Below are 50,665 nucleotides of genomic sequence, written 5' to 3' on the forward strand. Positions count from 1 at the left end.
TGAAGAGGAAGTTGCCGCCGCTGCACCTCAATCCGCCGTAGCGTCTTTCCGTGTAGCGAGCCGCCCATCATAGCCGACTTTCCTGCTTCGTCAACACCCAATTTCTGGAGGTTTTCGAACCCGTTCGTTGTTGCGGTGCTTCGAGAAGCGCCGCCGTCCTGAGCGAGGTCGCGCAGTTTATCGAGACTGTGCAGAAGTGCAAGCACTTTTTGACACTGGTATGACACGAGCATCACTGCGCGAATGCGCGACGTCCGATTTCACGTGCGAATGCGACGTCGCGACACTGCTCTCTCTCTATAAAACCAAAGGGCTGTGTCTACACAGGGCTATCCATAGAGCAGGTGCTTCGGTATCGATCATCGGCGTGCTCGGTGAGAATGGGTGCACTAGATAGAGAGCTCACGATGCTTCCCTCCCGCAGCCTGCTCCGCGATCTGTCCCTGCCTGCGATTGCTGCAGGCTTTGTCACGGTGCTGGTGGGTTTTGCCAGCTCGGCGGTGATCGTGTTCGAGGCGGCACGCCATCTGGGGGCGGATCAGGCGCAGATCGCCTCGTGGATGTGGGCGCTCGGGATCGGCATGGGGGTGACCTGCATTGGATTGTCGCTGCGCTATCGCGTGCCGGTGGTGACGGCGTGGTCCACGCCGGGTGCGGCGATGCTGATCGGCAGTGCGGCCGGTGTGCCGTTGCGTGAGGCGGTCGGTGCATTCGTGGTGGCCGCAGTGCTTGGAATGGTGGCGGGTTTCTCGGGGTTGTTCGAGCGGGCGATCCGGCGCATTCCGATCTCGCTGGCCTCGGGCATGTTGGCCGGGGTGTTGTTGCGCTTTGGGCTGGATCTGTTCGTGGCGATGCAGAGTCAGGTGCTGCTGGCACTGGCGATGCTGGCGACCTATCTGGCCGGGCGGCGCTGGTTTGCGCGCTATGCGGTGATTGCGACGTTGCTGGTCGGCATCGCGATTGCGGCCAGTGGCGGGCTATTGCACTGGACAGCGGTGCAGATGGAATTGGCGCATCCGGTGCTGGTGGTGCCGTCGCTGTCGTGGGCGGCGTTGTTCGGGTTGGCGATTCCCTTGTTCGTGGTCACCATGGCCTCGCAGAACGTGCCGGGTGTGGCGGTGATCCGGGCCTCCGGCTATACGGTGCCGATCTCGCAGACGATCGGCTGGATCGGTGCCGTCAATACGCTGCTGGCGCCATTCGGCGGCTTTGCCTTGAACCTGGCGGCGATCACCGCTGCGATCTGCATGGGACGCGAGGCGCATGAGGATCCGGCGCGGCGTTATGTGGCTGCGGTCAGTGCGGGCGTGTTCTATGTGGTGATCGGCCTGTTCGGCGCGACCGTGGCGGCGGTGTTTGCAGCCTTTCCGCGCGAGCTGGTGATGGCGATCGCCGGGATCGCGTTGTTGGGCACGATCGGCAACAGCCTGGCGGCGGCCTTGCGCGAAGACAGCGAGCGCGAGGCGGCGCTGATCACTTTTCTGGTCACTGCGTCCGGGCTGACGCTGGGCGGGATCGGTGCCTCGTTCTGGGGCCTGGTGGCCGGTACGATCACCTTGTTGGTTTTAAGGCCGCGGGCTTAGCCGCGGCACACCATCCAGTGGATGGGCGTCTTATCGGATCGCCTCACTGAGACGCCGTGCCCGACCGCGCCAAGGAATGCAGGCAACTGGACCGCAGCCAGCATGTTGCGAGCTTGCACCTGGCGCGGCACCGGCTCGCTTATTCGGGATCGCGTAGCTGCAGCAGCCAGTGCGCGGTGACGCCGCTGGGGCTGGGCAGCGGTTCGAGATGGAATTGGCGGTAGACCGGTGAGCCACCGGGTGCGCGCAGCGGCAAGGTGACGTAGGCGGCGCGGCCCTGCCGCAGTGCCTCTTCGAGCAGTTCCACCTTGGACCGGGCGGCATCGCTGGCCAGCAGGGTCAGGATGTCGCAACCGATCAGATCGGCCACATCGGTCTGGATGAGCTCTGCGAACGCCGGGTTGACGAACATCAGCCGGTGCGCGGCCGTGGCTGCACCACGTTCGATGATGGCCACGCCGTCGCGCAGACGCGACAGCGAGGCTTCGAGCAGGGTGAAATCCTGCTGGAAGCGTTTGCGTTCCATCAGTTCGATCAACACACGCAGGCTGCGGGCCGATTCCAGGTGCAGCGGCGACCAGCGACGCGCGCGGCCACGCACGGTTTCCTGCCAGAGATCGAAGCTCTTGCGCGGCGAAAGGCGCGAGTTGGGAATGTCCGCCAGCTTGGCCAGCTGCGGATTGCCGGCCCAGTTGACCGTCTGCACCTGTTCGCGGCGGGTCCACAGCAAGGCGCTGCGCGACTGCGGCATCAGCGGCACGAAAATGAAACCGGCGGCCAGCGGTGCCAGATCGGCCAGCTCGGGAAATACCTCGCCGATCGCCTCCACATGCAGGGCGCCGACGGCATCCTCGCGCAGGGCGGCGTGGTGTGCGGATTCGATATGGTCGCGGATGCGCCGCAGCGCGGCGGCATCGGGCGTGGTGCCATGGCGGCTGATCTCCTTGCCATGGAAGATCGCCACGCCGTCGGCATCGACCACGTCCATCAGGTCAGGCGCCATATCGGCGAGCATCTCCACCGTCATCTGGGCGGCGTCGTTGAAGTCGGTGATCAGCTTTTCGCGCACGGTAAGCAACACCGATTCCATGCGCGCACGCTCGACCGCCTGCAAGGCGCCGATGCGACCAGCCAGCGCGCGCGTGACCGCATCGGTGGCATCGCGCATGGCGTGGCTGGTGAAGTGCGGGCTGTAGTGGTGGCAAGCGATCAGCCCCCACAGCACGTCGTTGACAACGAGCGAGGAGACCAGGGTGGCACTCACGCCCATGTTGGCCAGATATTCCAGATGCACCGGCGAGACGCTACGCAGGCTGACATCGCTCAGATCCACCGGCGTGCCCAGGCGCGGATGCAAGGTGGGCTCGATTGCGGCGGACTGGTAGCCGACATCGGCGATCTGGCGGACGCGGTTGCGCAGGTACAGCGCGCGCGCCTGCGCGGGAATGTCGGTGGACGGGTAACGCTGGCCGAGATAGGCCACCAATTCGGGGTTGCGCGCCTCGGCAATGACTTCGCCGTTCCACTCTTCGTCGAAGCGGTAAATCATCACCCGATCGAAGCCGATCATGTTGCGCAGGCCCTTGACCGCACGCACCGCCGCTTCGTCGATGCCGGGATCGCGCTCGATGCTGCGCAACAACGGCAGCGCCTCGCGCAGGGTGACGTCCATCAGGCGGGCGTCGCGCGGTTCGATTTCGACCAGCCATTGCTCCGGATACAGATGCCAGGCGGCCACCCATGGGTGATCGGTGGGCGCGGCGCGCCTGGGGAAACGCACCTCGGCATGTAATAGGTGTTGCGCCTGGTCGTCGACCACGAACGGCTGCTCGCCGGGCAGTTCCAGCACTTGCGTGTAGGGCATGCCCAACAGTTCGGCCAGCGGCACGCCGAGCAACTCGGCGGCAGTGGTGCTGGCCTGCACGATGCGGCCGTCGGCCGGCTCGATCACCAGCAGCACGCCGTAGGGCTGGATCAGGCCGGGAATGTGGATCGGCTCGCGGGCGCAGGCATCCATGTTCAGGGGTTCGGTTGGCTGGTTCACGGGCGCGGCTCCGCTGCGAGGCAGGTGTGGAAGTGGGCAAACATGGCCTGCGCACCGTCGATGGCGGCGGCGCGTGCGCAAGGCGTGTCGAGACGTTGGTTGAGCACGGTCTGGAAATGGCGCCAGCCGGCCGGATCGTCGTCGGCCAGTTCGAAATAGCGCAAGGCATCGGCCAGACCGGGCTGCTGTTTGCGCAGGCTGCGCGCGATCATCCGGCCGCCCAGTTGCGAGCCTTCGATGACGTAGAGCATGCCCCAGCGCGCGGCATCGTTGCCGGCGGCGGGCGCTGCGATGGCAGTGCCTGGTTGCTGGCCGAGCACGCGCAGGTCTTCGCGCAAGGCCGGCACGCGGCGGCGATACTGCCAGCCGGTTCCAGCCAGGGCACTGAGCCAATTGCGCAGTTGCGCTTCGAAGCCGGCCAGCAGTGCATGGTGCCGGCGCAGGATCAGCGCATAGGCGTCGCGATCGACGCGTCCCTGCCCCAATGCCTGCATCAGCGGGATCGCTTCGACCAGGCAATGGACGCCCTGGGTGGCATCGCGCAGCACGAACGCGGCCGAGGGCGGAACTGCCAAGGCGTCGGAAGACATAGGGACTCAAGGCGGTGCCGCGGCACGAAGGACACCAGCCTAGCAGCGCCTGCGCAAATCAGATAAAGCGGGCGCGAGTGCAACGTGAATAGGTTGGCATTATCGCGGCGTTGCGTGCGCGATGCCGGGCCCACGCCCTGCCCGCTTCCAGGCCATGACCCAGCCTGCGGCAAGCAGGAGACCGGCCAGCAACCAGGGCGCGCCGGGCAGATGCAACGGGGCGCCGCTGCCGATGAACCAGGCAAACACGTTGGCGAACAACAACGGACCGGCGATGCCGGCCAGGCTGATCAGGCTGGTCAACGCGCCCTGCACGCGGCCTTGCGCATCGGCGCCGACCTCGCGGGTGATCAAGGCCTGCGCGGACGGTGCGGCGATCGCCCAGAACGCGCTGATCGGCACGCCGATCAGAAACGCGGTGCCGCTGTCGGCCAGCCCATAGATGACGAAACCGATGACCCCACAGCCCAGGCCCAGCAGCAGCGCGCGACGTTCGCCCAGCCAACGCACCAGCCGGCCGACCAGCAGCGCGTTGACGATGATGCTGCACACACCGACGCCGGCCAGCACCCAGCTCACTTCGCGCGGGCCCCAGTGATACTGGTAGCTGGCGAACAGCACGAAGATGCTGGGGTAGACGTAATGCGCCAGGTTGGCCAGGAACACCACCGAGGCCAGGCCGAATACCTGTGGGTAGCGACGCAGCAGCTTGAGCGCGCCAAGCGGGTTGGCATGCGACCAATCCAGCCGCGCGGTGCGACGTTCGGCGGGCAGCGATTCGGGCAGCACAAACCAACCGTACAACACGTTCAACAGCGCCAGCCCTGCGGCAAACCAGAACGGCCAGCGCAGACCGATGCTGCCCAGCCAGCCGCCGATCAGCGGGCCGGCGACAAAGCCAATGCCGAATGCGGCGCCGAGCATGCCGAACGCACCGGCGCGTTTGTCGGCAGGGGTGACATCGGCGATATAGGCGTTGGCAGTGGAAAAGCTGGCCGAGCATACGCCGGAGATCACCCGCGCCAGCAGCAGCATCGGCAGGGAATGCGCGACCGCCATCAGGATGAAGTCCAGGCCCAGCCCCAGGCACGAGAGCAGGATCACCGGGCGGCGGCCGTAGCGGTCGGACAAGGCGCCCTGCAGCGGCGAGCAGACGAACTGGATGGCGGCGAATAGAAAGCCGAACCAACCGATCCAGCCGGCCGCCACGGCGTAATCGCCACCGGTGAATTGGCGCACCAGATCCGGCAACACCGGAATGATCACGCCGAAGGACAGCACGTCGATCAGCACGGTGATGAAGATGAAGATCAGCGCGGCGCGGCGCCGGCCCGGTGCAGGAGCGGATGCGGAATCGGGAGAGATGGACATCGCGCGGCACGCAGGGGCGAAGCGGCGAGTGTAGCGGTGGATTGAGCGGTGGGAATGGGCTTACGTACCCTCATCCGCCCTTCGGGCACCTTCTACCGAGGGGAGAAGGGAAGCGCTTGGCGTGTGCGTCAGAAGAGCTTGGTCTCTGCGTCCAGCGCTAGATTATTGCGATGTCGTTCAAGCCCCTCTCCCGCCGAGAGAGGGGTTGGGGTGAGGGTATGGGGCGAAGCCACACGTGCACTCAAACTCCACCAGGCTTCGCGCGTACCCTCATCCGCCCCTTCGGGGCACCTTCTCCCGGTGGGAGAAGGGAAGCGCCTGGCCTGTGTCTGGCGCAAGGTCAGCGTGATGGAGTTAGAGCCCCTCTCCTGCGGGAGAGGGGTTGGGGTGAGGGTATGGGGCGAAGCCACACGTGCACTCAAACTCCACCAGGCTTCGCGCGTACCCTCATCCGCCCCTTCGGGGCACCTTCTCCCGGTGGGAGAAGGGAGTCATCTCTGTCTCTTTACTGTATCGGGAAGCTGCGCGGGCTCTGCGCGTGCCTTGGGCGATTCTTGCGGTTACTCGACGCTGATGGTCTGGGTCAGCGTATGGCTGGCGCCGGGGGCGAGTTCGATCACATCCGGGCCGGCGTTGGCCGCTTCCAGGCAGACGTAGTCGCGCCAGCCGGCGCCCACGTCGGCCATCTTGGCAGCCGCTTCTTCGCCCGGGTTCCAGGCAACCAGCGAGCGGCTGCCTTTGGTGACGATGACGATGCGGCGGCCGAGCACCGGGTCGGTCAGGGTGTAGCGGCCGCCGGCGTTGGTGTAGATGCGGTCGCTGCGGCCGGGGTCGCGTGGGTCGCGCAGGCTCCAGTCGCCTTGCTGGCGGTGAGCGGTGGCGTAGTTTTCGTACTTGTCGAGGTAGTCCAGCCCGTCCAGGCCCTGCACGCTGACCTTGAGCGCGTCGCCGACGCGGAAGTAGTTGTGCAGCGCCTGGGTGAACCGCACCGGGGCCGGGCTGGTGTTCTCGGTGATCAGACTCTGTTCGAGCGTGCGGCCGATGCGCAGGGTCATGCGCAGGCGCAGCGCCAGGTCGTCGAAGCTGGGCGGAGTCAGCGTGAGCACCAGGGTGCCTTCGTCTTCGCGGCGGCTGTCGGTCAGCTGCCAGGGCACGGTGCGCACGAAGCCGTGCGCAGGCACCTCGCCGGTCTGGTCCTGGCGGCCGAAGTACGGCCAGCACACCGGGGCGCCGCCGCGGATCGGGGTGGGCGGCTGCTTGGCGGTAGGCGACAGCCACATCACGTCCTGCCCGCCCTTGGGCACGAACGACAGCAGCTGACCGCCGAACAGGCTGATGGCCGCAGTGGAGAACGGGGTGTCGATCAACAGCGAGGGAAAGCCGTGGAAGTCGCCTGTGCGCAGGCCGGTGAGGTCGGACATGGGGGGTGCCTTCTGGACGATGGGGGATTGGACGAATGCGGGATAGGCGGCCGGCAGCTTGAACGCCGTGGCGCGGATGGCCGCCGCGCCGGCGACCGGTGGGGCGGCGCGCAGGGCGGTGAGGATGCGTTGTCCGGGGCGGCCGTCGGCCGGCTGCAGGCCCAGGCGGGTCTGCTCGACCTGGATGGCGCGCCGGCTGGCGGTGCCGATCATGCCGTCGGCCTCGCCGATCAGGTGGCCGCGGGCCAGCAGCAATTGCTGCAGTTCGCGCCGTTCGGGCCGGCCCAGGCCGGGGTCGTCGGTGGGCCAGGCGGCGACCAGGCCGGCGCCACCACGCAGGCGGTCGGCGAGCAGGGCGATCGACAGCGCGTAGCTTTCGGCGGCGTTGTAGGCGTAGATCGCGTCGTAGTTGCGGAACACCAGGAATGCCGGGCCGGTCGCGCCGGCCGGCAGCAGCAGGGCGGCCGGGGTTTCGGCGGGCAGACCGGCCGGTGCCAGCGCCTTGCCGTCGGTGCCGAGCAGGCCGGCGTTTTGCCAGGCCTGCAGCGGTTGGCGCCGGGTACGGCCGGCCTTGCTGGCATCGAAGCCGGCAGGCAGGCGGACTTCCATGCCCCAGGGACGGGCGCGCTCCCAGCCGGCCTTGACCAGATAGTTGGCGGTGGAGGCTAGCGCGTCGGGAATGCTGGCGACCAGGTCGCGGCGGCCGTCGCCGTCGCCATCCACCGCGATGCGGGCATAGGTGGAGGGCATGAACTGGGTCTGCCCGAAGGCGCCGGCCCAGGAGCCGGTCAACCCGTCCGGTGACAGATCGCCTTGCTGCAGCAGGCCGAGCAAGGCGAGAAATTCGCCACGGAAGAACGGCTGGCGGCGGCCCGCGCACGACAGCGTGGCCAGCGAGACCAGCAGCGGGCGCTTGCCGGTGACGCGGCCGTAGTCGCTCTCCACGCCCCACACCGCCACGATGGTGGCCGGATCGACCCCGGTCTGTTCGGACAGGCGGGTAAGCAAATCGCGGTGGGTGGCCAGCATGGCCTGGCCGTCGGCGACGCGTTGGCTGTCGACCAGGCTGGCGAGGTAGTCCCAGATCGGGGTGGTGAATTCGGGCTGGGCATCGAGCAGCGGCAATACGCTGGGATCGGGCGCCAGGCCGGCGGTGAAGCGCTGGAAGTCGGCGGCCCCCACGCCCTTGGCAGCGGCCTGGGTCTGCAGGCCGGCCAGGCAGCGGTCGAAGGCCGGATCGGCGCAGGCGATCAGCGGCGCCAGCGCCAATAGCGCAGGCAGGACGCGCCGGGTCGGCATCACGGCGCGATGGCCGGCGTGTGGACGAAGGTCATGCGGTGGAGCGCTCCTGCGGCAGGTCGAGCCGCCGAGGATAGCCAACCTGGCTGGTTGCAGGCGTGCAGGTCGTGATGTTGCGACGGCATCGTGCGCTGCGCTGGTCGGCAGCGACACGCAGGGGTGATTGTGCGGTGCGCACGCTTTTCAGAGGGGTGAGTGCGGCGCAGAGGCCATCTAATGCATGTGGGATGGTGATGTTGCGCGCCGATGGAGTGGCATTGGTCCGGCCCGCCTGGCGAGGACGCCGCGTCGATCGCCGCGCCTAGCTGCCGTCGCCGGTGATGCCGGTCAGCAGCGACAACGCCGGGCTGGAGGGGCTGGTGTCGGACATACGTCGGGCGCGCGCCCTGCGCGGGGCGTCGTGGCGGGGGCCGAACCAGATCAGTGCCGTGGCCAGGCACGCCGGCAGCACGATCGCGAACACCACGATGGCCACAAGCACCCACTGCCAGAGATTGAAGGTTGCCATCATCGTGTCCACCCCGCGGCGAGCTCCGCCGAGGCGGCAAGCTTCCGGGATCGGCTGCGAACGTGGCGTCGAGAAAGCACGGCCGTGCCTGCCGTTCGTCGGAACGAACGGAGTGCCGGCTATCGCGTCAGATCACGCTGGCGATGGAGACAGCTCGCGTGATTGCAGCAGCAACGCGGCGCATTGATCGCCCCGCACGCTCGCCGCTCCAGCCAGGCTCCGGCAACGCGCGTTGCCACGGGGTCCGTCTGGCGCCCGGCGGCTTCAGGCAAACCGCTCCAGCAGGAAATCGACGAAGCTGCGTACCGTGACCGAGCGCCAGCGGGTTTGGGGATAGAGCACGCTTAGTGGACGGTGCAGCTCCCGGTCCTGAAACAGCCGCACCAGCCGGCCCGCTTCCACGTCGGCACGCAACAGGAACGCCGGCTGCAGCACGATGCCCAGGCCCTGCAAGGCCGCCAGATGCAAGGCCGGGCCGCTGGTGAGATGCAACTGCGCGCGCGGCAGCGGGCCGATTCGCTCGCCGGTGTAGTCCTGCCACTGGCCGAGCGCCTTGGCATCCATCCCCAGGCATTGGTGCCCGGCCAGCTCGGCAAGCCGTTGCGGGGTACCGTTGCGGTGCAGATAGGCCGGCGTCGCGCAGCACCACAGGCGATAAGGCTGCAGCGCGCGCGCCACCAGCGAGGACTCGCCCAGCGCCCCGATGCGGACGGCTACATCGATGCCCTCGTCGACCAGATCCTGCACCCGATCGCTGAGCTGCAGATCCAGCCTCACCTGGGGATGGCGCTGCAGATACTCGCCAAGCACCGGCGTGAGCCCATAGGTTCCGAACGACACCGGTGCGGCGACCCGCAGCGGCCCGGCCGGTTCCAGGCGCTGACCGTCGGCCTGCACCTGTGTATCGGCGACCAGCTCAAGAATCTCCCGGCAACGCCCGTAGTAGGCCTCGCCAAACGCGGTCAATCGCTGCCGTCGCGTGGTCCGCACCAGCAACTGCAGACCGAGGCGTTGCTCCAGGGCGCGCAGGTGGTTGCCCGCCATGGTCGGGGAAATGCCATGCGCTTGCGCCGCCGCAGCGAGGCTGCCGCCGTCCACCACGCGGACGAACACCTGCATGCTGTCCAGTAGATCCATTCAACACTCCTGGTTGCCAATCAATGCAGGATAACGGCGTTTGTCGCGGCTCGATAACGGATCAGGCTGGGGCCCTCACTCAGACGGACGTTGTCGATGGATCTGCAATTGCGTGAACACACGGCACTGGTGACCGGCGCCAGCACCGGAATCGGCGCCGGCATCGCCCGCGTGCTGGCGGCCGAGGGGGTACAGCTGGCGATCACCGCGCGCCGCGCCGACAGGCTGGAACAGCTGGCCAGCGACATCGCGGCACAGGGTCACCCGCGCCCGCTGGTGATCCCCGGCGACATCACCAGCGCGACCGAGATCACGCGCATCGCCCGGGATGCCAGCCAGGCGCTGGGCCGGATCGAGATCCTGGTCAATACCGCCGGTGGCGCACGCCCTTTTGCGCTGGAGGCCAGCGATGCGGACTGGAACGAAGCCTTCGCGCTCAACTTCGGCAGTGCCCGGCGCATGACCCAGGCCCTGCTGCCCGGCATGCGCCACCGGCGCTGGGGCAGGATCATCAACTTCAGCGGCAGCATGGAGCCCCGCGAGGTCAACGGCGCCGGCGCGGCGAAGGCAGCGCTGCAGTTCTGGGCCAAGGGAATGGCCTCGCAGCTGGCGGCCGAGGGCATCACGGTCAACACCATCGCACCGGGACGCATCAACTCCGAACAAGTGCTGGACAAGCTCCATCCCACGCCGGAAGCGCGCCAGGCCTTCATCGCGCGCCATGTGCCGATCGGCTACTTCGGCGAACCCGACGACATCGCTCATCTGGTCGCCTATCTGGCCTCGCCACTTGCACGCTATCTGACCGGTGAGGTGATTGCCGTGGACGGCGGCCTGCACGCCTTCGCCCACTAGCACGACCGACTACCGACGTTACCGAGGGCCGGTGGGGGCCCGGCAGGCCGATATCGGCCGCAGCGTCCAGGGCCGCGGCCGCAGCGGCGCGGTGCCGGCAGAGGTGCCGACGAGCGTTAGACCCTGCCGCGTCCCGGTGGTGTCCCGACAGCGACAGTGCCGGGCCCGGCTCAGCGCGCGTCGAGGTAATACCAGCGGCCGTCTTCGCGCACGAAGCGGCTGTGCTCGGTCATGCGCACCGCGCTGCCGCCGCCGATGCGGTAGCGGGCCAGGAACGCCACCTCGGCGGTGTCGGTGCCGGTCTCGATGGCGCGTTGCACGGTCAGGCCGAGCCAGGTGGTGCGGCCGCCCTCGTCCAGCGACAGCTCGGGTGGGCGCGTGGACGGATGCCAGCTGGCGAGCAGGTACGCCACATTGCGGCGGACGTAGGCGCTGTAGCGCGCACGCATCAGGGTTTCGGCATTGGGCGCGGCGGCACCGGCGTGGTATTGGCCGCAGCACTGCGCGTAGGTGGCGGCGCGGCCGCAGGGACAGGGATCGGTGGGTGTGGAGTTCGGCATCGGGCGATTGTGCGGGATGGGATTGGGGATTGGGGATTGGGGATTGGGGATTGGGGATTGGGGATTGGGGATTGGGGAGCGGTAAGCGGTAAGCGGTAAGCGGTAAGCGGTAAGCGGTAAGCGGGTTTCTACGCGTTTATGCTGTTGCCCCGTCGTGCGGAGCGCCGTCTTGCTGGAACTGATCCCCACCGAGTTGCCGTGGCTGCTGTGCATTGCCTTCGTTGCCGGGTTGGTGGATGCGGCGGTTGGTGGGGGTGGGTTGATCCAGTTGCCGGGGCTGTTCGCCACGCTGCCGCAACAGGCGCCGTCGCTGATCCTGGGCACCAACAAGTTCAGCGCGATGTTCGGTACTGGGGCGTCGGCGTGGCGGTATGCGCGCAATGTGCGCTTTCCGTGGCGGCCGGTGCTGTATGCCACTGCGGCGGCGTTTACGTTTTCTTTTCTGGGCGCGACGGCGGTCAGCCTGCTGCCCAAGCAGGCGGTGCGGCCGCTGATTCTGGTGCTGCTGATCGCGATGTTGATCTACACGCTGATCAAGAAGGATTTCGGTGCGCTGCATCGTCCGCGCGAGATCGGCCGGCGCGAGTTGATCACTGCCTTGGCGATGGGCGCGGCGATCGGGTTCTACGACGGATTCTTCGGGCCCGGTACCGGCAGCTTCCTGATCTTCCTGTTCATCCGCTTTTTCGGGCTGGACTTTCTGCGCGCCTCGGCCGCAGCCAAGGTGGTGAACCTGGCCACTAACTTGGCGGCGCTGTCGTTCTTTTTGCCCAGCGGCCAGGTGATGTTGGCGATCGGCATTCCGATGGCGGTGGCCAACGTGGCCGGTGCGGTCGCCGGCACGCGGATGGCGCTGCGTGGTGGCACACCGCTGATCCGCAAGTTGTTTCTGGTGCTGGTCATCGTGCTGATCGGCAAGATGGGCTGGGATCTGCTGCGTTGACGAACGCGAGCCAGACCGATTTAGCGCGACTAACAGAACCTCTCGAACGCTCTATCGATGGCGACAACTGTATTGGCCGCACTCGCCTTCGTCGGACACTGGAGTGATGTTGGCAATGGCAATGCCATTGCTAGGATCGAAAGGAGCCGATCAGACCGCACCGCATCGGACGGCGGCGCGGCGCGCACTGCCCGCAACCATGCACACCGACCCTCTCAACTGGCCCTTGCCCGCCCACCGTCGCGGGACCTTACGCGGCATGGATGCCGCGTAAGAGCTACAAGGACGTACTTGCAGCGTGTCCCGCGATGGTGGGCAGGCAAGGGCCCTGCGGCAAGCTACAGATCAGCCAGCTGCGTACAGTTTTGTTGGCGACTCTTAGTCGCTTAGAAATCCATACTCAACGTTGCCGACAAGGTGCGCGGTGCGCCCGGGTAGTTGGTGGTCTGCGTCACCGGCTGCTCGATGTAGAAACGATTGGCGACATTGCGCAGCATCAGCGCCAGTTGATAACGGCCGCCGAAGCGGTATGCCGCCGACGCATCGAAACGGGTGTAGCCGGCGATGCGATAGCTGTTGGCCAGATATCCTTCGCGCTCGCCCACATGCACCGCGCCGGCGCCCAGGGTCAGGCCGTACAGCGGCCCGCTGGCGACGTGATAGGTGCTCCACAGACTGGCGCTGACCCGCGGTGCGCCGCGCAGGCGGTTGCCGGCCGGAATGACGGTGTCGCGGGTGACCTGTGCGTCCAGATAGCCGGCGCCCAGAATCAGCCGCCAGTTCTGGGTGAGCTCGCCGGTGATATCCATCTCCACCCCGCGCACGCGCTGCTGGCCGGTGACCAGCACAAAGCCGCTGTTGTCCGGATCGCTGGTAGCGACGTTGTCCTTGGTGATCTGAAATGCGGCAGCGGTGGCGAGCACGCGGTTGTCGAATAGCGCGCTTTTCAAGCCGATTTCGTACTGGCGGCCGGTCTCCGGTGGTGCGCTGCCGCCGGCAAACAGGGTGGCGCTGCGCGGTCGAAACGAGGTGGAGGTGTTGGCGTACAGCGACAGCTGCGGCGCCGCCTTCCACACCACGCCAATGCGTGGCGATGCACGCCGGCCGTCTTCGCGGGTGCGGGCGCCGTTGTCGATGGTGGTCTGTTGCACATCGTCCCAGCGCACGCCGGCCAGCACATCCCAGCGCTCGCCGATGCTGATCTGATCCTGCACGTACAACGCGGCGTAACGCGCATCGACCTCGATGGCGCGCGCCGGCACATACGTGCCCGGCAAGGCGCCCTGCACCGGATTGGTCACGCTGATACGGGCCAGCGGCGCGCGGGCTTCATCTGTCTGGCGATGCGCATCGACGTATTCGGCGCCGGCCAGCACCTGATGGCGCAGTGGGCCGGTGGCGAAACGCGCCAGCGCTTCGGTCTGCGAGGTGGTGGCGCGCACCTGCTGGTCCTGGCGCACCGCGCGGCGTTGCAGAAACGCGCGGTCGGCGCTGAAGCCGGTGAAGTCGGCCACGTCGCGGCCGCTGTCGCCGTCCTGGTGGTTGAGGATCTGGCGCAGCGTCAGCCAGTCGTTGGCGTCATATTCGATGCGCCCGCGTGCGGTGCGCGAAGTGCCGTGATTGCGCGACCATGGCTCGCCGAAACTGCGCTCCGCCGGGCCACGCACCACCCCGTCGATGGCGACCAGCCCGCGATCGCCCGGGCTGGTCTGGCGGGTGTATTCCAGATCCAGATCGGCGCGCAGTTGATCGTTCGGCCGCCAGGCCAGCGAGGGCGACACGAACACGCGATCACCATCGGCCTGCGCAGCGCGAAAGCTGCCGGTTTCCTGCGCGGCGGCGCTGAGCCGTGCCGACAGCGTCGGGCTCAGCGGGCCGGTGACGGTCGATTGCACGCGGCGCAGGCCATGTTCGGCCACCTGCACCGATGCATTGCCGCCGAACACCGCATCCGGGCGCAGCGTGACCAGATTGATCACCCCGCCGGGTTCGCCGCGGCCGTACAGCACCGCGGCCGGGCCCTTGAGCACTTCCACCTGGGCGACATTGGCCAGATCGCGCACGGTCTCGGTGAAGTTCTGCGCCGGGTTGAGCAGGATGCCGTCGACCGCATACGAGGACGCCTCGAAGCCGCGGATGACGAAGGTTTCCGAACGATTGCCCTGGGTGCCGCCGGGCTGCACGTTGGAGACATTGGCCACCACATCCACCAGCCGGTTGAGCTGCTGTTCGTCGATGACCGAGCGCGGCACCACCTGGATCGCCTGCGGAATGCGCTCCACCGGCGTCTGCGTGCGGGTAGCGCCGGCGGCCTTTTCCGGCCGGTACAGGGCGCGCTTTTCGCTGACCACGATGGCGTCGAGCAGGCTGGCCTCCTGGGCGGCGGCCGGCATGGTGGCGAACAGGGACACGAACAACAGGTGGCGAGGCGCAGGCAGTGGGGTCATCGGGATCTTCAGCGGGCGATGCGCGCACTGGCGGGCACATCTGGGTTGCTAATGATAACGATTCTTATCTTCAAATGAGCGGTTCGCGCTCGTGATCCTCACCGCGATGACGTGCTGGCCGCAGCCGTCGTGTCCACCCAACGAGGTTGTGCAGTGGCACGCGTACCTGCGAGCCAGCAGATTGCAGCAGCACCTTCAGTGCAAGCTGCCCGCCTGCACCCCACACCTGACAGCGGTACCCAGCGACTAGCCCCGCAACGCCGCCTGGATCTGCGGCCATGCCTGACTCCAGGCGATGCGCTCCTGCTCGAGCCGCGGTGCGGCGCCGAAGTGTCCGCTGCGCAATCGTGCGTAAAACAGCTGCTCGTCCGGCGTCAGCGCGGCGAGCCGGTGGGCGCGATGTTGCCTGGGTTCGTGCCCCCACATGGCACGCGGCGTGGAGAGCAGCGTGGCCTGGTCCATCAGCAGCGCCACGGTCTGCGGCGCATGCGTGCGCAGTCGGTGCAGGATCGCAAGCCCGTGCGTATCGATGTCGCCCCAATAGAACAACGGCAGCGTGCGCAGCCACTCGATGTTGCGCACGTAGTCGACGGCATACCCGCGCGCCATCAGCAGCGCCGTGCCCGGCAACGCTTCGCAGGCCAGGCCGGTGTCGAGATTCTCGACAATCAGCACGCGTTCGATCGGCAACCGCAGCGCGGCCAGCTGTTCGATCGGCACGCTCAGATCGGCCAGGCCGCCGAGTTGCTGGCTCAGCGCCGGATCCAGCAGGCGCAGGCGCACCCGATCCGGTGCGCTGCGCAGGCCGGCAAGGCTGTCGAAGCTACGCGGCTCGGCGATGCCACGCAGCCCGCCCAGCCAGTCGGCGATGATGCCGCGACGCGTGTGCACCCATTTGCTGTCGATGCCGGCAATGGGAAGCTGGCGCAGAAACAGGCCGCTGTCGCGGTGTCGATGCAGCCAGTCGACCACGGCGACCAGCCGGTCGATATCGGCCTGCGCGCTGTCGGCAAGCAGATCGAACTGGCGCCGCAGGCGCGCGGCAAATCCCGCAGCTTCCGGCCAATGCGCCTGCAAACCGTCGCAGCGCGCGCTGGCGCGTTGCCAACGGTCGTGTTCTTGCAGTGCTGCCGCCGCATCGGCCGGCGTCTCGACCACCCAGGTCTGCGGCAGCCGTTGCGGCCCCAGCTGCGACCACAGCACATCGCGGTACTCCACCCGCCCCGGCAAGTCGACACGCTGCCAGCTGCGCAGCCAGTCGCCGAAGGCATCGAAGCGGGCGCTGGCCTGCGCCTGGGTGGGTGGCTGCAGGGCGATGGGCCTGGGTGCCGATGCACCGATCAACCAGTCGCCACGCTGGCGTTGCCATTGCCCGCGCAATGCCTGCAGTGCGGCAGCTGGCAACAGCATGCAATCGGCGCGCGCCATCAGCTCACTCCTGCTCGGCCACCGCAGTGGTGTTGGCCGCCGCGCTGCGGGTGCGCTCGGGCAGCTTGAGCCGGCGCGACTGTTCGTCGTATTCGATCAGCAACACGCCCGAATCGTACCGCCCGCTGATCTCGACAAAGCACGCGCCACCGATGAACGGCTCCAGCGTCATCACCGATTTCAACGGCGTGGCCACCACCATCTGGAAGCCGAAGTTTTCGAAGATGTTCATCGCCAGCGCAGTGAATTCGTTGTCGGCCTTGTCGAAGGCTTCGTCCAGCACCACCGCGCAATAGCGCGGCAGTTCGCCGTCTTCGCCGCCGAGCTGATAGCGCAATGCGGCGGCCAGACAGGTGGTTGCCAGTTTCTGACGCTGACCGCCGGATTTGCCGGCGCCGCTGCGGTAAATCTCGACCTGTTGGCGCGTGGCTGCGTCCAGTTCGACGCCAACGAACTCCACATGCAGGCGCACGTCCAGCACCAGCTCGCGCCAGCGCTTGTCCTCGCCTTCGGCCGAGCCCAGCTTGCGCACCAGTTCGCGCAGCACCGCAAATTGTTGTTCGGCCACCTCGCGCTGTTCGGTCTGGTGGTGGCCGAGCACATCGCGCAGGCGTTGATGGAAGTCGATCACTTCCGGCAAACGACGATCACTGAGTTCGATGGTCAGCAAGGTGCCGTGATTGAACGGGACTTGTTCCAGGCTGGCATTGACCTCGTCCAGACGCTGGGCGATCGATTTGCGCGCTTCGGCAGTGTGGCGCTGCAACGCGAGCAGATTGTTCTTGCTCTGGCTTTGCAGCAGATCGAAAAAGCGCGCTTCGTGCTGCGGCAGGCCATCGCGTTCCAGCCGCTGCAGGCGTGCGAGAAAATCGTCGGCACCTTCCAGCGTCGGGCTCAGATCGCCGCTGTCTTCCGGCCATTGCTGGAAGTAGCGGCGGAAACAGCCGATCAGCGCTTGCTGCAGCCGAGTGAGTTCATCCTTACTAATGCTCAGCTGTGCGTCCAGGCCACGCTCGAGTATGCGGAAGCGGTCCTGCAGGTTATCCAGGCTCAGCTCGCCCAGGCTGAGCAAACGCTCTGCCAGACCTTGCTGCTGCAGTGGAGTGACCACGCACGCGTGCGCATCGGCGCATTCGAGATGCTGTTTTTCCAGCCGTGTGCGCTCCACACCCAGCTCGATCCTTTCCTTATGCACGCCCTCATAGGTGCGCGTGGCCTGAGCGATGTCGGCACGTGTGCGGTCGATCGCCTCGCCAAGCGCGCGCAGGTTGGCGTCGCCATCGCGCAGCTGTTGCAGGGTCTCGGCGATCTGGCTCAGGCGCTGCAGCGCGGCGGCCACATCGATTTCGTCCCAGCCCAGGTTGGCCAGGGTGTTGCGGGCAAGGCGTCGCTGCCCATCGCGTTCGCGGCGTGCGCGCAGGTCGGCGACCTCGGCGTCGCAGGCGGCGATGCGTTGTGCCAGCTCCTGGCCTTCGCGCTCGTACAAGGCCAGTTTGTCGCGGTTGTTGAAGCCCAGCAGCCAGCGGCGACGGTCACCCACCGCGTGGCGGTCGTCCTTTTCGTAACGCTCGCCCGGATGCTTGACCTGGCCTTCGCGGGTGATCGCGCGTTCTGCATGGCGCAGGGCCTTGGCTGAGTCCACGCAGTCGTAATCGAAGCGCTTGCCCAGCTCGCGCCGCAGCCAGCCGGCAAACGGGTGATCGCGCAGCTCCAGCTTGTGCAGCAGCGAGGCGCTGCCGGGTTCGCGGCCACTCAGTGCCTGCTCGTTGTGACGCACCCGGTAATAGACCAGGCGTGTGCCGAGCTGGGTGCGGTTGACCCAGTCGGCGACCTCGGCGTAATGCCGCTCGTCCACCAGCAACGATTGCGCAAAGCCGTGCAGCACGCGCTCGATGGCGCCGCGCCAGGCGGATGCTTCCTCGCGCACCTGGATCAGTTCACCCACGAACGGCAGCGCCGCCTCCGGCACGCCGGTGTCGGCGCTCATGCGCGCGCGCAGGCTCTGCATCGGCGCAGGAATATTGGAAGGATTGCGCGTCAACGCCTCGATCTCGGCACGTACTTCGGCAAAGCGTTTGCTGTCGTCGTGCTTGCCGGCGATGCGCTCGCTGATCGCTTCATCGAGCTCGGCGGCGGCACGCTGACCATCTTCCAGCGCGGCGCGCGCCTGCGCGACCTGTTCGGCAAAGCCGTGCGCGCTGTCGGCCAGGGCCTGCTCCAGTGCACGGCAGGCCTGTTCGGCCTGGGCCCGCTTGGCCGCGCGGCGATCGCGCTCGGTCTGCAGCTGGCCCTGTTCGCGCTCCAGCGCATCGATGCGCTCGCCGCCTTGCGCGCGCCGCTGCGCTTCCAGATCGTCCAGATGGCGCGTGTGGTTATCCAGTGCTGCGCGGCGCTGGCCTTCTTCGCCGGCAAGGCCGCGGTCTTGCACGTCCAGTTCCTGCAGGCGCGCGTCCAGCAAGGCGAGCCGGCGCTGCTCGCGGTAGGCGTCGATGCCGAGCTTGAGTTCTTCCAGCTCGCTGCGCTGGCGGCGCAGTTGCATCAGCTCGGCGTGATGCGCGCGCGCAGGCAGCAAGGTTTCCACCTGGCGCCGCGCCGTCACCACCGCATGATGGGCGCCGTCGAGTTCGGCGAAGTCGCCGACCAGGCGCTCGGCCGCATCGAAGGTCTTGGGTTCTTCCAGCATGAAGCCGCGCAGGAAGGCGTTGAGATCGCCCAAATTCTTGGCCGATTGGGTCTTGTGCAGCAGGCGCAACGCCATCTCGTTGCCGATGCCCAACTGGTGGCGAAAACGCTCGGCGTAGCCGGCAAAGCTGTCGAAGTGATGCACATCGTGCAGGCGCTGCTTGAGCTTGCGACGATCCAGATCGAAGCCAACCAAGTCCTGCGCCACGTCAAAGGCACGCTCGGCCACCATGTAGTGCTTTTGCACGTCGCCGGTGGCCGCGCTGTTGCCGGCAATCCAGAACAGCCGCACCAGGCTGACCACGCGGTCCTCGCCGTTGCGATATTCCAGTACCAATGCGGTCCAGGTGGCGCCTTTGCGCAGGTATTGCGTGGCGATTTCGCCAGAGGCGCTGTCCTGCTGGTCGGCCCAGGCGCCGCGCACGTACGACACCAGGTTGCGGTCGCGGCCACTGCGTTCGGCCTCGCGCGCGGCGGCGTTGAAGTCGACGATGCTGGGTGGGGTGAGCAAGGCCGACATCGCATCGAGCAGCGTGGATTTGCCCGAGCCGGAGCGGCCGACGAACAAAAAGCCGCGTTCGGCGATCGGCACTTCGGTCAACCCGGAGAACGTGCCCCAGTTGTGCACCTGCAGGCGGCGCATGCGGAACTGCTGCAGACGCGCGTCGGGCAGATCGTTGGCGAACAGGCTGGAGGGCGCGGCAGAGGAGGTCATCGATACGGTCCGGGAAGCCAGAAAAGCGTAGGCCTGCGCTTACGCGGGTGGTGCGGCGGCAGTGCTAGGCGTGCGCGGGGTCGGCCTCGTCCTCGCCGCCGGCCGGGCCGTCGCGCAACTGGCGATAGACCTGCCCCAGGGCGGCGACATCTTCGGCCGAGAACAGCAGTTTGAGCGCTGGGGAGATTTCATAGCGTGCGTCTTCGCCGCGCAGACGGGTCAGGACATGGTTGTCCTTCATCTTCTGCACCGCCGTGGCCACCCGGCGCAGGAAGCCGGCACGGTCGGTGGACAGGTTTTTTTCGTAGACGGCTAGCGCCTCGCCCAAGGCCGCTTCTTCCACCACTGCACGGACACCACGCGCATCGGCTTCGGCCAGTTGCTGGCGCAGGTGCAGCAGCAATACCGAGTCGATGAAGGTCAGCGGCGAAGAGCGCAGCAGTACCGGCGCTTCCAGCTCGCCAGTCTCGGCCTGGCGGGTGAAGGCGATGCCGGCCTCGCGATCGAGCACCAGCTCCAGAAACACTTCGGCCAAGGCGCTGCGAATGCCGACTTCACTGCGCAGCAGGACCGGCCACAGGCGGCTATGCCGCTGCGCGTCCACGCTGGGGCCACTGAGCAACTGACACAGCGCGCGACGCGCCTCCACCGGCAATTGCCCGGTGTCGCCGGCGAACAGGCCGGTGCTGGCGACGGCAGGCGTCTGACCCTCGGCAGCGTCGTGGGCGAGTTCGGACTCGGCATCGGGATCGTGCTCATGCCAGTTCATTGCGTTTCTCCTGGGTGAACCAGATCAGCGGAATGCGCGCGCGACGCCACTGGCCGTCGCTGCCGCGCCATTGCGCCACTTCGAATTGGTCGCCACTGACGACGCCGTGACGCGTGCCCAGCGATAGATAGCCGATGACACTGCCCAGGCCCTGGGTAGCCTGGCGTTGCGTCAGCGCCTGTGCGATGGACAGCTGCGGCTGGGTGGCCAGCAGCTCGAACAGATCGCGCCGCAGGCTGCGGAAATCGATCTCCGACTGCGCGACCAGATCGCCCACGCTGTCCAGCGAGATGGCCGCCGCCTCGTTGCGCTGGATGCTGCCATCGACCTGTTGCTGGCGCGGGTCGTGCAGGCGCCATTGCGAGAGCGAACGCAGCCGGCTGGTGGTCAGCATCAGACTGCGGCCGATCAGGCGCTGGGCTGGGATATGTTCGCGCAGGCTCAGCGCTTCGGCCTGCGCCTGTTTGAGCAAGCGGTTGAGCCGGCGCTGTTCCAGATAGCCACGGCTCTGCACGAAACCGCGCAGGCTGCGCGCGAAATGCTGCATCACATCGTGCACCTGGCCACCGCGTTCGAGCATTGTGCCGGTGAGCCCGCGCAGGAAGCTGCGTTCACGGCGATCGAGCTTGCGCGCGAACGCGCGTGCCAGCACTGTCTCCAGCGCCGCATCCAGTTGCGCGCTTTGTTCGGCGTCGTTGAGCAGCGCCCAGAACGCCTGAAAGCTGCGCCCGGCTTCGCTGTCGCCGATGACATCCACGCCTTCGAACAGCCGGGTCAGGACCTCGCCGCGCTCACCTTCGTCGTCGATGATGCGTTCGCGAAATTGCCGGTTGAGCTGTTCGAAGTCGTCGCGCACGCGGCGGAAGTCTTCGGTCAATTCGTCGGCCAGCGCGATCACCTGACGGGTGCGCTCGAGCGCGCGCTTGCCGTCCAGCGAGGCGACCTTGCCAGCCGAGACCCGCGCGATTTCCGCATCGATGCGATCGCGCTCGTCGCGCAGTGCCGACAACCGCGCATCCGGGTTGGTCTCGGTCAATGCCGCGAGTTGGGCAAGCTGTTGCATCACCAGCGCCAGCCGGCTTTCGGTGGCTGCGCCGCGACTATGCTCCAGGCCGTCGACAAAGCGAATCGCCTGCGCGGCCTGCGTGGACAGTTCGTACTCTTCCTGCTGCGCGCCCTCGGGCAGGCGACGCTCCAGCCAGCCCTGCGCCAGCCAGTGGGCAACGTACGCCTGTGCGGTGCGCGGCAAATCGCGCGCCAGCTGCTCGGCGTTGATGTCGTCGAGCAGGCGCTGCAGGCGCTCGTGCAGCACCGCTGCCGGCAACAGACGCTCTCCGTCCAGCAGCAAGGCCTGCAGCAGACCGATCACTTCCGGTGCATGGTCGGCGGCCAGCAATTTCCACAACGGGTCTTCGCGCAGGCTGCGGTAGCGTGCGATACGGGCGCGGACCTTCATACGGGCGCACCGTGGCTCAGGCCCCGCGCCGGTCGAGCGGTGTGTGGCCGGCGAAAGCGTGGCCGCTTGCGCAACACCTCTGCCGGGCCGATGGATGCGATGGTCATGCGGTCTCCCAGCTCCGGATGGACTGCTCGCACGTTAGCGCGCTGCGTGCGCCAGCAAGGCATGCCTCAACGCTTGCCGCCCACTTCGATGAACTGCAGGAATTCGGCGCGGGTACGGGCGTCTTCGCGGAAGCTGCCGAGCATCTTGGAGGTCACCATGCTGACGCCGCGCTTGTGGATGCCGCGGGTGGTCATGCACTCGTGCGAGCCTTCCACCACCACGCCCACGCCGCGCGGTTGCAGCACGTCCTGGATGCACTGGGCGATCTGCGCGGTCATCTTTTCCTGCACCTGGAAGCGGCGCGCGTAGCTTTCCACCACGCGGGCGAGCTTGCTGATGCCCACAACCTTGCCGCGCGGCAGGTAGCCCACGTGCACCTTGCCGATGATCGGCGCCATGTGGTGCTCGCAATGGCTTTCGTAGGAGATGTCGCGCAGCACGATCAGCTCGTCGTAGCCGGCCACCTCTTCGAAGGTGCGCTCCAGGTACGCGCGCGGTTCTTCGCGGTAGCCGCTGAACCAGTCGCCATAGGCTTCGGCGACCCGGCGCGGGGTGTCGAGCAGGCCCTCGCGGGCCGGGTCTTCGCCGGCCCAGCGCAGCAAGGTGCGCACGGCTTCTTCGGCCTGGGCCTGGGTAACGGAGGAATCGGGCTGGTCGGACTGGCTCATGCGCAGGTGCACCCAAAGGGGGCGAGCATGGTACCCGAGGACAGGCCAACCGCCCCAGTGGCGGTTGCGCCAGCTTGCACGGGTTCAGTGACTATTGATTCATTATTGAATTAATAGCATCCTATCTATTATGACGAATCCCCCTCTGTCCTCCCGTGCGCAGCTCAGTTCCGGCCTGCTGGTCGCCGCCCGCCAGTGGCAGCGGCTGGCCGACCAGGCATTTGCCGAATTCGGGCTGTCCAGCGCCTGCACCGGGCCGTTGTTGATGATCGGCCGCTCCGGCGGCGGTATCCGCCAGGTGGCGCTGGCCCAGCAACTGGGCATGGAAGGCCCTTCCCTGGTGCGGCTGCTGGACAAGCTGTGCGCGCAGGCGCTGGTGCGCCGCGAGGCCGACAGCAGCGACCGCCGCGCCAACCAGCTGTGGCTCACCGACGCAGGCCAGGCGTTGGTCGGGCGCATCGAGATCCGCCTGGATGCGCTGCGCGCGGAGGTGTTCGGCGCGCTCAGCGAGGCGCAGGTGCAGGTGGTGCTGACCTTGTGGGAGCAGATCGCGCAGGCGCATGCGCGGCTGGGCCAGCCCGACTAAGCGCCATGCGCGGCCCGTGCGGCGCGCGATGACAGTGCAGATGGCCGGCGCGCACCACGCCGCGGGGCGTCTTTTTCTCTTCAGGAAGTAAGCGATGTACGGCGAATTCAGTCTCTACGGTGTGTTCGTTCCCACCTTGCTGGCGTTGATGACGCTGGCCTACCTGCTCAACAGCGCCATCGGCGCGCTGCTGACCTGGGCCGGTGCGTACCGGCATATCTGGCACCCGGCGCTGTTCAACCTGGCGCTGTACATCGCGCTGCTGGGCGGCATGTTTTCCCTTACCCGTTGGATGCAATCGTGAAAAAGCTGATCAAGAACGCGGGGCCGGCGCTGTTGACCCTGGCAATGGTGGTGGTGGCGGCCGTGGTGCTGCAGCACCTGTGGCGTTATTACATGGAAGCACCGTGGACGCGCGATGCGCACGTGGGCGCCGATGTGGTGCAGGTGGCGCCGGATGTGTCCGGGCTGGTGGAGGAAGTGGCGGTGGCCGACAACCAGGCGGTGCGGCGCGGGCAGTTGCTGTTCGTGGTGGACCGCGCACGCTATGCGATCGCGCTGGAACAGGCGCGCGCCGCGCTGGCCGAGCGCCAGGCCACCTTGAGTCAGTTGCGCCGCGAGATCGCGCGCGACCGCAGCCTGCAGGACCTGGTGGCCGCCGAAGATGCCGAGGTGCGCCGCTCCAATGTGCAGAAGGCGCAGGCGGCGGTGGCCACCGCGCAATCGGCGGTGGACCTGGCCCAGCTCAACCTGGACCGCACGCAGGTGCGCAGCCCGGCCGACGGCCATGTCAGCGACCGCACCGTGCGCGTGGGCGATTACGTCAGCGCCGGGCGCCCGGTGGTGGCGGTGCTGGACACCGGCTCGTTCCGCGTCGATGGCTATTTCGAAGAGACCCGCCTGCAGGGCGTGCATGCCGGCCAGCGCGTGGACGTGCGCCTGATGGGCGAGCCGGTGACCTTGCACGGGCATGTGCAGAGCATCGCCGCCGGTATCGAAGACCGCTATCGCAGCGGCAGCGCCGGCGCATTGCCCAACGTCACGCCGGCGTTCGACTGGGTGCGGCTGGCGCAGCGCATCCCGGTACGCATCGTGCTGGATCGGGTGCCGGCGCATGTGCAGCTGATTGCTGGCCGCACTGCAACCGTGACCATCCTGCCGGATGCCGCGCGTGGCACTGGCGGCACAGCGCCTGCCCGCGTGCAGGCGAAGGCTGCACCATGAAGCGCGTTGTGTTTCGTCATTTCGGTTTGGCGGCGGTACTGACTGCATTAACTGCGTGCAGCACGGTGGGGCCGAACTACGCAGTGCCGGACGATTCGGCCTACCAGCGCCCGGCCGCCAATGCCGCGTTTCTCGACACCGGCAACGACCAGGTGCACCCCGGTGCACTGCTGCCGGCACGCTGGTGGGCGCTGTATCAGGACCCGATGCTGGATGGCCTGATCGAACAGGCCTTGCGCGACAACGTCGAGTTGAAGGTCGCCGGTGCCAACCTGCGCCGCGCCGCCGCGGTGTACGAACAGGCGCTGGACGCGGGCGGCTTCGATTACGAAGTGGAAGCCGGCGTCAGCCGCGCGCAGGTCTCGGCCGAGGCCTTCCTGCAGGAAGAAAAGCTGCCGGTGTTCAACCTGGCCGACGGCAAGTTCGGGGTGTCGTATCAGTTCGATCTGTTCGGCAAGCTGCAACGCGGTGCCGAGGCCGCGCAGGCCGACACGCAGGTCGCCCAGGCCGCGATCGATCTGGCGCGCGTCAACGTGGCCGCGCAGGTCGCCGGCAGTTATGTGGAGATCTGCCACGCCAATCACGAGCTGCACGTGGCCGAACATTCGCTGCAATTGCAGCAGCGCAGCCGCGACATTACCCAACGCCTGATCGATGCAGGCCGTGACACACCGCCCGATCTGGCCCGCGCCAGCGCGCAGGTGGCGATGCTGGAAGCGGCGCTGCCGCCGCTGCGCGCGCGCCGCCAGGCGGCCGGCTATCAACTGGCCGCGCTGCTCGGCAAGACGCCTGGCGAGGTGCCAGCCGGTGTGGACAGCTGCGCGCACGCGCCGGCCCTGCAGCGCCCGATTCCGATCGGCGACGGCCGCGCGCTGCTGGCGCGTCGCCCGGATGTGCGCCAGGCCGAGCGCCGGCTGGCGGCAGCCACTGCGCGCATCGGCGTGGCCACCGCCGAGCTGTATCCGGATATCCGTCTGGGCGGCTCGATCGGCGCCACCGGGCTGCTGGCCGACTTCGGCGAACCGGCCACACATGCCTGGTCGTTTGGCCCGCTGATTTCTTGGACGCTGCCGTCTAGCGGTGCGCGTGCCCGCATCCGCGCCACCGAAGCCGGCGCGGACGTGGCGCTGGCGCAGTTCGACAACACCGTGCTGCAGGCCTTGCGCGAAGTGCAGACCACGCTGTCGCGCTATGCGCAGGATCTGGACCGCCTGCATCTGCTGGAACAGGCGCAGCAACAGGCCGAACTGGCCTCGTCGCAGAACCGGCGCTTGTATCAGGGCGGGCGCACGCCGTATCTGTCCAGCCTGGATGCCGAGCGCACGCTGGCCACCGCCGACATGACGCTGGCCAATGCGCAGGCGCAGGTCTCGCAGGATCAACTGCAGCTGTTCCTGGCGCTGGGCGGCGGTTGGGAAACCACGGCGGGCCACACCGATACGACGGCCGCACGATGAAGGCGCTGCTGCGCGATCGCCAGGCCTGGCTGTTTTCGGCCAAGACCTTCGCCGCCTCGATCGCGGCGTTGTATGTGGGGCTGGCCGGCAATCTGTCGCGGCCGTACTGGGCGATGGCCACGGTCTACATCGTCTCGCAACCGCTGCTCGGCCCCACCCGCGCCAAGGGCGTGTACCGCGTGCTCGGCACCTTGCTGGCCGGCGCGGCGACCCTGGTGATGTTGCCTAACCTGGTGGAGACGCCATTGCTGCTCAGTGCGGCGATGGCGTTGTGGCTGTCGGCCTGCCTGTTCCTGGCGCTGCTCAATCGCGGCCCGCGCGGCTATGCGTTCCTGCTCGCCGGCTACACCACCGCGTTCATCGGCTTCCCTGCGGTGACCGCGCCGGAAGGCATCTTCGACACCGTGGTGGCACGCAGCGAAGAGATCATCCTGGGCACGGTGATGGCGGTGCTGTTCGCCGCGCTGGTGTTTCCCGCCTCGGTCAAGCCGATGCTCACCGCGCGCATTGGCAACTGGATGCAGGACGCGGCGGCATGGTGTCGCCAGGTGTTGCAGCGCGGCCCATCACAGGCGCCGCGCAATCGCCTGGCGGCAGATCTGGTGCAGTTCGAGGCCTTGATCGCCTTCGTGCGCCATGATGACCCGCGCCATGCCGGTGCCGCGCCCACGCTGGAACACTTGCGCGCACGCATGCTGCTGTTGCTGCCGGTGCTGTCGTCGATCGCCGACCGCCTGGATGCGGTGCAGCGCGACGGGTCTGTGTTGCCGCCCGATATCGCTGCGCTGCTGGACGACGTCGCTGCCTGGGTGGATGAGGGTGACCAAGCGCGCAACGAAGATGATGTTGACGCATTACGCGCACGTATCGCCGCGCACCACCCGGTGGTGGATCAGGACATCGAACATTTACAGCTTGCGAGCTTGCTGCTGCGGCTGGAAGAACTGCTAGACCTGTGGCAGGACTGCCGCGCGCTGGAGCGGGCGTTAGTGCAAGGCGCAGCGACGCCGGTGCTGCGCGCGATGCCGGCTGCCGCGAGACAACCTGCAACGGCGGAATCATCCAACCGGGATGACACTGCGCAAAGAGAACCAGCTGCGCGTTCGCACATGCAGTCTTCGTTGCTGCAGATTCTGGGCTGGTCGCGACGCGATGCTGCAACCGCAGTTCCTCCAGCGCGGGCTGAGGCTGCATTGCTTGGGCCTACTGCGCAGCCACGTCAGCGCTCCTCGCTATTGCAGCGACTTACCGGGTCATTGCAGCGACTTACCGGGTCACCGCGCGATACAGCCAACACCCCGGCACGTGCGAGCAACACGCGCCACATCGATTTCGGCATGGCCGCATTCTCCGCATTGAGCGCGGGCTTCGCGCTGATGGCGTACTGCGTGCTGTGGATCGGCATCGGCTGGGAAGGCGGCGGCAACGGCGCGATGATGGCGGCGGTGACTGCCGCGTTTTTCGCCGCACAGGACGACCCTGCGCCGAGCATGCTGTCGTTCCTGACCTGGGCGGTGGTAGCCAGCGTGGTCGCCGGCATCTATCTGTTCGGCATCTTCCCGGCCATCCACGATTTCCCGATGCTGGTGTTGGTGCTGGCGGCGGTGTTCCTGCCGATCGGCGCGTTGCTGCATCGCCCCAAGAGCATGTTGATCGCACTGCCGCTGGTGGTGAATCTCACCGCGCTATTGAGTTTGCAGAACACCTATAACGCCAACATCCAGAGCTTCGTCAACGCGGCGGTGGCGATGGTGTTGGGGATTGGATTTGCCGTGGTGCTGACGCGATTGTTTCGCTCGGTGGGTGCGGAATGGAGCGCGCGCCGCCTGGTACGCCAGGGCTGGCGCACGTTGGCCGAGGCTGCGGAGGGCCACGGTGCACAAGACCGGCAACAGTTCGCCTCCCGCATGCTGGACTTGCTTGGCTTGCTCGCACCACGCTTGGCACTGACGCCGGAAGGCAGCGATCTGACCTCAGTGGATATGCTCAACGAAGTGCGCGTGGGCTTGAACATCCTGCAACTGCGCAGCGCGCGGCATGGGTTGCCGCAGATGAGCGTTGATGCGGTGGACGCGATCCTGGTCGATGTTGCTGCGCATTATCGGCAGCAGATTGCGCAAAAACGCCCGTTTCCGGGGCCGGAATCTCTGCGTGATCGTCTGGATGTGTCGCTGGCGCGCGTGGGGAAAGTGCCGGCAGGCGCACATCGCGATGAAGCGCTGTTGGGTTTGATTGGTTTGCGTTACAGCTTGTTTGCTGAGACGACGCAGCACCATCAAGACTTCATGCAACAACAGGCTACTCAGGCCCCTCTCCCTGCGGGAGAGGGGTTGGGGTGAGGGTACGGGGCGAAGCCCTCGTGTCGTTCCAACTGCACGTGGCTTCGCACGTACCCTCATCCGCCCCTTTGGGGCACCTTCTCCCGTTGGGAGAAGGGCAAAACACATCAGCGCTTGCGCTGATGCATCGCCGCTTCGTCGTCCAGCCAGTTGCTGCCCTTGTTGGTCAGGAAGAACATGTACACCACCAACGACACTGCGATCACCGCCGTGGCATAGATCACGAACTCGCTCACGTGGCCGGTCTTCAACGAGGCCTGGTACAACAACGGCGCAGTGCCACCGAACGCGGAGTTCGCCAGCGCATAGCCCAAGCCGACGCCCAGCGCGCGCACGTGGGTCGGGAACAATTCCGCCTTCACCACCGCATTGATCGAGGTGTAGCCGGTCAGGATCACAAAGCCCACGGTAAGGATCGCGAACGCGGTCAACCAGTCGGTCTGCTTGGGCAGCTCCATCACCAGGAACCAGGTGTAGAGCACCCCACCAATGCCGAAGAACACCAGCAGGCTCTTGCGCCCGACGATGTCGGACAGCCAGCCACCGATCGGCTGCATCAGCATCAACACCGTCAGCGCGACCAGGTTGATGATGGTGCCGGCCATCACGTCGCCACCGGCGAACGCGGTCTGGATCATCTTCGGCCCGGTCACCGAGTAGGTGTAGAACGCGATCGTGCCGCCGGCAGTGATCAGGAAGCACAGCAGCAGCGGACGCCACTGATTGACGAACAACTCGCGCATCGAGCCCGACGCCTTGGCCTTGCCGGTGCGCGAATCGGCGATGGATTCGGAGCTCAGCGACTCGTCCATGCTCTGGCGCAGCCAGAACACCACCAACGCACCGATGCCGCCCAGGCCGAACGCCACGCGCCAGCCCCACTCGGACACCTGCGGCGCATCGAAGAAATGCAGCATCACCAGCAACGTGGTCTGCGCCAATACATGCCCGCCAACCAGCGTCACATAATGGAACGACGACAGGAACCCGCGCCGGCCTGGAATCGCTGCCTCGGACATGTAGGTCGCACTGGTGCCGTACTCGCCACCGGTGGCAAAGCCCTGCAGCAGACGCGCCAGTAGCAGGATGATCGGCGCGGCGATGCCGATCGTGGACACCGTCGGGGTGATCGCGATAACGAACGAGCACAGTGCCATCATCGACACCGAAATCGTCAACGCCAGCCGCCGGCCGTAACGGTCGGCAAACCGGCCGAAGTACCACGCGCCGATCGGGCGCATCAGGAAGGTCATCGCAAAGATCGCCCACACGAACATCGTGGCGTTCTTGTCTTCCTTGGAGAAGAACTGCGATTCGAAATAGACCGCAAACACCGAGTAGACGTAAACGTCGTACCACTCGACCAGATTGCCGGCCGAGCCCTTGAGCGTGTTGGACACCGAACGGCGAAGGCTACCGGGGGCTGCGCCAGAACCGGCGGCAATCGGGGACGTTGGGGGTGCGCTCATGCAGTCAGAACCTTGTGGGTGGGACACCCGGCAGTATAGGTGCGCGCTTGTGTGACGCATGTAAGCATTTCGGCGCATAGGCAGGCGCCACACAAGCGGCTAGTGCGTCCGGTTTGCGAGCGGGCGGCAGCCAACGCGGAGCGTGCGCTTGTGTCGTTCCACACCAACGTGCACTGATGTCGTCTTAGCGCTTCAGCCCGCTTTCGGCGTCGGCGCAGCAAGCGATTTACCGCATTGGATACCGATCGATGACTAGGGCAGCACCTGCTTGAGCGTATCGATAAACGCACGCAGGCCCGGTGGAATCTGGCGATGTCCCGGGTAATACAGCACCAGTCCCGGAATGGCCGGGCACCACTGCTCCAGCACCCGCACCAGCGTGCCGCGCGCCAGTGCAGCCATCGCCGCATGCTCGGGCACATAGGCGATGCCAAGGCCGGCCTCGGCGGCCTCGCTCATCATCAGAATCTGGTCCAGCGTCAGCCGTCCCGGCACATCGATCGCCACCTCCTGACCGCGCCGCTCGAACTCCCAGCGATACAGCCTGCCGCTGGGCATGCGATGCCGGATGCACGCGTGGCGATGCAGATCGTCCGGCGTGTCCGGGCTGCCGGCGCGCTGCAGATAGGCAGGCGCAGCGACGGCGATGAAACGCGTCTGCCCGCCGAACGGCACCGCAATCATGTCCTGCGGCACCGACTCGCTCAGGCGAATGCCGGCATCGAACCCGGCCGCCACGATATCCACCAGGCGGCCTTCGCTCACCAGGTCCACCGACAGCGCCGGATACCGCGCCAGCACCTCCGGCACCACCTGCTGCAGCAATAGCCGCACCACCACTTCGGGCGCGTTGATGCGCACCGTGCCGGTGGGCCCGCTGCGGAAGGCATCCAGTTCGCTCAACGCCTGCTCCACATCCTGCAGCGCCGGCACCAACTTTGCGTACAGGCGCTCGCCCGCTTCGGTCAGCGAGACGCTGCGCGTGGTCCGATGCAGCAGGCGCACGCCGAGGTTGCGTTCCAACGCGCTGATCAGGTGGCTGAGCGAGGACGGCGCCAGCCCCAGCTCGGTGGCCGCACGCCGGAAGCTGCGGTGCGCGGCCACACTGGTGAACGCGGCCAGGTCATTGAAGGTGGGCTTGGGCATTAGTGGTCAAAATGCATCAACGCATTCGAATTCTATGGCATAGACCCATCAATTCCCCGCGCCTAGGGTGGTGTTCCTTCCCCACGCAAAGGCAATGCCCATGTCCAGGACCTGGCTTATCACAGGCGCATCTTCCGGCTTCGGCCGCGGCTTGGTCGAAACACTGCTGGCACGCGGCGAGCGTGTCGCGGCCACGGTGCGGCGCGCGGATGCGCTGGCCGATCTGCAGACACTGCACGGCGAGGCATTGCACGTGTTTCAGCTCGATCTGCGTGACAGCACAGCAGTACGCAACGTCGTGACCCAGGCCTTCCAGACTCTGGGCAGGATCGACGTGCTGATCAGCAACGCCGGCTACGGCACGCTCGGTGCGGCCGAGGCCGCCACCGACGCGCAGGTGCGCGATCTCATCGACACCAACCTCGTCGGCTCCATCACGCTGATCCAGGCCGCGCTGCCGCACCTGCGTCGTCAAGGTGGCGGGCACGTGCTGCAGGTGTCCTCCGAAGGCGGCCAGATCGCCTATCCCGGTTTCAGCCTGTATCACGCCAGCAAATGGGGCATCGAAGGCTTCGTCGAAGCCGCCGCCCAGGAAGTGGCCGGCTTCGGGATCCACTTCACCCTGGCCGAACCCGGCCCGGCACGCACCAACTTCGGTGCCGCGCTGGTCAGGACCAACATCCCGTCCGACTACGCCGGCACGCCGGTCGACGCACTCAGCCGCGCACTGGACGACGGCAGCTGGGTCATCGTCGGCGACCCGGAGCGCATGGTCACGGCGATGATCGCCTGCACCGAACAATCGCCACCGCCATTTCGCCTGGTCATGGGCGGCAGCGCGTACCACGCCATCCGCGATGCGTTGACCACGCGACTGGCCGCACTCGACGACCAGCGCGACATCGCGTTTTCCACCGACTATCCGGAAGCAGTCGCCTGATTCAACGCCGACCCCGTCAGCGAGTTACCACCGGATCATTGGCACCGGTTCGCTAGAGCATGCCTCAGCCCTGCCCATCACAGGTTTCCACATGACGAGCGCTGACGGCAGCTGGACAGCTCAGCCTGTTGCGCAGGCAGCGGCCCACCGGGTCATTCGCACTGATGTTAGCCGCGGAGCCAATGCAAGAACCCTTTGGGCGATGGCTTATCGAGGCGCTTTGCTTGTCGCGCGACTCGTTGCTTGTTCACCTCGATCTCTACTGCCTCTTCGTATCGCGCCCGGGTGTTCTCCTGAAAACGATCCGACGTTGCCGATGTTGACCCGTTGGCGAACTCAAAATGCTCGAGATCTGGTGACGCCCGAGTTGACGCGTCCCGAAAATAATCCGGTGTTGGCGGAGCTGATATCGGCAAGCCCTCAGCCGACTCCGAACCTGACGCAGCAAGCCTTGACGCTTCTTGAAACCGGGACATGAGCGCCTTCAACGACGCAGACGGTTCCGGCGCCTTGCGAAGCTTGCGCAGATCGTGAGCCTGATAACGCTGCAACAAGTGACGCTCCATCTCTTCCATGAATTCTATTTTCTTCAGAAAGTCTTTTCTTTCTGGGCTGACATCGACGTTGTGCTTTTCAGGATCTTGACTGACCGTTTCGCTAGCGCCTGAATTTTCATTATGCTCCATGCCCTGGATCTTTTCATAAAGTACGATGCCTTCCATGTCGTTGTTATCAGAAAATAAATTGAAGATATCCTGTTTGTGGGATTCATCGATTTTCTGCCAGAAAAGATTTTTTGGGTTGGCGTCATGCGCCCAGGGTATCGAAAGCTCATTGTCTGGCTTGACGATGTCGTCTTGTTCTGCCTCGCTCAATCCTTCGTTGATTTCTTCCTCGATGGCCACACGTCCTTCTGACGCAGCCGGATTTTTTCTCGGCTCTTCGAGCTCTTCGATTTCGCTGTGCGTGCTGGTGCCACCGACATTTAGGAGATGCGCTTGAACGGATGAAGCGGGCTTGTTCATGGCATCGCTAAAAACACCAAGTGGTGACTCAGCTTCGTGCATCTCTTTTGTTTCTTTGAAAAGTTGTGCCAGCGTTTTGCCTCTTCTGGGCACGTGCGCGGCTCTGACCGGGGCTTGGCCAAGCGTTGCCTGCGTAGCTGGCGCTTCGGCAGGCATTTCACTCGTCGGTCGGGATGCACTGACGCCAGCGGTGGGACTGGCGTCAGGCGCTAGCCTGCCACCAGGCGTGAGGCTGTTTTTGCGTGATGTGCTTGCCCCAGAAGTGAAACACAATGTTTGAAGTAAATTTTTCTCGGACTTGACGCTGGGTTTCTGCGATGTCTTCCGACTGGGCGGCCTGCGCGCAAGCGGACTGCCAGGGTCAGGAGCTCGATTGCCCGGCGGCTGGTGCGCGTCCACTCTTGTATCGCTCGGACCTTGGGCAGCAGATTGCGGCTGCTGTTTATGAAATTTTGGTATGGACAGCAATCTCAAGGGAGGACCTCATCCGATATAAGCGGCCCGCACTGTAGGTGCCTGTGCATTGACCAACGTTGCGGGCAGTCATCGGGGCAGATGTCGTGACTGAATCTATTGCTCAGGTCTGCGCGCGAACGTCATGGCTCCTGCAAATTGTTCTGACAAATCTATCGTTGCTCCAACGTCCCATGAACCGCACCTCCAGTTCACGATAGAAGACGAAATGCTAGGGCTTTGGGCGAACAATCCAGCGCCACATGCCAATGAGTTAACACTAACTTTACGATTGGTTTGGAGCGGCTATCAAAAGGACTGCGCTTACCGCCAGGCGGGCGCGGCCGGTGTTTGGAATCGGCATGTGCCATTCGTACACTGCGGTTTTTCCGCGCTGTCCAGACCCACTGCATGGGGTCGCGTCAAACGCATTGAGATGATGACCGCACAATGCGCCTGCCCCAGCGCAGAACGACGCTGAGGGCAAAGGCGATATCCGATGGACAAGTCATGGCAATAAACCGCTTGGCATGCAGGATGCCCACGTCGCGGCGGGTTACTCATACCTCTTCATAATTCCCCTTCACAACCTGCATGACGCCAGCCTTGCCAGAATGCTGGCCGCTTGAGGCCGCGACGGCAGGGGAACGGGAGTTGGATGCATGACATGGATCATCGTGGCCGCAGTCGTCACCACCTTGCTGGTGGGGCTGCTGTTGCTCAACTTCGCCACGCCTGAGAAAAAGCTCGAGCACATTCCGAGCCATTGCTACGACGTGTCCGACCCGCAGTTCAAGCGCGAGATGTCGGTATTGCTGGGCCCGGCGATTCTGCCCGGCAACAAGATCCAGGTGCTGCACAACGGCCACCAGATCTTCCCGGCGATGCTGGCCGCCATCCGCAGCGCGCAGCGCACCATCACCTTCGAAACCTATATCTACTGGTCGGGCGAGATCGGCCGCGAGTTCAGCCAGGCGCTGTCCGAGCGTGCGCGTGCCGGGGTCAAGGTGCGCGTCACCATCGACTGGGGCGGCAGCCTGAAGATGGATGCATCGCTGGTGCAGGACATGACCGACGCCGGGGTGGAGGTGCATCGCTACCGCCCGCTGACCTGGTACAACCTGCACCGCGTCAATAACCGCACCCATCGCAAGCTGCTGGTGATCGATGGCCGCATCGGCTTCACCGGTGGTGTGGGCGTGGCCGACCAGTGGATGGGCGATGCGCAGGACCCGGAGCACTGGCGCGATTCGCATTACCGCATCGAAGGCCCGGTGGTGGCGCAGGTGCAGGCCGCCTTCAATGACAACTGGATCAAGACCACCGGCCGCGTGCTCAACGGCGCCGAGTACTACCCCGAGTTGGCGCCGGCCGGCGACAGCGACGCGCAGCTGTTCGTGGCCTCGCCAGCGGGCGGCAGCGAGAGCATGCATCTGATGTATCTGATCGCCATCGCTGCGGCGCGTACGTCGATCGATCTGGCCGCAGCGTATTTCGTGCCGGATGCGCTGATCACCCGCTCGCTGCTGGAAGCGCGTGCGCGCGGCGTGCGTATCCGCGTGCTGCTGCCGGGCAAACATATCGATGCCGTGTCCGTGCGGCTGGCCTCCAAGGCCAGTTGGGAGCCGCTGCTGCAGGCCGGCATCGATATCCACGAATTCCTGCCCACCATGCTGCACACCAAGCTGCTGATCATCGACGGCCTGCTGGTCTCGGTGGGCTCGACCAACTTCGACATCCGCTCGTTCCGCCTCAACGACGAGGCCAGCTTGAATGTCTACGACCGTGCGCTGGCCGCGCAGATGACCGAGGTGTTCGAGCGCGACCTGCAACGGGCCGAGCTGTACACGCTGGAACGCTGGCGCAAGCGGCCGCTGCGGCAAAAGCTTGGCGAGAAGCTGGTCATCCCGTTCCGCTCGCAGGTGTAGGCAACTGCCGCCTCCCGCCTGGTACTGAGCGCACCCGCGCTCAGCGCCGCACACTCGCGCAGGCGGTCATGCCTGCAAGCGCAACTGGCGCAGCCGCCACCACAGCCCGCCAACGTGGACCAGCGAATACAGCACCAGCGCCGCGGCAATCCCCAGCGTCAACGGGCTGGCCTGCGAGCCGGCCGCCGCCGCGCCCGCGCTGAAGGCGCCATCGGCCCAGCGCCAGGCCAGCCGCCCGAGCAGCACCAGCGTGAGCCCGCCGCCGATCCACGGATTGGGCGTGTACCAGCCACGGCCCTCTACCCATTCGGCATGCGTGTAGCGCAGCGACAGCGCGCCCAGCCCGATGCCCACCAGCGTTCCCACGGCGATCCCTGGCCGCACCTGCGGCAAGCCATAGACCGCGTACGCCAGCGCCGCCACCGCAATGACCAGCACCACGGTACGCACCGCCGTGCTCACCGGCTTCCATTGCTGGCGGCCGAAGCTGCGCCGGATGCGCCGGTAGTAGAGAAAGGCGATGGCCGCCATCGAGAGATACGGGGTCAGCGGTGCGATGGCAGCAGCGGGCATGGCGATTCCTTTCCAGGTGAGATGCAGGTGAGGTGACCGTCGCAGAATGAAACCAGCTGCCAACGCGAACAAGGTGCCAAGTGTCACTTTCTGCGCGCACAGGCGGGTTGCCCGGGCGGCCGCCGCCGCGCGCGGCAATGGCGACAGACAACCGACCTTCGCGCAGGACCGGCCTGCCTGCCACCGCCAGTGAACGCCCCAGCCGCGCGCCAGCTATTGCCACACGCGAACCAGAGCCGCACGGGTAGACTTGCCGGCAGAGCTCCCCCACCGCAGTGCCATGTCCGCCATCAAGCAAGAAGCCCACACGCTGATCGACACGCTGCCCGAGACGGCAGGATGGGACGACGTGGTCCGCGTCGTGGACACCGCCAGCTTCGAGGCTGCGGTGCTGGACGGCATTGCCGCAGCGGATCAGGGCGCGGTTGCCGCCCCGGCCCAGGTCACGGCACTGTTCGCCAAATGGGGCGTTGATGTTGCGGCGTGACTGGACCGTCCCGGCCGCCAAGCAACTTGCATACGCCCAGGATCACTACCACGCGCTCAACCCGACCGCCGCCGCCGCGATGGCGCGGCAGGTGCTGGAAGCCACCCGCACCCTAGCCGAGCAACCGGGCCGTGGCCGCGCCGGCCGGGTCGCCGGCACCCGCGAATGGGTAGTCAAGCAAACGCCTTACGTGCTGGTCTACCGCGTGCGCGACGACGCGCTGCAGCTGCTGCACGTTCAAGTCGACGCCAAAGACTGGCTGCCACGCACCGAGCCGAAAGGCGAACGCCTGGACCCGTGGATCGCCTCGCTGGTCAGCGCCCTGCTGCACGTGCTGATGCTGTTGATCCTGCTGTCGGCCTCCACCCCCACCATGACCCCGCCGCAGGGCTCGGCCAGCGGTGGCCGCACCAAGGTGGATTTCGTCGGCGACACCTCCACGCCCGAGCAACCCACACCCTCGCCGACCCCGACTCCGCCGTCGCAAACGCCCGCACCCGTGCAACCGCCGCCGGCCGCCTCGCCGGTGCAGTCCACCCTGGTCAAGACCGCCAAGAACCCGATCCCGCCGGCAGGCAACACCCGCCGCGGCGGCCTGGTCGAGCAGCGCCAGACACAACCGGTGCAGCGCCCCACCCCGCCGCAACCGCCGGCAGAACCCTCATCGCCGCCGCAGCGCCGCCCCCAGACCTGGACCGGCCGCCCACCCGGCATGCTCGAAGAAGAGGCCGATGCCGCCGAAGACGGCATGTCCAACACGCCCACCATCAGCGAAGGCCGCCGCCGCGACCGCAACAACGCCCAACCCAGCATGGATGTGGGCGGCTACCAGGTCTATTACGAAGTGCGCAGCGAGACCCAGCTGCGCAACTGGCGCGACCAGGGCATGAAGGAAGTGGCCATCATCCTGCCCGGCACCCAGTACCGCATGGTCTGCCCGCTGGAAGTCGCGCTCAAGCGCGGCTCCAGCAAATGCCGCCTGCTACCGCCGGACTCGCCGGAACTCAAAGACATCGGCGATGCCCGCGAGGTCATCAACATGATGGAGGTCTACAAGCAAGGCGAACCGGTATGGCGCGGGCCTGGGCCGTATCGGTGAGTGGTGGGGCTAGGTCGGGCCCAGATTCCACTTACCTGCTAATGCGGGAATGACTGCATTCGATACCGGGCGTGGTGACGTTGCCTGAGTGCTTGCACTTCTCTAAAGTGCAAGCAACCTGATGCCACCGGGAGGGCCATATGCCTTCTTTCACCGTCCGCAATATCCCAGACGACGTGCATCGCGCGATCCGCGCGCGGGCTGCACGCCACGGTCGCAGCACCGAAGCGGAGATCCGCGCAATCCTTGAGTCGGCGGCCAAACCCGCAGACCGGGTCAAACTCGGCTCCCTGCTGGTGGACATCGGCCGCGACGCCGGCCTGACAGCAAAACAGGCCGACGCCTTCGACAAGATGCGCGACAAGGCCGCGATCAAGCCGATCGGTTTGAAGTGATCCTGGTCGATACCAATGTCATCTCCGAGCTTTGGCGGCCTCAGCCCAACCCGCAGGTCGTCGCCTGGATCGATGCGCAGGCTGTCGAGACACTGTTCCTGTCGGTCGTGACGGTGGCTGAATTGCGTTTCGGCATTGCCGTGATGCCCGAGGGCCGTAAGCGATCCACGTTGCATGCTCGGTTGGAAGGCGAGGTATTGCCACTGTTCGACGGGCGCCTGCTCGCATTCGATCTGGATGCATCACACGCATTTGCGGCGCTTGCATCGAAAGCCAGAACCGCAGGACTCACACTCGGGCGCGCCGATGCCTACATCGCTGCAACGGCAGCCGCGCAAGGCTTGGCCGTTGCCACTCGCGACACGGCACCATTCGCGGCGATGGCATTGGAGGTTATTAACCCGTGGAATTGATCTGTCGCGTGCCGTGATACCCCGCCATTTCGGCGCCAATCTCTAAAGCGCTGTTTTGCAAGCAGCAGCCGAACGAGCCGACGATGTCCTCGGCTCGTTCGTCGACTACCCGGCGGTCGCAGACATCAGCCCCCTTGGTCTTGTCCCAGCTTCGTGCTCAGTGCTCCTTTGAACGGCGCCGGATTGCTGGTCACCAGACAGTTGTAGTTTTTGTCGCTGTTGAGAACGAGCATAGACGACGTCGGTTTCTTGAAATCCAGCCCGACAGAGAACAGCAGGTAGGCATTGGGCAACGCGCTCGGTCGAAACGCGCCGAAGCCATACTCGCCAGACAGGCCTAACGGCGCTAGCGGCACCGTCAGCACCAGCGGCTGGGTGGCCACGGGAGAGGCCAGCGACGACGAGGCGCTCATGATCTTGGATTGCACGTCAATCGAATACTTGGTCGTAACTGTCACTCCCAGGTACTTGGAACTCGGCGCCGAGACCTGCTCGCGACACGCCGCAATGTCTTCGGGGTTCTTATCCTGCTGGCCAGTCTGCAGCGTGGCAAAGACATGGGTCAGTGTGACCTTGTCCGTCCCGGTGACCGGCGCTGCAACGGCAGCGTCCATGCACAACGCGGCCAAGACGAGCGAGAGGCCACATGCCGCAAGCGCACCGCGATAGCTGGATTTACGTTTCATTTCGATCATTCCTTGGTGGGTGATGCAAGGTTTCGGCAGCGGCTGTTCGCGCGGCGGCGGCTTGCGCCTTGAATGGATAGTCGCAACGGCACCTGTGCATAACGCCAAGCGGCAGATGATCGATTGCGTTCGATGACGACATGCGTCTGTGTAGAAGCACCACACCTACGCCACCCAGCTGGCCACGCCGCTGGTGTGTTCATCGTTGAAGACCAACGCCTCGCAAACCCGGCAAATCGTCTCAGCGACTTCGTTGCGTGATGCAGTTTGGCTTTCGGAAGTGAACACGGCGCTCCGTTGCTCGCAACAGACATCCCTCAAGATAGAACGGTTACCTGGAATAGCTTGCAGACATCTGATCCATATGATCAGCTGCATCAGGAGATCGCCATGCCACGCATCACGCCAAGCCGTTGGGCTGCAACCTTCGCACTCATCGGAATCGCAGTGCTCTCGCTTTTGTCCTGTACCAATGCAGAGACGGCACTCACCGCTTCGACACAGGAAGACATCCTGAAATCAGAAGCAGTGCCCATGCTCGACGAGATTTATGCCTCCCAAAAGCCCTTCCGATTCCAACAGATCGATGTGAGCAGCATCGTCAGCAACTACATACCGCTGGGTACAGCAAAAGCAACGGTGCTGGAGATGGTCGGCAAGTCTCCAACGTCAAAGATCGTTGAAGACACCGCAGGCAAGCTGGTCATCAGGGACAACAACGGGCAGGCAATGCTGGACCCCGATGCCCGTTCCATCGTGATGACTTTTTCTTTGAATTCCAGCGGCAAAGTGGCGCACGTCTACGCTGTCTACATCAAAAACCAGTAAGCCAACGACGCACGTCATTCACGAGAAAATCGACGCACCGATAGCGGCAGTCTTCAACGCATCACACCACCGCTTTCAATGCATCCGTCACGGGACCAAACACACTCTGCCGCAGCAAGCGCGCCTCACGGAGAACAAGCGAAATCGAAAGCCGACATTAGATTGGCTGCCTGTCGAGCACTTATCGGGTTGAAACTAACGCTGACTTTAGTTTTTAGTTACTTGGGGCTGGCGTAACTTCACGCTACCGCTCGCGATGCCGGCCGGAGTCGGTGTCGCGTCCGGTTGATGATGTGAGCCCTGGAGCAGGCAGATCGGATACGGTGACCAGACCTCGCGTTGGTGGCGCACGGCCGGCCGGGAACTGGCTACAGTCTGCACAGGGCCGTGTGCGCCCACTCCATCCACCTGCGTTCCCAAGGATTTGCATGTCTCTGCATCGTCTTGTTCCCCGCCTGGGTCTGGCCGTTGGCCTGTTGTGCGCCTGCTGCGCGCACGCCGCCGCACCGGCAGCCCATCGTCTGCTGCGCGTCACGCTGGACGGGGCGAGCGATCAGCCCGTGTCCGGGCGCCTGCTGGTCTTCGCCACCCTGGCCAAGGACGCCCAGGCTGCGGCCAAAGACGGAAAGGACGGCAAAGCCGGCAAGGTGGAGGAGGTGGACGTCAGCCCGTTCCGCCCGACGGCGGTGGCCGTGGCGGCGCAGGAGGTCACCGCGCTCGCGCCCGGTGCCAGCGTCGAGATCGACCTGGACAATATCGCCTTCCCCAGCGCGTTTTCTGCGCTGCCGGCCGGCGCGTATCTGTTCCAGGCCGTGCTGGATCCAGACCACAGTTACAGCTATGGCGGCCGCGATGGCGGTGATCTGTTGAGCGCCGTCACCGCGGTGACCCCGGGCAAGGGCAAGCCGTTGCCTACGCTGAGGCTCAGCAAGCAGGTGCCGGTGTCGGACGACCCCTGGCAGGTGTCGCCGCGTGCACCGCAGGCAATCCGCGACGCTGTCCCGGAGGCCAAGCTGCATAGCGCGGATGCCTCGATGGTGAGCCCGTCGCTGAGCGCCTTCTGGGGCCGGCCGGTGTCGCTGCGCGCCCGCGTGCTCACCCCGCCCGGCTACGACGCCAAGGCCGCCACCCGCTATCCCACCGTGTATGTCACCCACGGATTCGGCGGCAACTACAACCGCTTTGCCGGCAGCATCGCCGCCACCTGGAGCGCGATGGCGGCCAAGCAGATGCCGCCGATGATCTGGGTGTTCCTGGACCAGTCCACGCCCACCGGCACCCACGAGTTCGCCGATTCGGTCAACAACGGCCCCTGGGGCACCGCGCTGACCGAAGAGCTGATCTCCGCGCTCGAACGGCAGTACAAGATGGACGGCAACGCCAAGGGCCGGTTCTTGAACGGGCATTCGTCCGGTGGCTGGGCCACGCTGTGGCTGCAGACGCGCTACCCCAAGCTGTTCGGCGGTACCTGGTCCACCTCGCCCGATTCGAGCGACTTCCGCGACTTCACCGGGCCGGATCTGTACGCGCCCAATGCCAATATGTACCGGCGCCCGGACGGCAGCCAGTTCCCGTTGATCCGCGACCAGGGCAAGGTGGTGGCCGACCTGGAAACCTTCGCCAAGCTCGAGCGCGTCATCGGCCCCTACGGCGGCCAGATGACCTCGTTCGACTGGGTGTTCTCCCCGCGCGGGCCCGACGGCCGCCCGGTGCCGATGTTCGACCGCAACACCGGCAAGGTAGACCCGGCCGTGGTGGCCTACTGGCGCACCCACTACGACATTTCTGCGCGCGTGGCCGCGCAATGGCCCACGCTCAAGCCTGATCTGGACGGCAAGATCCACCTGATCGTCGGCACCGCAGACACGTTCTACCTGGATGGGGCCGCGCATAAATTCCAGGCGGTGCTGGACGGCCTGGGCGCAAAGAGCGACTTCCGCTACCTGGAAGGCCGCACCCACTTCGATCTGTACAAGGAGGGCGAGGACAGCAGCGCCCTGATGAAGAAGATCGCCTGGGAGATGTACGCCGTGGCGCGGCCGAAGCGGTAAGCGCGCCCACGCATGGCCGGCGCCGTCGATCGGCGGGCCGGCCGTGCACACGCCAAGGCGCGGCGGCCGGCAGTGCCGATACTCAGGCCGAGCGCTTGGGCAACTCCCACTCCAGCTGCTGCCTGAGCACCAGCAGCAGCACCTGCAGGCGGCCGCCGCGCACCAGGGCGGCGGGCGTCTGCCCGTCCAGCGCGTTCATGGGCTTGCGGAACCAGCCGATCAGCGCCTCGTTGTTGCCGCCGTTCAAGGCCCAGGCGTGGCAGACGATCTCGCCCAGGGCCTCGATGCCGGCGCTGCCCAGTAGCTTGAGGTGCTCCGGCGTGAAGGCGAACAGCGACAGCACCAGCTCGGCGTCGGCGGCCTTGCCGTGATCCACCTCCATCTGCTGGCTGTGCGCGGTGCTGTAGATCGACGCCTGCGCACGGAAATCTTCGGCACGCCGCATGCCGGTGAGCAGTGATGCAATGAGGTCGGCACGTTCCATAAAGCAGTCCAACGATGTGATAGCGCGCACGCTATCTGCCCCGCCCTCGCCGCTCAATCAGGAGTCTCCTGACAGGCGCTGTGAGCGTCAGCGGCCGTTACATTCCGCACCGGCTGGATGTGCGCCGTTGCTGACCTGGCGGCGGCTTCGGCAGCCGGTTGCTGGTGGGACGCGCCTGCCGATGAGCAGCGCCACTGTTCGCAGTGTTTAACGCCCGGATTGCTAGCATCCGGGCGCGTCACTGGCAGCAGCCCGCCCGCAGGGCTGCAGTATTGGAGTGTCACCTCATGAGGAGTTGTCAGATGCCCTGGAAATCCGCTCTCACCGTGCTTGCCCTGTCCACCGCCGCCCTGCCGGCCTTGGCCCAACCCGACCGCCAAGTGGTCGAAGACATGCTCACCCGCTCTGCCAATGTCTGCCCTGGCCACAGCACCGACCGCACCGCGCCCACCGTCAAGGCCGTGCCCGTGGGCGCGCTGCGGGTGATGCTGGAGCGCGGCCTGGTCATGTGCCCCGACCGCCGCCTGGATGCCGCCGCGCCTGCCGTGTTCTACGGCCGCCTGGGCGTGTTCGCCTGGAACCCGGAAGTGCCTGCCAGCTCGGCGGTGATCGTCAAGCAGATCGGCAACATGACCCGCAACGAGGACTACCCCGTCGAGACGCTGGTGTGGGACGCCAAGGGCACCGCGCTCAAGCAGCAGACCGTGCCGATGTTCGAGCCCCGGCCGGGCGCGGCGGTGTTGTACAAGGTGCGTTGAGGCTGACGCGCGATAGCAGTGCCGATTCGCCCGGCTGCACGCAATGTAGTTGCGTCGCTTGCAGTCCGGGCTCTGCCTATACTCAACTCCAGCATGCTGCGCAGGAGGATGCATGAGACACCCACTGGCCTTGGCCGGGCTTGCATGCATGGCACTGGGCTTCTCCGTTCCGGGCTGCAGCGCAACGCAAACAGGCGCCAACACCATGACCAACGAACAAGGATGCGTCCGGCACCGTGGCGGCCCGCAAGACCCCGGCACCAGCCCGCCACCGGTCATGGAGGCGTGCCTGGGTCCGTACAAGTTGCAGATCCCCGCCAACTATTTCGACGACCAGATGGGGCCGAATTTCGATGGCAGCTTCGGGCTGTATCTGGAATACCCGGAGTTGAACGCGTTCGCTCCCGGCGAGCGTGCCCACCTGAAGTTGGACGTGGCCACCCGCACTGTCAATATCGGCTATCGCTATCTTGACCGTGTGGACCCCGATGCATTTCTTCGGCGGCAGTACACACCGGACGGCACAACGCAGGACACTCCCGAAGCGGACATCAACACGCGCATCAAGGGAGAAGAAAAAGACGGGCTCACGTCTTACTACGCCAACGTCGCTGCGTACCGCGAGCACTATCTGGCGCAAGGACTGAAACCGTCCAATTCCATCATGGAGGCAAGCTACTACAAGGATTGGTATGTCAGCCGCGACGCAAAAGGAAACATCGACACCATCATCAAGTGCACCTCCCGCGAGGTCGAACACTCCGGCGTGGAGTCCCGTGAGGGCAAGCTTGTCCGCAGCAAGGAGCGGGAACTTCCTAGCTGCGAGCACGTCTTCGTCATTCCGGAAATGAAGGTCGCAGTGGAGATCAACTATGTGCGCGTTGCATTGAAGGACTGGAAGAAGATCCAGGACCGCGCGCGGAGTGTATTGAAAGACTTCATGCCGGCGCACGCTGGCGCGTTAGCCATCGACGTGAAGGTGCTCTAAGCCCTGCCTGCGCTTCGCACCGGGACCGCTTTTTCAGCCGGCGTCGATGCCGAGGCCGGGGAGTCGCGCGTGCCGGCGCGCGGCGTTGGCGATTGCGATCCCCACCATGTGGATCAGCAACGGCACCGCCCAACTGGCCCATAGCAGCGCCGCGATCGTATCGGGCGATGGTGCCACCCGGGCGCCGACAGCTGCGTAGAGCACAACACGGAACACGACCGGCGCCAGGGTCACCAGATACGCTCGCACCATCCAGCGTCGGTGCCGATCAACCCGCCCGCGACGGATGGCCACCAGGCCCACGGACGCCATCACCAGCCACGCCGCTTCCGTCGCTGCGAAGGCCACGCGGATCGCCATCGGCGCAGGCGAGGTGGCGATCAACCCGGTGGCGCCAAGCATCGCCACCAACATGCCGACGAAATAGGCACGCCCAACCCAGCGGTGCACCCATGCGTGCCTGCGCCAGCCTTGCGTGGCGAACTGCAGCGTGCCGAGTGCGATGCCAGCGGCACCGCCACCCAGGTGGCACCACAGCCAGCCACGCCGGGTCAGGAACATGGCGTATGCCGGCGACTCCAGCGCGGCGTACTTCAGGTACACGTGGCGGACAAACTCGGCCGCCAACGCCGCCAACGCAAGCCACAACAACGCCCACGCGACTCGGGCAAACGGCCTGCTACCCGCTACCTCGACACCTTCGCGCATCGGATCGACTCGCATGCCCCGCTCCTTCGGCCAGCCTGCTCTCGGCAGCGGAACGCTAGCATGGACATGCAGCAGGAGCGTGGGTGCGATCGTAGGTGCGGCGCGAGGGGAAGACTTACGCCTGGCGCTGCATTGCGTGCGACACCGGATCAACACCGTCGCTACCGAGCCGCTGCTCGTAGATCTCGTCGACCACGCCGCGTAGCGCGCGGGCGGAATTGAAGATGCTCTCGCCCAGAACCGACAGACTGGTGGCATCCAGCGGCTTGCCGCTGCACACCGCCACCATGTCGCTCTGCGCAGTGATCGTGCGCAGCAGCGTATGGAACTGGTCGATCTGCTGCAGGGTGACGCCGAAGGTGAAGGGCTCTTCGTGCATTTGCAGCTTGGTCGCTGGCGTGGCGCGTCGCCGAGCGGTAGTCGAAAGGGCTTTCGAAGCAGTCATGGCGTCCGTCATCGACGTAAGCGGACGGGATGTCCGCAAAGCGAGCGTAATGCTCTCTTTCGGATATCTGAAAACCAGATATTTCGCCCGATTTTTTAGCGAAGCAGAGGTTAGCGCCTCAAGTCTATTTTGTCGGTTCGACCGTCGTGGTAAAGCGCCGAGGCTCATCAGTGATCGGGTCATCGAACGCCAGCGTATGCGCAAATAACTGCAGCGGCCGTTCCGGATCGTCGGGCCGCTGGTCTTCCAGATCGGGATAGAAACGGTCATGCAGGATCGGCGCGCCCAGCGCGGCCATGTGCACACGCAGCTGGTGCTTGCGCCCAGTGACCGGCTCCAGCCGATACGTCCACGTGTCCGCACCGCGCGCAACCACATCGATCACCGTCTCGCTATTCGGCTCACCCACGCCCTCACGCATGCGGAAGAACGGCTCGCCCGGCTCCAGCTGGCTGCGATGCACATACGGAAACGTCAGCCCCGGCAGCGGCGGTGCGACCGCCAGATAGTGCTTGCGGATGCGTCGCTCACGAAACAGCGCCTGGTAGATCCCGCGCGTGGACGGGTTGGCAGAGAACAGCACCAGACCCGCGGTATCGCGATCAATGCGGTGCAGCGGCACCAATGCGGCGTTATCGAAGCGCCGCACCAAACGGGCCAACAGCGTCTGGTGCACGTACGCTCCAGCTGGCACCACGGGTAGGAAATGCGGCTTGCAGGCCACGACGATATGCGCGTCTGCATGCAACACCGTTTCCGTTGCCGTGATGATCGGCTCATCCGCTACTTCGCGGAAGTAATAGATCTCCGCACCAAGCCGATACGGTGCAGCGATATCCAATGCCTGCTGCTGCGCATCCAATACGCGCCCACGCACGAAGCGATCACGCCACGTGTCAGCCCCAACGACCGGAAAGCACGCACACAGCGCCTCCCACACCGTGCGCCACGGGCCGGACGGGAGCTGGAACTGGCTGGCAGGAGTGCCATCGAGGGTCGGGCGAGGAGCAGACATGGCGACAGCAGAAGCGCACTCAAGCAGATGGGCTGGGATCGTACCTTGTCGCGTCGATTCTCTCCGCAGTGATGTATCGGCTCTCCAATCCAGAAAGAGATTTTCGAGCGCCAGGCATCAAATGCATTACTGCGAAGCGTACACAGCGATCTCTACCGCAGCCCGCTTCCTCGGGTTGATTTGCACGCAGTTGCACTATAAGGATGCGCAAGCGACCTCAAGCTTTGGCGTAAAGATCACACCTCTTTACCTGCGCACGCGTCGTGCCGAGTGTTGATGAGGCATTGATCGCAACGGCGCGCGTGTTCTGCTGACAAAACCCGTTTCAACGGCTATGTTCAAGCCGGGAACGGGGGTTCTGGCATGGGACGCAGAAAGAAACAGGGTGGATTCGAAGCGCTGGCCGCATTGCCGTGGCCGGTTGGCTTCGTGATGGGAATCGCTGCGTATCTGGTGATGCGCTATGGCATCGGCTGGTGGTTCTCTCACCAGGGCGGAATGCTGTCGCAGGGCTTCGCCCAGCAATCGAGTGGAATGTTCGCGCCATTGGCGTGGACGCTGCTCGGCGTCTGCTGGCTTGCCGCGCTGGTTTCCTACCTGGGCACGCGCAGCCGGCGACGCTTTCTGGAAACACGCACAAGCCTGGAGAGCCTGGCCGCCGGCGGCTGGCGCCAGTTCGAACAATTGGTGGGTGAAGCATTTCGCCGCCAGGGCTACAGCGTCGAAGAAACCGGCCTGGGCGGCGCCGACGGCGGCATCGACCTGATTCTGCGCAAGGACGGCGGCCGCACGCTGGTGCAATGCAAGCAATGGAAGCGCCAGCAAGTCGGCGTCAGCATCGTGCGCGAGATGTACGGCCTGTTAGCCCATCACCAGGCCCACGCGGTAAAGATCGCTTGCATCGGCACCTACACGAAGGACGCCGAGCGCTTCGCCGAAGGCAAGCCGATTGAGCTGATTGGCGGCGAACAGCTGCTGAAAATGATTCGAGCGGTGCAACAACAAGTCGCAGCACAGCCGACACCGTCACGCATCGAACCCGCTTTTACTTCTACTCCTACTTCTACTGTTTCGGCGGCCGTTGCCACATCGAACTGCACGCGCTGCGGCAGCGCGCTAGTGCAGAGAAGAAACCGGCGCACGAGCGAGAACTTCCTAGGCTGCAGCCAGTTCCCGAAGTGCAGAGGAACTGCGTAAGTGAATCTACCCGCGTTTTCGGGCGTGATGGAATTGACTCAAAATCGATCAGAATGACCCGCGCATTTAGTTATCCATCGAGGTGAGCTGATCACATGCAACCAACTCATTCCTAGTTTCTTCTGATTTCCTAGACCGTAACGTTGACCTTAACATAGCAAGATCTCCGAGAGTCGTCAGGTAAAGTAATATGAAGCCGATTGAGAAAGACGATACGCTAAATCATTGTAGATCATTCCTAGCAATACTTGAGCTTGCACTCAGAGCCTGCGAAGCTGGGATGGCGCGGCCCATGCCAGTCTTGGCTTCCGGTTTTGAATTAAATGGCTACGTTTTGCGTCTGCCAGTGCGGGATATTCGCCACGCGATGTTGTTGAAGCAGGCTGCTTCGCTGCATTATTTGTATGCGGCAGTTGCGCTCTGTGATGCTGATCTTTTCATGGCGCAAGGTGCAGCTCAACGCATGGCTGACGAAGCGACTGACGACGTTTGCTTCTTAGCACAGGGAATAATTCAGGGCGAAACGCCACTTCATGAAAAGTTCCTGGATTCATTTTGGTCGGACCACGATGAGGCTCACAGTGACGTCGACAACGTCAGAAAAGCGCCCAGTGTTCGCCGTGAAAAGATTCATGCCGCGCTAAACGCGAATTCCGATAACCCAAGCCGCGCAGGACTTCTCGCTAAGCGACTTCACAAGACTTATTCCGGATTCGTACACGCGTCGTCCGCAAATGTTATGGATCTCTATGATGCTTATCGTCACACGTTCTGTGTCGAAAGTGGTCCTGCCTACCTTCGGGCGGACCATGTTCACGATTTCTGGAATTATTGCTACAGGGCGGGCTTGGCTTTCTTGGCGGCCGCTAAGGCATATGGATCCGCAAGCCTGTTTTCGCGAGTTGAAGAAGGGCTGGTTTCTTTTCAGCGGGTATGCGGTCGCGATGGCGGCTATAAAATCGACGATGCGCAATAGCGCGCCCAAGCATCCATCATTCTGCGCCGCTTCCTGATCATAATTCTGCGCTCGGAGGCTGCTTTGGCCTTGGCACGAATCTGGTGTGCGAGCACAGCTTGAATTAACGATGTCAGCACGAGTCGCTCATCAATGGCGAGGTCGTGGCCATCTAAGTCTGCCTGCGAGAGCGTGGCAGTACGCCAAAATGACCGCATTTTCCATCGCTCGCTGGTGGAGGTTGTAGAGATCCTCGCTATCGTGGATCGAAAATAGGGTCAGGTTAAATTCTTTATTCAAAACTCGCTTGTTCCTGCCCTGACTTCCACAGACCTCCACGGATATTGGCAAAGGACCTGCCCCCCGCGATCGAGACTTGTCTAAACCATCGACTTTGCATTAAGAGCCTTTCGCACCTTCCTTAGTTGCTCCAAGTGCTCGCAATAACCAGACCTGAAGCGAGCGAATGAGTGCCCATGGCCATATGGCTCTTTCACCCAAACTGAGCTATCCCAACCCGCCTCGATTAGGTCGGCTGCCGCGAACGTAAACTCCAGCGCATCCGTGAGAAACGGCACAAAATCCTTAATTACATTGAAATCGAAACTTTCAGATCTTCCATGAACGAAGTAGTTTCGGCACTCAACCGCTTTCTTGAGCACATAATCGAGGTTCGGGAAAGCGGCATCCATTTTATCGCTCACAATCTTGGCCCGATGAGCAACTTTCTTGGGTAACGATGGGCGGCCAAGGCGTTTCATGGCAGCAATGGCGCTGTCCCTGTCTTGGCTCTGGTTGATCGTCTTAAGCATTTCCAGTATTGAAACCTGAGCGGCCGCCAGATCCTTTGGGAGTTCGAGTTCCAATGGCACGGCCTCATTTGGAAGCACATCGAACATGTTCGCCGCTGCCACGAGCCGATCGACGCTGTAGGAGTTGCCCTTCTGCATGCAACTAATATAGCGGTTTCGTGCAATTGCTCGCCCTGGATCCGATTTGAGCCAATTCGCGAGAACGCGAGAGAACTCATCGGGCCGATCGACTGGCCTTAAGGGCACATCCCCAGGATGAGGCTTTGTACTGAGATTTTGCCCAGACTTAGGTGCAAAGCTCCAATGGACCCGTAGCGCCTCTCGGTATGAAGTTTTCGATTTATCAAGAGTCCTTAGCTGAATTCCCTTTACGTCTTGCAAACGGCCCGCTGCTCCCGATAGAAATCTCGCCAAGCAGGTTATACGGTCCATTGCGCCCTCAAATGCAACAGGCTCATCTGGCTCTATGGATACATATATTGTGTTTTTTAAGCTTGCGCCTGTAGGACTACCTGATTTGAACGCGGGTCGATGGCAAACCTTAATCGTTCCAAGGCAGGTGTCAACCTCAGAAATCACCATCTTCCCTGTGTAATATGCCACTTGCGGCCAAGCACCTACTTCGGTGCTTTTAGTCAACCCCCGTTCGGCTAACACAGTATCGATAACGGTATCAGGCCCTGATATCGTTCCGAACGAAGCGAAGTCATAGAATAATACGGACAAATCATTTGTAGTAAAGTTAATTTGATCGATCAACGGTGCCAGGGGGTCGAGATGCTCGTGTCCAACAGTCACATAGTGTGGGAAGATATTTGCATAGTGATAAGCCTCTTCGTCACGTCCCATATTCATACCACGAGATGACCATGCGCAATCGATGCAGGTAATGTAGCGCCCATCTAGGGTTTTACCCTTGATATAGTCCAGCGGCTCATCACGATGAAACTCTGATCTACTGCTCAGCGCCAGGTTCGTGCGGTCACTCTTTAGAATTAGCTCGCCAAAGCAGGAGTTCTCAGGAGAGAATTGAAAGGTGCCTTGGAGGCGACGATCCTCAGATTTGTTCATTATTACTCCGCTTAGATTTCGTCAAAGTCCAGTACATCTTATGTCTTAGTAATGAGGTCAGGTTAGCTGAAGGCGTCGCACCACTCCGTGCCGCTCTGCAGCACCACATCAAGCAAAGGGGCAAGCCCACGGTAGACGCCTGTATTCCGCGACAGATTCTCGAGAAACGCGCTCAGCGCAGCCAGGTCGTCGAGCGTGCTGGCGCGCACGTGGCTGGAAGCGGTGGTCGAGAGGAAGCGTCCGCTGTAGGTTGCGGCGACCAACGACTCGCATGTCGCGCACGAAATGGTGCGGATGCCCGCATGCCTTGGATACCTCAGGGTCAGGCTGAGTTTCTGGCTTAGGCGCCTGCGCTCACATTCGAACGTCGTCGCGGACAAACCTTGACCTCCCATACATCCCCCACCCGCCATCCTCGGCTTCAGCCTCAACTGGAGAACACACGATGATGAAGTGGATGGGCACCGCGCTGGCCGCGGCACTGCTGGTGAGCGGTTGCGCCAAGGTGGAGGGCGAGAAGTTCGTCGGCCACTGGGTCAACGTGCAGAC

The 50,665-nt window shown here is 64.7% G+C and carries 44 protein-coding genes and 1 pseudogene; 20 read left to right on the top strand and 25 right to left on the bottom strand.

The genetic code is table 11. The annotated features are described in order from the left end of the window. The coding region (locus ABS769_RS14440) for a hypothetical protein (RefSeq protein WP_317062143.1) at positions 1-206 on the bottom strand (206 nt) is incomplete at its 3' end. A gap of 201 nt (positions 207-407) precedes the next feature. Between ABS769_RS14440 and ABS769_RS14445 the strand changes: the two genes are divergently transcribed. Continuing rightward, the gene (locus ABS769_RS14445; protein ID WP_317062144.1) at positions 408-1,583 is read left to right on the top strand and encodes a benzoate/H(+) symporter BenE family transporter; all 1,176 of its coding nucleotides are present in this window, start codon (positions 408-410) and stop codon (positions 1,581-1,583) included. A 139-nt stretch (positions 1,584-1,722) separates the two neighbouring features. Here the strand turns inward: ABS769_RS14445 and bphP are convergent, their stop codons facing one another. The 6 genes from bphP to ABS769_RS14475 form a co-directional block, all read right to left on the bottom strand. Then, positions 1,723-3,627 carry a bacteriophytochrome BphP gene (bphP, locus tag ABS769_RS14450; protein ID WP_317062145.1) on the bottom strand — a complete coding sequence of 635 codons (1,905 nt, stop codon included), beginning with the start codon at positions 3,625-3,627 and terminating at the stop codon, positions 1,723-1,725. Next, complete coding sequence (locus tag ABS769_RS14455; RefSeq protein WP_317062146.1) at positions 3,624-4,217, bottom strand: biliverdin-producing heme oxygenase; 594 nt, start codon at positions 4,215-4,217, stop codon at positions 3,624-3,626. Before ABS769_RS14455 ends, bphP begins: the two co-directional genes overlap by 4 nt. A gap of 99 nt (positions 4,218-4,316) precedes the next feature. Then, a complete protein-coding gene (locus ABS769_RS14460; protein WP_115041017.1) occupies positions 4,317-5,588 on the bottom strand; it encodes a TCR/Tet family MFS transporter in 1,272 nt (423 codons plus the stop codon). Positions 5,589-6,148: 560 nt separating this feature from the next. After that, positions 6,149-8,308, bottom strand: coding sequence for a lytic murein transglycosylase (locus ABS769_RS14465; protein ID WP_434801686.1), 2,160 nt, complete (start codon positions 8,306-8,308; stop codon positions 6,149-6,151). Between the two features lie 301 nt (positions 8,309-8,609). Beyond that, positions 8,610-8,816, bottom strand: a complete 207-nt coding sequence (locus ABS769_RS14470; protein ID WP_039518438.1) for a hypothetical protein — start codon at positions 8,814-8,816, stop codon at positions 8,610-8,612. A gap of 264 nt (positions 8,817-9,080) precedes the next feature. Then, on the bottom strand, positions 9,081-9,953 hold the full coding sequence (locus ABS769_RS14475) for a LysR family transcriptional regulator (RefSeq protein WP_047126568.1): 873 nt from the start codon (positions 9,951-9,953) through the stop codon (positions 9,081-9,083). A gap of 96 nt (positions 9,954-10,049) precedes the next feature. Between ABS769_RS14475 and ABS769_RS14480 the strand changes: the two genes are divergently transcribed. Further along, positions 10,050-10,808, top strand: a complete 759-nt coding sequence (locus ABS769_RS14480) for an SDR family NAD(P)-dependent oxidoreductase (RefSeq protein WP_317062150.1) — start codon at positions 10,050-10,052, stop codon at positions 10,806-10,808. A 170-nt stretch (positions 10,809-10,978) separates the two neighbouring features. On the opposite strand, the gene ABS769_RS14485 is transcribed toward ABS769_RS14480, so the two are convergent. Then, a complete protein-coding gene (locus ABS769_RS14485; RefSeq protein WP_317062151.1) occupies positions 10,979-11,368 on the bottom strand; it encodes a YchJ family protein in 390 nt (129 codons plus the stop codon). 169 nt (positions 11,369-11,537) lie between these two features. On the opposite strand from ABS769_RS14485, the gene ABS769_RS14490 reads away from it, so the two are divergent. Then, complete coding sequence (locus ABS769_RS14490; RefSeq protein WP_181110722.1) at positions 11,538-12,311, top strand: sulfite exporter TauE/SafE family protein; 774 nt, start codon at positions 11,538-11,540, stop codon at positions 12,309-12,311. A 386-nt stretch (positions 12,312-12,697) separates the two neighbouring features. Here ABS769_RS14490 and ABS769_RS14495 read toward each other — a convergent pair whose 3' ends face one another. The 6 genes from ABS769_RS14495 to folE all read right to left on the bottom strand — a co-directional run bounded on the left by ABS769_RS14495 (position 12,698) and on the right by folE (position 22,584). Beyond that, positions 12,698-14,758 carry a TonB-dependent siderophore receptor gene (locus ABS769_RS14495; protein WP_317062152.1) on the bottom strand — a complete coding sequence of 687 codons (2,061 nt, stop codon included), beginning with the start codon at positions 14,756-14,758 and terminating at the stop codon, positions 12,698-12,700. 246 nt (positions 14,759-15,004) lie between these two features. After that, on the bottom strand, positions 15,005-16,186 hold the full coding sequence (locus tag ABS769_RS14500; RefSeq protein WP_317062153.1) for a Wadjet anti-phage system protein JetD domain-containing protein: 1,182 nt from the start codon (positions 16,184-16,186) through the stop codon (positions 15,005-15,007). A 4-nt stretch (positions 16,187-16,190) separates the two neighbouring features. Beyond that, positions 16,191-19,583, bottom strand: a complete 3,393-nt coding sequence (locus ABS769_RS14505; RefSeq protein ID WP_317062155.1) for an ATP-binding protein — start codon at positions 19,581-19,583, stop codon at positions 16,191-16,193. Positions 19,584-19,647: 64 nt separating this feature from the next. Further along, complete coding sequence (locus ABS769_RS14510; protein WP_317062156.1) at positions 19,648-20,352, bottom strand: DUF4194 domain-containing protein; 705 nt, start codon at positions 20,350-20,352, stop codon at positions 19,648-19,650. Beyond that, positions 20,339-21,808: a DUF3375 domain-containing protein gene (locus tag ABS769_RS14515; protein WP_317062157.1), complete on the bottom strand. Its 1,470-nt coding sequence runs from the start codon at positions 21,806-21,808 to the stop codon at positions 20,339-20,341. Before ABS769_RS14515 ends, ABS769_RS14510 begins: the two co-directional genes overlap by 14 nt. Positions 21,809-21,981: 173 nt before the next feature. Next, a complete protein-coding gene (gene folE / locus ABS769_RS14520) occupies positions 21,982-22,584 on the bottom strand; it encodes a GTP cyclohydrolase I FolE (protein ID WP_043889569.1) in 603 nt (200 codons plus the stop codon). 130 nt (positions 22,585-22,714) lie between these two features. On the opposite strand from folE, the gene ABS769_RS14525 reads away from it, so the two are divergent. The 5 genes from ABS769_RS14525 (at position 22,715) to ABS769_RS14545 (ending at position 28,190) form a co-directional block, all read left to right on the top strand. Further along, on the top strand, positions 22,715-23,170 hold the full coding sequence (locus ABS769_RS14525) for a MarR family winged helix-turn-helix transcriptional regulator (protein WP_317062158.1): 456 nt from the start codon (positions 22,715-22,717) through the stop codon (positions 23,168-23,170). Between the two features lie 94 nt (positions 23,171-23,264). Continuing rightward, on the top strand, positions 23,265-23,474 hold the full coding sequence (locus tag ABS769_RS14530) for a DUF1656 domain-containing protein (protein ID WP_317062159.1): 210 nt from the start codon (positions 23,265-23,267) through the stop codon (positions 23,472-23,474). Continuing rightward, the gene (locus ABS769_RS14535; protein ID WP_317062160.1) at positions 23,471-24,394 is read left to right on the top strand and encodes an efflux RND transporter periplasmic adaptor subunit; all 924 of its coding nucleotides are present in this window, start codon (positions 23,471-23,473) and stop codon (positions 24,392-24,394) included. Before ABS769_RS14530 ends, ABS769_RS14535 begins: the two co-directional genes overlap by 4 nt. Then, positions 24,391-25,851, top strand: coding sequence for an efflux transporter outer membrane subunit (locus ABS769_RS14540; protein ID WP_317062161.1), 1,461 nt, complete (start codon positions 24,391-24,393; stop codon positions 25,849-25,851). Before ABS769_RS14535 ends, ABS769_RS14540 begins: the two co-directional genes overlap by 4 nt. Continuing rightward, a complete protein-coding gene (locus ABS769_RS14545) occupies positions 25,848-28,190 on the top strand; it encodes an FUSC family protein (RefSeq protein WP_317062162.1) in 2,343 nt (780 codons plus the stop codon). The genes ABS769_RS14540 and ABS769_RS14545 overlap by 4 nt, the downstream gene beginning before the upstream one ends. A 107-nt stretch (positions 28,191-28,297) precedes the next feature. Here ABS769_RS14545 and ABS769_RS14550 read toward each other — a convergent pair whose 3' ends face one another. Next, positions 28,298-29,659: an MFS transporter gene (locus ABS769_RS14550; RefSeq protein ID WP_115041031.1), complete on the bottom strand. Its 1,362-nt coding sequence runs from the start codon at positions 29,657-29,659 to the stop codon at positions 28,298-28,300. A gap of 252 nt (positions 29,660-29,911) precedes the next feature. Beyond that, positions 29,912-30,805, bottom strand: coding sequence for a LysR family transcriptional regulator (locus ABS769_RS14555; RefSeq protein ID WP_317062163.1), 894 nt, complete (start codon positions 30,803-30,805; stop codon positions 29,912-29,914). Between the two features lie 100 nt (positions 30,806-30,905). On the opposite strand from ABS769_RS14555, the gene ABS769_RS14560 reads away from it, so the two are divergent. Beyond that, positions 30,906-31,745, top strand: a complete 840-nt coding sequence (locus tag ABS769_RS14560; protein WP_317062165.1) for an SDR family oxidoreductase — start codon at positions 30,906-30,908, stop codon at positions 31,743-31,745. A gap of 167 nt (positions 31,746-31,912) precedes the next feature. On the opposite strand, the gene ABS769_RS14565 is transcribed toward ABS769_RS14560, so the two are convergent. Beyond that, entirely contained in the window at positions 31,913-32,926 is a 1,014-nt protein-coding gene (locus ABS769_RS14565) for a hypothetical protein (protein WP_350498190.1), read from the bottom strand. Positions 32,927-33,885: 959 nt separating this feature from the next. Here ABS769_RS14565 and ABS769_RS14570 point away from each other — a divergent pair. Continuing rightward, entirely contained in the window at positions 33,886-35,151 is a 1,266-nt protein-coding gene (locus ABS769_RS14570; RefSeq protein WP_317062167.1) for a phospholipase D-like domain-containing protein, read from the top strand. 66 nt (positions 35,152-35,217) lie between these two features. On the opposite strand, the gene ABS769_RS14575 is transcribed toward ABS769_RS14570, so the two are convergent. Beyond that, positions 35,218-35,724: a hypothetical protein gene (locus ABS769_RS14575; RefSeq protein ID WP_043907073.1), complete on the bottom strand. Its 507-nt coding sequence runs from the start codon at positions 35,722-35,724 to the stop codon at positions 35,218-35,220. Between the two features lie 280 nt (positions 35,725-36,004). Between ABS769_RS14575 and ABS769_RS14580 the strand changes: the two genes are divergently transcribed. From ABS769_RS14580 to ABS769_RS14595, 4 genes are all read left to right on the top strand, one after another. After that, positions 36,005-36,211, top strand: a complete 207-nt coding sequence (locus tag ABS769_RS14580) for a hypothetical protein (protein WP_115041034.1) — start codon at positions 36,005-36,007, stop codon at positions 36,209-36,211. Further along, positions 36,198-37,310: a type II toxin-antitoxin system RelE/ParE family toxin gene (locus ABS769_RS14585; RefSeq protein WP_317062168.1), complete on the top strand. Its 1,113-nt coding sequence runs from the start codon at positions 36,198-36,200 to the stop codon at positions 37,308-37,310. Before ABS769_RS14580 ends, ABS769_RS14585 begins: the two co-directional genes overlap by 14 nt. Positions 37,311-37,450: 140 nt before the next feature. Beyond that, the gene (locus tag ABS769_RS14590) at positions 37,451-37,705 is read left to right on the top strand and encodes a FitA-like ribbon-helix-helix domain-containing protein (protein ID WP_317062169.1); all 255 of its coding nucleotides are present in this window, start codon (positions 37,451-37,453) and stop codon (positions 37,703-37,705) included. Continuing rightward, positions 37,702-38,118 carry a type II toxin-antitoxin system VapC family toxin gene (locus ABS769_RS14595; RefSeq protein ID WP_317062170.1) on the top strand — a complete coding sequence of 139 codons (417 nt, stop codon included), beginning with the start codon at positions 37,702-37,704 and terminating at the stop codon, positions 38,116-38,118. The genes ABS769_RS14590 and ABS769_RS14595 overlap by 4 nt, the downstream gene beginning before the upstream one ends. 125 nt (positions 38,119-38,243) lie before the next feature. On the opposite strand, the gene ABS769_RS14600 is transcribed toward ABS769_RS14595, so the two are convergent. Next, positions 38,244-38,804, bottom strand: coding sequence for a hypothetical protein (locus tag ABS769_RS14600; RefSeq protein ID WP_317062171.1), 561 nt, complete (start codon positions 38,802-38,804; stop codon positions 38,244-38,246). Between the two features lie 390 nt (positions 38,805-39,194). Here ABS769_RS14600 and ABS769_RS14605 point away from each other — a divergent pair, with 390 nt between their 5' ends. Next, a complete protein-coding gene (locus tag ABS769_RS14605; protein ID WP_317062172.1) occupies positions 39,195-39,632 on the top strand; it encodes a DUF6393 family protein in 438 nt (145 codons plus the stop codon). A gap of 428 nt (positions 39,633-40,060) precedes the next feature. After that, positions 40,061-41,683, top strand: coding sequence for an alpha/beta hydrolase (locus tag ABS769_RS14610; RefSeq protein WP_317062173.1), 1,623 nt, complete (start codon positions 40,061-40,063; stop codon positions 41,681-41,683). A gap of 82 nt (positions 41,684-41,765) precedes the next feature. Here the strand turns inward: ABS769_RS14610 and ABS769_RS14615 are convergent, their stop codons facing one another. Next, positions 41,766-42,167 carry an antitoxin Xre/MbcA/ParS toxin-binding domain-containing protein gene (locus ABS769_RS14615; RefSeq protein ID WP_006448382.1) on the bottom strand — a complete coding sequence of 134 codons (402 nt, stop codon included), beginning with the start codon at positions 42,165-42,167 and terminating at the stop codon, positions 41,766-41,768. Positions 42,168-42,469: 302 nt separating this feature from the next. Between ABS769_RS14615 and ABS769_RS14620 the strand changes: the two genes are divergently transcribed. Together ABS769_RS14620 and ABS769_RS14625 are read left to right on the top strand one after the other, a co-directional pair. Beyond that, positions 42,470-42,925 carry a hypothetical protein gene (locus tag ABS769_RS14620; protein ID WP_317062174.1) on the top strand — a complete coding sequence of 152 codons (456 nt, stop codon included), beginning with the start codon at positions 42,470-42,472 and terminating at the stop codon, positions 42,923-42,925. Positions 42,926-43,130: 205 nt separating this feature from the next. Continuing rightward, entirely contained in the window at positions 43,131-43,913 is a 783-nt protein-coding gene (locus tag ABS769_RS14625) for a hypothetical protein (protein WP_317062180.1), read from the top strand. Positions 43,914-43,946: 33 nt separating this feature from the next. Here the strand turns inward: ABS769_RS14625 and ABS769_RS14630 are convergent, their stop codons facing one another. The 3 genes from ABS769_RS14630 to ABS769_RS14640 all read right to left on the bottom strand — a co-directional run bounded on the left by ABS769_RS14630 (position 43,947) and on the right by ABS769_RS14640 (position 46,081). Then, entirely contained in the window at positions 43,947-44,621 is a 675-nt protein-coding gene (locus ABS769_RS14630) for a DUF2306 domain-containing protein (protein ID WP_317062181.1), read from the bottom strand. A gap of 115 nt (positions 44,622-44,736) precedes the next feature. Further along, positions 44,737-45,066 carry a hypothetical protein gene (locus tag ABS769_RS14635; protein ID WP_430544168.1) on the bottom strand — a complete coding sequence of 110 codons (330 nt, stop codon included), beginning with the start codon at positions 45,064-45,066 and terminating at the stop codon, positions 44,737-44,739. Between the two features lie 124 nt (positions 45,067-45,190). Beyond that, positions 45,191-46,081 (bottom strand): RluA family pseudouridine synthase, encoded by an 891-nt coding sequence (locus tag ABS769_RS14640; protein ID WP_317062176.1) that lies wholly within the window; start codon positions 46,079-46,081, stop codon positions 45,191-45,193. Between the two features lie 363 nt (positions 46,082-46,444). On the opposite strand from ABS769_RS14640, the gene ABS769_RS14645 reads away from it, so the two are divergent. Both ABS769_RS14645 and ABS769_RS14650 read left to right on the top strand, forming a co-directional pair. Beyond that, positions 46,445-47,278 (top strand): restriction endonuclease, encoded by an 834-nt coding sequence (locus tag ABS769_RS14645; RefSeq protein WP_317062177.1) that lies wholly within the window; start codon positions 46,445-46,447, stop codon positions 47,276-47,278. Between the two features lie 190 nt (positions 47,279-47,468). After that, positions 47,469-48,254, top strand: a complete 786-nt coding sequence (locus tag ABS769_RS14650; protein WP_317062178.1) for a hypothetical protein — start codon at positions 47,469-47,471, stop codon at positions 48,252-48,254. 359 nt (positions 48,255-48,613) lie between these two features. Here the strand turns inward: ABS769_RS14650 and ABS769_RS14655 are convergent, their stop codons facing one another. Further along, entirely contained in the window at positions 48,614-50,116 is a 1,503-nt protein-coding gene (locus tag ABS769_RS14655) for a HEPN domain-containing protein (RefSeq protein ID WP_317062179.1), read from the bottom strand. Positions 50,117-50,181: 65 nt separating this feature from the next. Then, positions 50,182-50,391 (bottom strand): annotated as a pseudogene (locus tag ABS769_RS14660) (TetR/AcrR family transcriptional regulator); the annotation flags it as partial. Positions 50,392-50,665 lie beyond the last annotated feature (274 nt).

This window comes from Xanthomonas hortorum (genome assembly GCF_040279205.1).
Taxonomy (GTDB): domain Bacteria; phylum Pseudomonadota; class Gammaproteobacteria; order Xanthomonadales; family Xanthomonadaceae; genus Xanthomonas; species Xanthomonas hortorum_F.

What these genes read in the sequence shown, in the direction of transcription:
- ABS769_RS14445 (WP_317062144.1), top strand. Translation starts at nt 408, where the DNA reads ATGCTTCCCTCCCGCAGCCTGCTCCGCGATCTGTCCCTGCCTGCGATT.
- ABS769_RS14485 (WP_317062151.1), bottom strand. Translation starts at nt 11,368, where the DNA reads ATGCCGAACTCCACACCCACCGATCCCTGTCCCTGCGGCCGCGCCGCC.
- ABS769_RS14620 (WP_317062174.1), top strand. Translation starts at nt 42,470, where the DNA reads ATGCCCTGGAAATCCGCTCTCACCGTGCTTGCCCTGTCCACCGCCGCC.
- ABS769_RS14610 (WP_317062173.1), top strand. Translation starts at nt 40,061, where the DNA reads ATGTCTCTGCATCGTCTTGTTCCCCGCCTGGGTCTGGCCGTTGGCCTG.
- ABS769_RS14655 (WP_317062179.1), bottom strand. Translation starts at nt 50,116, where the DNA reads ATGAACAAATCTGAGGATCGTCGCCTCCAAGGCACCTTTCAATTCTCT.
- ABS769_RS14515 (WP_317062157.1), bottom strand. Translation starts at nt 21,808, where the DNA reads ATGAAGGTCCGCGCCCGTATCGCACGCTACCGCAGCCTGCGCGAAGAC.
- ABS769_RS14560 (WP_317062165.1), top strand. Translation starts at nt 30,906, where the DNA reads ATGTCCAGGACCTGGCTTATCACAGGCGCATCTTCCGGCTTCGGCCGC.
- ABS769_RS14590 (WP_317062169.1), top strand. Translation starts at nt 37,451, where the DNA reads ATGCCTTCTTTCACCGTCCGCAATATCCCAGACGACGTGCATCGCGCG.
- ABS769_RS14615 (WP_006448382.1), bottom strand. Translation starts at nt 42,167, where the DNA reads ATGGAACGTGCCGACCTCATTGCATCACTGCTCACCGGCATGCGGCGT.
- ABS769_RS14625 (WP_317062180.1), top strand. Translation starts at nt 43,131, where the DNA reads ATGACCAACGAACAAGGATGCGTCCGGCACCGTGGCGGCCCGCAAGAC.
- ABS769_RS14645 (WP_317062177.1), top strand. Translation starts at nt 46,445, where the DNA reads ATGGGACGCAGAAAGAAACAGGGTGGATTCGAAGCGCTGGCCGCATTG.
- ABS769_RS14605 (WP_317062172.1), top strand. Translation starts at nt 39,195, where the DNA reads ATGCCACGCATCACGCCAAGCCGTTGGGCTGCAACCTTCGCACTCATC.
- ABS769_RS14555 (WP_317062163.1), bottom strand. Translation starts at nt 30,805, where the DNA reads ATGCCCAAGCCCACCTTCAATGACCTGGCCGCGTTCACCAGTGTGGCC.
- ABS769_RS14525 (WP_317062158.1), top strand. Translation starts at nt 22,715, where the DNA reads ATGACGAATCCCCCTCTGTCCTCCCGTGCGCAGCTCAGTTCCGGCCTG.
- folE (WP_043889569.1), bottom strand. Translation starts at nt 22,584, where the DNA reads ATGAGCCAGTCCGACCAGCCCGATTCCTCCGTTACCCAGGCCCAGGCC.
- ABS769_RS14505 (WP_317062155.1), bottom strand. Translation starts at nt 19,583, where the DNA reads ATGACCTCCTCTGCCGCGCCCTCCAGCCTGTTCGCCAACGATCTGCCC.
- ABS769_RS14470 (WP_039518438.1), bottom strand. Translation starts at nt 8,816, where the DNA reads ATGGCAACCTTCAATCTCTGGCAGTGGGTGCTTGTGGCCATCGTGGTG.
- ABS769_RS14510 (WP_317062156.1), bottom strand. Translation starts at nt 20,352, where the DNA reads ATGAACTGGCATGAGCACGATCCCGATGCCGAGTCCGAACTCGCCCAC.
- ABS769_RS14580 (WP_115041034.1), top strand. Translation starts at nt 36,005, where the DNA reads ATGTCCGCCATCAAGCAAGAAGCCCACACGCTGATCGACACGCTGCCC.
- ABS769_RS14585 (WP_317062168.1), top strand. Translation starts at nt 36,198, where the DNA reads ATGTTGCGGCGTGACTGGACCGTCCCGGCCGCCAAGCAACTTGCATAC.
- ABS769_RS14640 (WP_317062176.1), bottom strand. Translation starts at nt 46,081, where the DNA reads ATGTCTGCTCCTCGCCCGACCCTCGATGGCACTCCTGCCAGCCAGTTC.
- ABS769_RS14630 (WP_317062181.1), bottom strand. Translation starts at nt 44,621, where the DNA reads ATGCGCGAAGGTGTCGAGGTAGCGGGTAGCAGGCCGTTTGCCCGAGTC.
- ABS769_RS14495 (WP_317062152.1), bottom strand. Translation starts at nt 14,758, where the DNA reads ATGACCCCACTGCCTGCGCCTCGCCACCTGTTGTTCGTGTCCCTGTTC.
- ABS769_RS14600 (WP_317062171.1), bottom strand. Translation starts at nt 38,804, where the DNA reads ATGAAACGTAAATCCAGCTATCGCGGTGCGCTTGCGGCATGTGGCCTC.
- ABS769_RS14540 (WP_317062161.1), top strand. Translation starts at nt 24,391, where the DNA reads ATGAAGCGCGTTGTGTTTCGTCATTTCGGTTTGGCGGCGGTACTGACT.
- ABS769_RS14500 (WP_317062153.1), bottom strand. Translation starts at nt 16,186, where the DNA reads ATGGCGCGCGCCGATTGCATGCTGTTGCCAGCTGCCGCACTGCAGGCA.
- ABS769_RS14650 (WP_317062178.1), top strand. Translation starts at nt 47,469, where the DNA reads ATGAAGCCGATTGAGAAAGACGATACGCTAAATCATTGTAGATCATTC.
- ABS769_RS14565 (WP_350498190.1), bottom strand. Translation starts at nt 32,926, where the DNA reads ATGCCTGCCGAAGCGCCAGCTACGCAGGCAACGCTTGGCCAAGCCCCG.
- ABS769_RS14575 (WP_043907073.1), bottom strand. Translation starts at nt 35,724, where the DNA reads ATGCCCGCTGCTGCCATCGCACCGCTGACCCCGTATCTCTCGATGGCG.
- ABS769_RS14530 (WP_317062159.1), top strand. Translation starts at nt 23,265, where the DNA reads ATGTACGGCGAATTCAGTCTCTACGGTGTGTTCGTTCCCACCTTGCTG.
- ABS769_RS14570 (WP_317062167.1), top strand. Translation starts at nt 33,886, where the DNA reads ATGACATGGATCATCGTGGCCGCAGTCGTCACCACCTTGCTGGTGGGG.
- ABS769_RS14465 (WP_434801686.1), bottom strand. Translation starts at nt 8,308, where the DNA reads ATGCCGACCCGGCGCGTCCTGCCTGCGCTATTGGCGCTGGCGCCGCTG.
- ABS769_RS14475 (WP_047126568.1), bottom strand. Translation starts at nt 9,953, where the DNA reads ATGGATCTACTGGACAGCATGCAGGTGTTCGTCCGCGTGGTGGACGGC.
- ABS769_RS14635 (WP_430544168.1), bottom strand. Translation starts at nt 45,066, where the DNA reads ATGACTGCTTCGAAAGCCCTTTCGACTACCGCTCGGCGACGCGCCACG.
- ABS769_RS14455 (WP_317062146.1), bottom strand. Translation starts at nt 4,217, where the DNA reads ATGTCTTCCGACGCCTTGGCAGTTCCGCCCTCGGCCGCGTTCGTGCTG.
- ABS769_RS14480 (WP_317062150.1), top strand. Translation starts at nt 10,050, where the DNA reads ATGGATCTGCAATTGCGTGAACACACGGCACTGGTGACCGGCGCCAGC.
- ABS769_RS14545 (WP_317062162.1), top strand. Translation starts at nt 25,848, where the DNA reads ATGAAGGCGCTGCTGCGCGATCGCCAGGCCTGGCTGTTTTCGGCCAAG.
- ABS769_RS14460 (WP_115041017.1), bottom strand. Translation starts at nt 5,588, where the DNA reads ATGTCCATCTCTCCCGATTCCGCATCCGCTCCTGCACCGGGCCGGCGC.
- ABS769_RS14550 (WP_115041031.1), bottom strand. Translation starts at nt 29,659, where the DNA reads ATGAGCGCACCCCCAACGTCCCCGATTGCCGCCGGTTCTGGCGCAGCC.